Origin of the sequence: Persicitalea jodogahamensis, from assembly GCF_014651615.1 — a bacterium.
Classification (GTDB): Bacteria; Bacteroidota; Bacteroidia; order Cytophagales; family Spirosomataceae; genus Persicitalea; species Persicitalea jodogahamensis.
Genome location: NZ_BMXF01000008.1, coordinates 1 through 53,392, shown reverse-complemented (window position 1 = coordinate 53,392; position 53,392 = coordinate 1). Strand labels below are relative to the sequence as shown.

At 52.2% G+C, this 53,392-nt stretch carries 72 protein-coding genes (1 of these 72 cut by a window edge); 12 read left to right on the top strand and 60 right to left on the bottom strand.

All coding sequences use genetic code 11. The features are described 5' to 3' along the window. Positions 1–818 carry the 5' portion of a multicopper oxidase domain-containing protein gene (locus IE117_RS25035; RefSeq protein ID WP_189568724.1) on the bottom strand. Its footprint begins 1,669 nt before the window's first position, so 818 of the gene's 2,487 nt are visible here — the first part of the coding sequence; it begins with the start codon at positions 816–818; its stop codon lies off the left edge, out of view. A 173-nt stretch (positions 819–991) separates the two neighbouring features. Next, positions 992–1,411: an HYC_CC_PP family protein gene (locus IE117_RS25030; protein ID WP_189568721.1), complete on the bottom strand. Its 420-nt coding sequence runs from the start codon at positions 1,409–1,411 to the stop codon at positions 992–994. A gap of 243 nt (positions 1,412–1,654) precedes the next feature. Here IE117_RS25030 and IE117_RS25025 point away from each other — a divergent pair, with 243 nt between their 5' ends. Next, positions 1,655–2,029 carry a metal-sensitive transcriptional regulator gene (locus IE117_RS25025; RefSeq protein ID WP_189568716.1) on the top strand — a complete coding sequence of 125 codons (375 nt, stop codon included), beginning with the start codon at positions 1,655–1,657 and terminating at the stop codon, positions 2,027–2,029. A gap of 73 nt (positions 2,030–2,102) precedes the next feature. Then, a complete protein-coding gene (locus IE117_RS25020; RefSeq protein WP_189568713.1) occupies positions 2,103–2,315 on the top strand; it encodes a hypothetical protein in 213 nt (70 codons plus the stop codon). 112 nt (positions 2,316–2,427) lie between these two features. On the opposite strand, the gene IE117_RS25015 is transcribed toward IE117_RS25020, so the two are convergent. The 10 genes from IE117_RS25015 to IE117_RS24975 all read right to left on the bottom strand — a co-directional run bounded on the left by IE117_RS25015 (position 2,428) and on the right by IE117_RS24975 (position 11,691). Next, the gene (locus IE117_RS25015) at positions 2,428–2,637 is read right to left on the bottom strand and encodes a heavy-metal-associated domain-containing protein (protein ID WP_189568710.1); all 210 of its coding nucleotides are present in this window, start codon (positions 2,635–2,637) and stop codon (positions 2,428–2,430) included. A gap of 215 nt (positions 2,638–2,852) precedes the next feature. Then, on the bottom strand, positions 2,853–5,114 hold the full coding sequence (locus IE117_RS25010; protein WP_189568708.1) for a heavy metal translocating P-type ATPase: 2,262 nt from the start codon (positions 5,112–5,114) through the stop codon (positions 2,853–2,855). 68 nt (positions 5,115–5,182) lie between these two features. Continuing rightward, complete coding sequence (locus IE117_RS25005) at positions 5,183–5,644, bottom strand: helix-turn-helix domain-containing protein (RefSeq protein ID WP_189568705.1); 462 nt, start codon at positions 5,642–5,644, stop codon at positions 5,183–5,185. Between the two features lie 386 nt (positions 5,645–6,030). Next, positions 6,031–6,555: a hypothetical protein gene (locus IE117_RS25000; protein WP_189568703.1), complete on the bottom strand. Its 525-nt coding sequence runs from the start codon at positions 6,553–6,555 to the stop codon at positions 6,031–6,033. After that, positions 6,556–6,684 (bottom strand): hypothetical protein, encoded by a 129-nt coding sequence (locus IE117_RS26450; RefSeq protein WP_262893128.1) that lies wholly within the window; start codon positions 6,682–6,684, stop codon positions 6,556–6,558. It lies immediately after the preceding gene. A gap of 27 nt (positions 6,685–6,711) precedes the next feature. Further along, positions 6,712–7,494, bottom strand: coding sequence for a hypothetical protein (locus IE117_RS24995; protein ID WP_189568700.1), 783 nt, complete (start codon positions 7,492–7,494; stop codon positions 6,712–6,714). After that, entirely contained in the window at positions 7,494–7,967 is a 474-nt protein-coding gene (locus IE117_RS24990) for a DUF3347 domain-containing protein (protein WP_189568697.1), read from the bottom strand. The genes IE117_RS24995 and IE117_RS24990 overlap by 1 nt, the downstream gene beginning before the upstream one ends. Before the next feature lie 49 nt (positions 7,968–8,016). Next, positions 8,017–9,501: a multicopper oxidase family protein gene (locus tag IE117_RS24985; protein ID WP_189568694.1), complete on the bottom strand. Its 1,485-nt coding sequence runs from the start codon at positions 9,499–9,501 to the stop codon at positions 8,017–8,019. A gap of 157 nt (positions 9,502–9,658) precedes the next feature. After that, a complete protein-coding gene (locus IE117_RS24980; RefSeq protein ID WP_189568691.1) occupies positions 9,659–10,003 on the bottom strand; it encodes a four-helix bundle copper-binding protein in 345 nt (114 codons plus the stop codon). A 146-nt stretch (positions 10,004–10,149) separates the two neighbouring features. After that, positions 10,150–11,691 (bottom strand): vitamin K epoxide reductase family protein, encoded by a 1,542-nt coding sequence (locus IE117_RS24975; RefSeq protein WP_189568689.1) that lies wholly within the window; start codon positions 11,689–11,691, stop codon positions 10,150–10,152. Positions 11,692–12,091: 400 nt separating this feature from the next. Between IE117_RS24975 and IE117_RS24970 the strand changes: the two genes are divergently transcribed. The 3 genes from IE117_RS24970 to IE117_RS24960 all read left to right on the top strand — a co-directional run bounded on the left by IE117_RS24970 (position 12,092) and on the right by IE117_RS24960 (position 15,076). Then, positions 12,092–13,186 carry an NAD-dependent epimerase/dehydratase family protein gene (locus IE117_RS24970; RefSeq protein WP_189568686.1) on the top strand — a complete coding sequence of 365 codons (1,095 nt, stop codon included), beginning with the start codon at positions 12,092–12,094 and terminating at the stop codon, positions 13,184–13,186. A gap of 157 nt (positions 13,187–13,343) precedes the next feature. Next, positions 13,344–13,790 (top strand): LexA family protein, encoded by a 447-nt coding sequence (locus IE117_RS24965; protein WP_189568683.1) that lies wholly within the window; start codon positions 13,344–13,346, stop codon positions 13,788–13,790. Positions 13,791–13,795: 5 nt separating this feature from the next. Then, positions 13,796–15,076: a Y-family DNA polymerase gene (locus IE117_RS24960; RefSeq protein WP_189568876.1), complete on the top strand. Its 1,281-nt coding sequence runs from the start codon at positions 13,796–13,798 to the stop codon at positions 15,074–15,076. A gap of 23 nt (positions 15,077–15,099) precedes the next feature. On the opposite strand, the gene IE117_RS24955 is transcribed toward IE117_RS24960, so the two are convergent. From IE117_RS24955 to IE117_RS24930, 6 genes are all read right to left on the bottom strand, one after another. Then, positions 15,100–15,405 carry a hypothetical protein gene (locus IE117_RS24955; protein ID WP_189568680.1) on the bottom strand — a complete coding sequence of 102 codons (306 nt, stop codon included), beginning with the start codon at positions 15,403–15,405 and terminating at the stop codon, positions 15,100–15,102. A 45-nt stretch (positions 15,406–15,450) separates the two neighbouring features. Continuing rightward, a complete protein-coding gene (locus IE117_RS24950) occupies positions 15,451–15,843 on the bottom strand; it encodes a hypothetical protein (protein WP_189568677.1) in 393 nt (130 codons plus the stop codon). Positions 15,844–15,869: 26 nt separating this feature from the next. Then, positions 15,870–16,262: a hypothetical protein gene (locus IE117_RS24945; RefSeq protein WP_189568674.1), complete on the bottom strand. Its 393-nt coding sequence runs from the start codon at positions 16,260–16,262 to the stop codon at positions 15,870–15,872. 13 nt (positions 16,263–16,275) lie between these two features. Continuing rightward, positions 16,276–16,449, bottom strand: a complete 174-nt coding sequence (locus tag IE117_RS24940; RefSeq protein ID WP_189568671.1) for a hypothetical protein — start codon at positions 16,447–16,449, stop codon at positions 16,276–16,278. A 284-nt stretch (positions 16,450–16,733) separates the two neighbouring features. Next, complete coding sequence (locus IE117_RS24935) at positions 16,734–17,699, bottom strand: response regulator transcription factor (protein WP_189568668.1); 966 nt, start codon at positions 17,697–17,699, stop codon at positions 16,734–16,736. A 16-nt stretch (positions 17,700–17,715) separates the two neighbouring features. Next, positions 17,716–18,288, bottom strand: a complete 573-nt coding sequence (locus IE117_RS24930; protein WP_189568665.1) for a GNAT family N-acetyltransferase — start codon at positions 18,286–18,288, stop codon at positions 17,716–17,718. An 805-nt stretch (positions 18,289–19,093) separates the two neighbouring features. On the opposite strand from IE117_RS24930, the gene IE117_RS24925 reads away from it, so the two are divergent. Next, entirely contained in the window at positions 19,094–19,555 is a 462-nt protein-coding gene (locus tag IE117_RS24925) for an ANTAR domain-containing protein (RefSeq protein ID WP_189568664.1), read from the top strand. On the opposite strand, the gene IE117_RS24920 is transcribed toward IE117_RS24925, so the two are convergent. The 20 genes from IE117_RS24920 to IE117_RS24825 all read right to left on the bottom strand — a co-directional run bounded on the left by IE117_RS24920 (position 19,518) and on the right by IE117_RS24825 (position 34,267). Then, positions 19,518–20,513 carry a LytTR family DNA-binding domain-containing protein gene (locus IE117_RS24920; RefSeq protein ID WP_189568661.1) on the bottom strand — a complete coding sequence of 332 codons (996 nt, stop codon included), beginning with the start codon at positions 20,511–20,513 and terminating at the stop codon, positions 19,518–19,520. The genes IE117_RS24925 and IE117_RS24920 overlap by 38 nt on opposite strands. Before the next feature lie 74 nt (positions 20,514–20,587). Beyond that, positions 20,588–20,842: an RES family NAD+ phosphorylase gene (locus tag IE117_RS24915; RefSeq protein WP_229581461.1), complete on the bottom strand. Its 255-nt coding sequence runs from the start codon at positions 20,840–20,842 to the stop codon at positions 20,588–20,590. Between the two features lie 141 nt (positions 20,843–20,983). Further along, entirely contained in the window at positions 20,984–22,198 is a 1,215-nt protein-coding gene (locus tag IE117_RS24910; RefSeq protein ID WP_189568658.1) for a recombinase family protein, read from the bottom strand. 177 nt (positions 22,199–22,375) lie between these two features. Then, positions 22,376–22,597 carry a hypothetical protein gene (locus IE117_RS24905; RefSeq protein ID WP_189568655.1) on the bottom strand — a complete coding sequence of 74 codons (222 nt, stop codon included), beginning with the start codon at positions 22,595–22,597 and terminating at the stop codon, positions 22,376–22,378. 7 nt (positions 22,598–22,604) lie between these two features. Then, on the bottom strand, positions 22,605–22,979 hold the full coding sequence (locus IE117_RS24900) for a hypothetical protein (protein WP_189568652.1): 375 nt from the start codon (positions 22,977–22,979) through the stop codon (positions 22,605–22,607). Positions 22,980–23,225: 246 nt separating this feature from the next. Continuing rightward, positions 23,226–23,501, bottom strand: a complete 276-nt coding sequence (locus tag IE117_RS24895; RefSeq protein WP_189568649.1) for a DUF3127 domain-containing protein — start codon at positions 23,499–23,501, stop codon at positions 23,226–23,228. Between the two features lie 101 nt (positions 23,502–23,602). After that, positions 23,603–24,004: a hypothetical protein gene (locus IE117_RS24890; RefSeq protein ID WP_189568646.1), complete on the bottom strand. Its 402-nt coding sequence runs from the start codon at positions 24,002–24,004 to the stop codon at positions 23,603–23,605. Next, complete coding sequence (locus IE117_RS24885; protein WP_189568643.1) at positions 24,001–24,579, bottom strand: conjugal transfer protein TraO; 579 nt, start codon at positions 24,577–24,579, stop codon at positions 24,001–24,003. The genes IE117_RS24890 and IE117_RS24885 overlap by 4 nt, the downstream gene beginning before the upstream one ends. Then, the gene (gene traN / locus IE117_RS24880) at positions 24,576–25,556 is read right to left on the bottom strand and encodes a conjugative transposon protein TraN (RefSeq protein ID WP_229581459.1); all 981 of its coding nucleotides are present in this window, start codon (positions 25,554–25,556) and stop codon (positions 24,576–24,578) included. The genes IE117_RS24885 and traN overlap by 4 nt, the downstream gene beginning before the upstream one ends. Next, on the bottom strand, positions 25,543–26,937 hold the full coding sequence (gene traM / locus IE117_RS24875; protein ID WP_189568639.1) for a conjugative transposon protein TraM: 1,395 nt from the start codon (positions 26,935–26,937) through the stop codon (positions 25,543–25,545). Before traM ends, traN begins: the two co-directional genes overlap by 14 nt. After that, the gene (locus IE117_RS24870) at positions 26,912–27,169 is read right to left on the bottom strand and encodes a hypothetical protein (RefSeq protein ID WP_189568637.1); all 258 of its coding nucleotides are present in this window, start codon (positions 27,167–27,169) and stop codon (positions 26,912–26,914) included. The genes traM and IE117_RS24870 overlap by 26 nt, the downstream gene beginning before the upstream one ends. Further along, entirely contained in the window at positions 27,159–27,767 is a 609-nt protein-coding gene (gene traK, locus IE117_RS24865) for a conjugative transposon protein TraK (protein ID WP_189568634.1), read from the bottom strand. The genes IE117_RS24870 and traK overlap by 11 nt, the downstream gene beginning before the upstream one ends. Beyond that, positions 27,752–27,973, bottom strand: coding sequence for a hypothetical protein (locus IE117_RS24860; RefSeq protein ID WP_189568631.1), 222 nt, complete (start codon positions 27,971–27,973; stop codon positions 27,752–27,754). Before IE117_RS24860 ends, traK begins: the two co-directional genes overlap by 16 nt. Positions 27,974–28,011: 38 nt before the next feature. Continuing rightward, the gene (locus IE117_RS24855) at positions 28,012–29,046 is read right to left on the bottom strand and encodes a TraJ family protein (RefSeq protein WP_189568628.1); all 1,035 of its coding nucleotides are present in this window, start codon (positions 29,044–29,046) and stop codon (positions 28,012–28,014) included. A gap of 20 nt (positions 29,047–29,066) precedes the next feature. After that, a complete protein-coding gene (locus IE117_RS24850) occupies positions 29,067–30,170 on the bottom strand; it encodes a hypothetical protein (RefSeq protein ID WP_189568626.1) in 1,104 nt (367 codons plus the stop codon). Positions 30,171–30,227: 57 nt separating this feature from the next. Next, positions 30,228–32,723, bottom strand: coding sequence for a TraG family conjugative transposon ATPase (locus tag IE117_RS24845; RefSeq protein WP_189568623.1), 2,496 nt, complete (start codon positions 32,721–32,723; stop codon positions 30,228–30,230). Further along, a complete protein-coding gene (locus tag IE117_RS24840) occupies positions 32,723–33,034 on the bottom strand; it encodes a DUF4133 domain-containing protein (RefSeq protein WP_189568620.1) in 312 nt (103 codons plus the stop codon). Before IE117_RS24840 ends, IE117_RS24845 begins: the two co-directional genes overlap by 1 nt. 27 nt (positions 33,035–33,061) lie before the next feature. After that, complete coding sequence (locus IE117_RS24835; RefSeq protein ID WP_189568617.1) at positions 33,062–33,490, bottom strand: DUF4134 family protein; 429 nt, start codon at positions 33,488–33,490, stop codon at positions 33,062–33,064. Next, complete coding sequence (locus tag IE117_RS24830) at positions 33,490–33,867, bottom strand: DUF4134 family protein (RefSeq protein ID WP_189568614.1); 378 nt, start codon at positions 33,865–33,867, stop codon at positions 33,490–33,492. The genes IE117_RS24835 and IE117_RS24830 overlap by 1 nt, the downstream gene beginning before the upstream one ends. A gap of 67 nt (positions 33,868–33,934) precedes the next feature. Next, the gene (locus IE117_RS24825) at positions 33,935–34,267 is read right to left on the bottom strand and encodes a DUF4134 family protein (RefSeq protein ID WP_189568611.1); all 333 of its coding nucleotides are present in this window, start codon (positions 34,265–34,267) and stop codon (positions 33,935–33,937) included. Between the two features lie 130 nt (positions 34,268–34,397). Between IE117_RS24825 and IE117_RS24820 the strand changes: the two genes are divergently transcribed. Then, positions 34,398–36,419 (top strand): type IV secretory system conjugative DNA transfer family protein, encoded by a 2,022-nt coding sequence (locus IE117_RS24820; RefSeq protein ID WP_189568608.1) that lies wholly within the window; start codon positions 34,398–34,400, stop codon positions 36,417–36,419. On the opposite strand, the gene IE117_RS24815 is transcribed toward IE117_RS24820, so the two are convergent. From IE117_RS24815 to IE117_RS24800, 4 genes are read right to left on the bottom strand one after another with little or no spacing between them, the layout of a single operon-like run. Next, complete coding sequence (locus tag IE117_RS24815) at positions 36,412–36,972, bottom strand: M23 family metallopeptidase (protein ID WP_189568605.1); 561 nt, start codon at positions 36,970–36,972, stop codon at positions 36,412–36,414. The two genes, IE117_RS24820 and IE117_RS24815, sit on opposite strands and share 8 nt — an antisense overlap. After that, the gene (locus IE117_RS24810) at positions 36,969–37,190 is read right to left on the bottom strand and encodes a hypothetical protein (RefSeq protein ID WP_189568602.1); all 222 of its coding nucleotides are present in this window, start codon (positions 37,188–37,190) and stop codon (positions 36,969–36,971) included. The genes IE117_RS24815 and IE117_RS24810 overlap by 4 nt, the downstream gene beginning before the upstream one ends. Next, a complete protein-coding gene (locus IE117_RS24805) occupies positions 37,187–38,980 on the bottom strand; it encodes a relaxase/mobilization nuclease domain-containing protein (protein ID WP_189568600.1) in 1,794 nt (597 codons plus the stop codon). Before IE117_RS24805 ends, IE117_RS24810 begins: the two co-directional genes overlap by 4 nt. Next, positions 38,977–39,336, bottom strand: a complete 360-nt coding sequence (locus tag IE117_RS24800; RefSeq protein ID WP_189568597.1) for a plasmid mobilization protein — start codon at positions 39,334–39,336, stop codon at positions 38,977–38,979. The genes IE117_RS24805 and IE117_RS24800 overlap by 4 nt, the downstream gene beginning before the upstream one ends. Before the next feature lie 354 nt (positions 39,337–39,690). On the opposite strand from IE117_RS24800, the gene IE117_RS24795 reads away from it, so the two are divergent. The 3 genes from IE117_RS24795 to IE117_RS24785 are packed head-to-tail and all read left to right on the top strand — an operon-like array spanning position 39,691 to position 41,352. Then, a complete protein-coding gene (locus IE117_RS24795) occupies positions 39,691–40,101 on the top strand; it encodes a hypothetical protein (protein WP_189568596.1) in 411 nt (136 codons plus the stop codon). A gap of 59 nt (positions 40,102–40,160) precedes the next feature. Further along, positions 40,161–40,916: a hypothetical protein gene (locus tag IE117_RS24790; protein WP_189568594.1), complete on the top strand. Its 756-nt coding sequence runs from the start codon at positions 40,161–40,163 to the stop codon at positions 40,914–40,916. A gap of 1 nt (position 40,917) precedes the next feature. Continuing rightward, positions 40,918–41,352 (top strand): hypothetical protein, encoded by a 435-nt coding sequence (locus tag IE117_RS24785; protein ID WP_189568592.1) that lies wholly within the window; start codon positions 40,918–40,920, stop codon positions 41,350–41,352. Between the two features lie 546 nt (positions 41,353–41,898). Here the strand turns inward: IE117_RS24785 and IE117_RS24780 are convergent. The 3 genes from IE117_RS24780 to IE117_RS24770 form a co-directional block, all read right to left on the bottom strand. Continuing rightward, positions 41,899–42,219 carry a hypothetical protein gene (locus tag IE117_RS24780; protein ID WP_189568590.1) on the bottom strand — a complete coding sequence of 107 codons (321 nt, stop codon included), beginning with the start codon at positions 42,217–42,219 and terminating at the stop codon, positions 41,899–41,901. A 5-nt stretch (positions 42,220–42,224) separates the two neighbouring features. Beyond that, positions 42,225–42,875, bottom strand: a complete 651-nt coding sequence (locus IE117_RS24775) for an AAA family ATPase (RefSeq protein ID WP_189568587.1) — start codon at positions 42,873–42,875, stop codon at positions 42,225–42,227. A gap of 349 nt (positions 42,876–43,224) precedes the next feature. Then, on the bottom strand, positions 43,225–43,665 hold the full coding sequence (locus tag IE117_RS24770) for a hypothetical protein (protein ID WP_189568585.1): 441 nt from the start codon (positions 43,663–43,665) through the stop codon (positions 43,225–43,227). Between the two features lie 631 nt (positions 43,666–44,296). Between IE117_RS24770 and IE117_RS24765 the strand changes: the two genes are divergently transcribed. Continuing rightward, on the top strand, positions 44,297–45,436 hold the full coding sequence (locus IE117_RS24765) for a replication initiation protein (RefSeq protein WP_229581457.1): 1,140 nt from the start codon (positions 44,297–44,299) through the stop codon (positions 45,434–45,436). A gap of 76 nt (positions 45,437–45,512) precedes the next feature. On the opposite strand, the gene IE117_RS24760 is transcribed toward IE117_RS24765, so the two are convergent. The 10 genes from IE117_RS24760 to IE117_RS24715 form a co-directional block, all read right to left on the bottom strand. Beyond that, positions 45,513–45,746, bottom strand: coding sequence for a hypothetical protein (locus tag IE117_RS24760; RefSeq protein WP_189568582.1), 234 nt, complete (start codon positions 45,744–45,746; stop codon positions 45,513–45,515). A 244-nt stretch (positions 45,747–45,990) separates the two neighbouring features. Beyond that, complete coding sequence (locus IE117_RS24755) at positions 45,991–46,356, bottom strand: HNH endonuclease (RefSeq protein WP_189568579.1); 366 nt, start codon at positions 46,354–46,356, stop codon at positions 45,991–45,993. A gap of 272 nt (positions 46,357–46,628) precedes the next feature. Next, entirely contained in the window at positions 46,629–46,985 is a 357-nt protein-coding gene (locus IE117_RS24750) for a hypothetical protein (protein ID WP_189568576.1), read from the bottom strand. A 272-nt stretch (positions 46,986–47,257) separates the two neighbouring features. After that, a complete protein-coding gene (locus IE117_RS24745; RefSeq protein ID WP_189568573.1) occupies positions 47,258–47,938 on the bottom strand; it encodes a PD-(D/E)XK nuclease-like domain-containing protein in 681 nt (226 codons plus the stop codon). 37 nt (positions 47,939–47,975) lie between these two features. Next, positions 47,976–48,182, bottom strand: a complete 207-nt coding sequence (locus IE117_RS24740; protein ID WP_189568570.1) for a hypothetical protein — start codon at positions 48,180–48,182, stop codon at positions 47,976–47,978. 32 nt (positions 48,183–48,214) lie between these two features. After that, on the bottom strand, positions 48,215–48,403 hold the full coding sequence (locus IE117_RS24735; protein ID WP_189568567.1) for a hypothetical protein: 189 nt from the start codon (positions 48,401–48,403) through the stop codon (positions 48,215–48,217). A 69-nt stretch (positions 48,404–48,472) separates the two neighbouring features. Continuing rightward, positions 48,473–49,132: a hypothetical protein gene (locus IE117_RS24730; protein ID WP_189568564.1), complete on the bottom strand. Its 660-nt coding sequence runs from the start codon at positions 49,130–49,132 to the stop codon at positions 48,473–48,475. Between the two features lie 148 nt (positions 49,133–49,280). Next, positions 49,281–49,553: a hypothetical protein gene (locus IE117_RS24725; RefSeq protein ID WP_189568561.1), complete on the bottom strand. Its 273-nt coding sequence runs from the start codon at positions 49,551–49,553 to the stop codon at positions 49,281–49,283. A 78-nt stretch (positions 49,554–49,631) separates the two neighbouring features. Further along, complete coding sequence (locus IE117_RS24720; RefSeq protein WP_189568559.1) at positions 49,632–49,865, bottom strand: hypothetical protein; 234 nt, start codon at positions 49,863–49,865, stop codon at positions 49,632–49,634. Between the two features lie 394 nt (positions 49,866–50,259). Beyond that, positions 50,260–50,475, bottom strand: coding sequence for a hypothetical protein (locus IE117_RS24715; RefSeq protein WP_189568556.1), 216 nt, complete (start codon positions 50,473–50,475; stop codon positions 50,260–50,262). Positions 50,476–50,514: 39 nt separating this feature from the next. Between IE117_RS24715 and IE117_RS24710 the strand changes: the two genes are divergently transcribed. Further along, a complete protein-coding gene (locus IE117_RS24710; protein WP_189568553.1) occupies positions 50,515–50,781 on the top strand; it encodes a hypothetical protein in 267 nt (88 codons plus the stop codon). A gap of 147 nt (positions 50,782–50,928) precedes the next feature. Here the strand turns inward: IE117_RS24710 and IE117_RS24705 are convergent, their stop codons facing one another. The 5 genes from IE117_RS24705 to IE117_RS24685 all read right to left on the bottom strand — a co-directional run. After that, positions 50,929–51,219, bottom strand: a complete 291-nt coding sequence (locus IE117_RS24705) for a hypothetical protein (RefSeq protein ID WP_189568550.1) — start codon at positions 51,217–51,219, stop codon at positions 50,929–50,931. 101 nt (positions 51,220–51,320) lie between these two features. Next, positions 51,321–51,596, bottom strand: a complete 276-nt coding sequence (locus IE117_RS26345) for a hypothetical protein (protein WP_229581454.1) — start codon at positions 51,594–51,596, stop codon at positions 51,321–51,323. Further along, entirely contained in the window at positions 51,593–51,841 is a 249-nt protein-coding gene (locus IE117_RS24695) for a helix-turn-helix domain-containing protein (RefSeq protein WP_189568545.1), read from the bottom strand. Before IE117_RS24695 ends, IE117_RS26345 begins: the two co-directional genes overlap by 4 nt. A 117-nt stretch (positions 51,842–51,958) precedes the next feature. Continuing rightward, complete coding sequence (locus IE117_RS24690; RefSeq protein WP_189568542.1) at positions 51,959–52,180, bottom strand: hypothetical protein; 222 nt, start codon at positions 52,178–52,180, stop codon at positions 51,959–51,961. A 296-nt stretch (positions 52,181–52,476) separates the two neighbouring features. Further along, on the bottom strand, positions 52,477–53,392 hold a 916-nt coding region (locus IE117_RS24685; RefSeq protein ID WP_189568539.1), incomplete at its 5' end, for an ArdC family protein.

Sequence of the window (53,392 nt, the reverse complement as noted above, 5' to 3'; positions counted from 1 at the left end):
AGCGGATCCTGGCCGCCGAAGGTGAGCCAGAACTGCGAAGAGGCTGATCCGTTGATGATCCTGACCCGCACCTTCTCGCCGGGCTTAAACTCCGGATAGTTTTGCACCGCCTGCCCGTTGCTCAGGAAGGCGGGGTAGTAAATGTCGGCGATGTCCACCGTTTCCATGCGCTGCTTCCAGAAATTGAGCTGCGCCCCCAACGCGCCACGGGCGATCACGCGGTTGAGCGGCGTAATGGTGTTTTTGCGAATGTTGTACCACTCGTTGCCGCGCTTGAGGTTGCGCAACACGTTCCTGGGCTTCTGGTTGGTCCAGTCGGATAGCACCACCACCAGATCCTTATCGTAGTCCAGCGTTTTCTCTTTCGGCTCGATGACCAAAGAGCCGTACACGCCGCTCTGCTCTTGCAGCATCGTGTGGGAGTGGTACCAGTAGGTACCCGACTGAATGAGGGCGAATTCGTATTTGAATGTCTGTCCCGGCTGGATGGGCGGCGTGGTCAAATAGGGTACGCCGTCGAAAAAGTTAGGCAGCAGGATGCCGTGCCAGTGAACCGAAGTCTCGACGTCCATCTCGTTCTTGACGTAAATTACCGCATACTCACCCTCGGTGAAGCGGAGCGTGGGGCCGGGGATGGTGCCGTTGACGGTCATGCCCGTTACGTCCTTGCCCGCAAGGTTGACTGTTTCTTCCCTGATCGTGAGCGTGTACTCGTGAACGGGCAGATTGTCCGGGTTCGGGTTTTCCTTTTGCTGGGCCTCGGCCACCGTACACGATAGGGCGAAAGACAAGAGTAAGAAAATAGGTAGTTTTTTCATGGATAGGGTATTCGATTGTTTGACTGATAATCAGGCAGGTATTCGAGAAAAATGGAATGGTGTCTTATGGGTCGAAAATGACCCGAGTCTCGTGCGTATTTGTCCGCCAGCACGCGACAAACCTCCAATAACCGTGCTTGGGGAAAGCACGGCCTCAGGTCACGACAAGAAGATCAAATCAGGAAAGTCTGGAAAAGTACCTGCACGTCCCGTTCAGGAAGCGGGGGCGGGTCAATGCGGAATGGCTCGGCTTCGAGTACCGTAAACCGCTCGAAGTAGGGAAGGGGAAAAACTGCGATTCCGACGGCCGACGCATGAAATTGCGGGGCCGGGAAATCCGTGGAAAGCGTATTGTCCGTCTGAATGGTCTGGTGCTGGTTCTTGCAACAGGCCTCCTCCGCCAGACGGGTGCAGTTGCGGTCGTCCTCCCGGTGGTCGCTTGCTTCGTGAACCATCCCGCAATCCCAATCACCCCCACCCAACCGTAGCCCGCTCATCACCGCCTGCCCCCCACAGAAATGGGTGGCCACGGTGAAGCCCATGTTGCTCATCAGGAGCAGGATGGCCAGCGCTATGGTCAAGAATCGTTTCACAGAAGGCAAAATTACATTGCAGTAACAATGAAAGGCTTACAGAATATCAGTTGATAATTACAGGATTTTGTTTCAAAGGGGATTACAACAAGTGAATTTGCTAGATTTGTTAATCCAAACGACCAATTCTCCACCTTGATCGTTGCCAATCCTCATTTTCCTCGGAGGAGACTCTGTGTAGTATTACACTCAGCGACCATGTAATCATATCGGGTTAGAAGATAACTTAAAAACCATGCCATCATGTTACCAAGAGATCTCACACAAGATGTAAAAACACGTTTGGCAACCATCAGAGGACAAGTCGATGGGCTGATAAGGATGATGGACAAGGAAGATGATCCCGAAAAAATCATCATACAATTCAAAGCAGTGAACCACGGTATCGACAGTGCGTACAATCTATTGCTCGACGAAGTGTTCAGAAAGGCGCTCGCTGCCAGGATCGTGGAGGGGGCCGATGCTTGTCCGGGCGATTGCGGGAACGAAGAAATGATTGAGTCCATCCGTATCCAGTTTCCTACTCTCAAATTTGACGAGCTAGGCCGTAAGTTGAAAGAGATAAACAGGATAGTCGATGCAGTTAACGCGTATAATTCAAAAATAACTGAAATATAACTTGGCGACCACCCCCTTGCCGGGTGCATCTTTGTCGAGATAAATTAGTGTAAATATTTAAACTGAAAAAGTGATGAAAAAGAGAATAACGATTTTCGCCGCCACCAGTATGTTGGCAGTTGCAGGTCTCGCCTATGGTTACGGATTCAAGGCCACCGAATCCGCGTGTCCTCTCGAAGGCACCGCAGATTGCCCCAAGATAGATTGCCCGTTGGCCGGGACACCCGACTGCCCTTATGAAAACGGAACAGTGGCGGAATTACCAGCCTGTTGCGCAAAAAAGTAAACCAAAAGGGGGCGGAAATTTCCGCCCCCTTTTGGTTTACAATCATTTTAAATCTGAACCATGTGGTTCTGGTCGGCTCGTTCCTTTGCAGACGCAGGAGGCCTGTCGCAGCTCAAACTGCCTGGGCCTCAAAGCCCGCCTCTCGCACGGCCGACACGATGGACTCCTCGTTAGAAGAATCGGTCTCGACAGTCAGCACTTTCCTGGGGTCGGCGAGATCCACCTGCCAGCGGCCGTTGCCCGCCACTTCGTTGAGTTTGGGCGTGACCTGTTGGAGGCATCCGCCACACTTAATGTTTGTATTGAATTTTAAGGTTTTCATGGGAATGAGTGTCTTGTTTGAAAAATATAGGGACTGACGAGCGGATTTTCGACTACCCGGCAGTACGACTTTCCAGAATCCGAATTATACCGGATGATTAGAAAGCCAGTTAGATAAAGTTAACACAGTAAGGGTGGGTTCATGCTACACAATTCCGGTTGTGGATTGCATAAATTTGGTCAAGACGCCCCCTCCTGCTCCCTAAACAGTAATGGCTATATTTTGGCCGATTTCAACCGGAGGCTGTTGGTCACCACCGATACGGAACTCAGCGCCATGGCCGCCCCGGCGATCATCGGATCGAGCAGGAAACCATTGACCGGGTAGAGCAACCCAGCGGCGATGGGAATTCCGATGAGATTATAGATGAAAGCCCAGAACAGATTCTGGCGGATGGTGCGTACCGTTTTGCTGGAAAGCTTTAACGCCTTGGGTATCATGTTCAGGTCGGACGTAATAAGGGTCATCTTGGCCACGTCCATGGCAATGTCGGAGCCTTTTCCCATAGCGATGCTCACGTCGGCCTGAGCCAGGGCGTGGCTGTCGTTGATGCCGTCGCCCACCATCGCCACAATTTTGCCCTCAGCCTGTAGCTTCTTGATAAAAGCGGCTTTTTCCGAAGGCATCACTTCGGCTTCGAAGCGTTTCAACCCGACCTGCCCGGCTACTGCGGCGGCAGTCTGCCGGTTGTCTCCCGTCAGCATGTACACCTCGATGCCCCTGCCCTGCATCGTTTCGATGGCCTCCTTCGAGCTGGGCCTGACCTTATCGGCGATGGCCATGAGGGACACCGCTTCCTTTTCGCGGGCGAAATAAACCACCGTGTTGGCGCGCTGCTGCCACTCCCCGGCCTGTTCAGCCAGCGCTTCAGCCACGAGAACGCCGCGTTCATCCATAAGTTTTTTGTTGCCGATGAAATACTCGGCTCCGCCGCTGACGGCCCTCACGCCCTGGCCCGTAACGCTTTCAAATTCATCCAACGTAATGGCCTGCACCCCTTCTTCCTTCAACCGATCGACCACCGCTTCGGCCAGGGGATGCTCGGAACGGGCTTCCATGGCGTACAGAACCCGTTTGTAAAGCGTTCGGTCGTCGGTTGAGCCGTACCACTGCTGTTCGGTCACCACGGGCTTGCCTTCGGTAATGGTGCCGGTTTTGTCCAGCACGATTGCATTGACTTTGTGGCCCAATTCCAGGCTTTCCGCGTCTTTGATCAAAATGTTGTTCTCTGCCCCCTTTCCCACTCCGACCATGATGGCGGTCGGCGTAGCCAGGCCCAGCGCGCAGGGGCAGGCGATCACCAGGACGGTGACTGAGGTCAGCAGAGCGTGGGTGAATGCACCTTCCCCGCCCACCAGCATCCAAACGGCGAAGGTCAGCACGGCAATGCCCATCACGACGGGAACGAAGATACCCGCAATCCGGTCGACCAGCTTCTGGACGGGCGCCTTGCTGCCCTGGGCCTGCTGCACCATGCTGATGATTTGGGCCAGCACCGTGTCGCCGCCCACCTTTTCGGCTTCAAACTCGAAACTTCCTTTCTGGTTGATGGTACCGGCAAACACGGCGTCTCCCGCAGCTTTGGCGACCGCGACGGGTTCGCCGCTGATCATGCTTTCATCGACGTAGGAATCTCCACCAGACACGTTTCCGTCCACCGGGATTCTTTCACCGGGCCTCACCACGATGATGTTGCCGACCTGCACCTGTGAAACGGGAATCTCCCGCTCGGCCCCGTCCGCAATTACCCGCACGGTTTTCGGCTGCATGCCCATTAGTTTCTTGATGGCGGAGGAGGTGTTGGACTTGGCCCGTTCTTCCAGCAGTTTGCCCAGCAAAATGAAGGCGATGATGACCGCCGCCGCCTCGAAGTAAACGTGGGCGGGCAGGCCCTGCCGCTCCCAGAATTGGGGATAGAAGGTGTTGAAGGCACTGAACAGGTAGGCGATCCCGGTACTCACCGCCACCAGGGTGTCCATGTTGGCCTTGCCAAATTTGGCCTGTTTGTAGGCGTTGCTGAAGAAACTCCGCCCGAAGTAGAACACAACGGGCGTCGCCAGCGCCATCATGATCCAGTTAGCGTAGGGCATATCCATGAAGAACATGCCGATCACCACGATGGGAAGGGAAAGCAGCGACGCCCAGATGGTGCGTTTTTTCAGTTCCTCGTACTGCTTCTGCTGGATTTCCTGCTGCACTTGCCGGGGATCCTCGACATCGACCACCAGATCGTACCCAACGGAACGCACCGCGTTCTGTAGGTCTTCCGGCTTGACCGAGTCTTCGTATTCCACCCAGGCGGTCTGGTTGGCGTAGTTCACGCCGGCGTCGTACACGCCCTCCGTCGATTTGAGCATGCTCTCCACGCTGGCCGCGCAACCGGCGCAGGTCATTCCCAGCACCGGGAACGTTTCTTTGATGCGGTTGCCCCGCTTCGCCTTACTGCTTTTTTCTATATCTGAAATTAGTGTTTCCATAGTATGTTTACCCTATATGAGGTGTACCCGGATCAATACAAAGGCCAGTGTGTTCTTTTATTTTCAATTCACCTCCCAGCGGTCATTCGAACCTCAACTGCTTCGTTCTTTTCTCCGCCGTTCTCACCCGCTTTATCCATGATTGCCCTTTTTTCCCGGCGAATGTTTACAAAGTGTTCAAAATTGTACCCGGTGTATTTTTTCAATATCCGGGTAAGGTGTGCCACATTGTCAAAGTCCAGCAAGCGGGCAATCTCCGGCATCGGACAGTCCGTATAAACCAGAACCTCCTTGGTTTTTTCAATCTTTCGAGTCAGGATGTATTCTTCGAGCGAAACGTCCTGAATTTGGAAAAACAACGCTTCCAGCAAATCGTATTCCTGACCGAATCCCTCGCTGATTCGGTCTGAAAAATTTACTGAGTTACCGCTCGCAAATTGCTCGTCGATTGTTGCGTCCACGACACGCCTCATCTGAGAAATAAACTGCTGGTTTTCGGAACAGGAATGCTGGGGCTTATTCGTGGACACGGTTCTCCATTCAGGATCGCCAGTTTTACTTTTAAAGCCGGCTGATGGATCATTCTTCTGATTTGTGGGCTCTTCGTGCTTTCTTGCCTGTACCTTCATCGCAGCCGAAATATTCTATTGTTAACAAAAAGATTCACTAGCAAAAATAAAAACAACAGGTAGCGTTGCTGTTATAGAATCATGGCAGAACCTTGCACATTTTTGAGCCTGGCTAATGTAAAGCCTGAGCACAAGATTTTTAGACTTTTACAAGGCACCCCATTTGTTATTGCCCAATAAAATATTCCTCACCGCCTACACATTAGCCGATGCGAGACATCGGAATTTGTCGAGTGCCGAAGATCCTACAGGTGTTCGAATCGACTGGCTGGCGGTGTAGTTTCATTCTAACCATTGATGAATTTCCTGCATGCCCAAAAGATGACCAGGGGCAGAATGGTGAACTGAAGCACGGGCGTCAGGCCCACATTCACCCAGGGAAGCAGGGGCATGGCCTCAGCGTAAGACCAGCTACCCCGCCCGGTGTGCAGTGTTTCGGCGACAATGGCCCCCACACCGCCCGCTGCCATCAAGGCCGCGATCCGGTAGGGGGACAGATGGCATGTCCAATAGACGTCTCCGTAAATCAGTCCGAAGCCGAAAAGCAGCAGGAAGACCATGAAAACATCCGCGACGGAGGCCAGCGCGCAGAAGGAGATATGCTGGAAATCGTACTCGTAGCCTTGGTACAGGAACCCCTGCGAGACCTCCCAGGCAAAATTGAGGAGATAGGCCATCCCGGCCACCGCCGCCACGTAGCGCCGGTAGGCGCGGCGGTTGGAGACCCGCTTTGAAAAGTACCGATAAGCCACGACCGCCAGGGTCAGCGCGATGCCGGGAACCAGGAATAAAATTGGGCTTAGACTTTCCATCTACCCCTTGTTGCTGATTTTCTTAAAAAGCCAAACGGCCAGCAGAATAAGAACCAGTAGGACCAGTCCACCGATCCACATGCCCATTCCCATAAAACCGTTGCCATTCATATTGTCCATCATTTTCATAAAATCCAAGAGTTTGTATAAATTGGGTCAGTAGGCCTTGTCTGCCCTTCTGACATTCTTTTTAGTCAATAACTTCTTTTTCCGGCTTACGAAATACAGACCGAATCCCGAAGCGACCGTCAGCAGACCGAAGATCGAGAAAGCCCGCAGCAGCCAGTTGCCGAGGTTGTCGCGGCTCTGGTAGTCCATCGTGTGCAGCATCCACAGAAAATCAAAGACCCGCCACTTGTTGTTGCGGTATTTCTGAACCGTCCCCAATTGAGTCGAGACGTAAACCGTCGTGCTGCCGGGGCTGGCGAACGTTACAGCGTAGGCGGGCAGTGGCTGCTCCCGATACTCGTGGTGGCCGTTGGTCTCGGTTAGGAGTTCCACCTCGGTAACGGTCGGCTCGCCATTGAATCGGTCACTCGCCACCCGCACGGCCTCGGTCTGAGTAAGCGGCGGAAGAAGCGCCCCGGTGCGGGCATCGGCCAACTGCACCCGTTTGGACATACCCGCGTCGCCTTCGTGGCTGGTGTAGTGGATTTGATAAACAGGATTGCCCAGCACTTCAGCCGTCTGGATGCTCATAATGGAATCCACTCGTGTCTGATTTCGTAAGGCGTCGATGGCCGTGGTGGGCGAAGCCCAGACCTGCCGGGCGTCGAAGAACGGAGTCGGATGTTTCTGAGGATCTCCGTGAACTTCGTCCATGTTCGACCAACTGAAATAAAGCCCGCCCAGTGTCCAGAACAGGAATTGAACACCAAGAGCCACCCCTAGGTAGCGGTGGCTCTTGCGAATTTTACGGTGCAGCTCGGCTTTCTTCATCAGAGCGTCTCCTTCACGCTCCCGCACTTGAGCATTTTGCTGCCATAGTAAGGATTGGCGATTTCCTTTTTCTCACTCAGCCAGTACCCGCCCTTGTTGTTATTGGCCATGGGACAGTAAGCGTAGTACACCGTATTTTCGGGCTTCGCTTTCTTCACCGCCCGGTACACTCCTTCCGTTAGGGAACCGAGCTGGGCGCGCTGGGCGGCGATGTCGGTCGATGCGCTCATGGCATTGGCGGCCCGGTAAGCATCGGAACCAATCGTTTTCTCAGACTTTTTCAAGAGAGTCGCCAGTCTCTTCGCCTCGGTAGCCGCCGTTTTGGCGTCGGAATCAACGAGTGCGTTCTTCACTTTGTAGTAGGCAGTAAGTGCCGGATCAATTTTCGCTTCGGCCATTTGGTGGCCTTCATGCTGAGCGAAACCCAGCGTTGAAATCAGGAGGGCAAATACTAAGTTGATTGTCTTATTCATCAGTTTGAGTTGGTATGAAATTTAAGAAGTAAAAATATTGGGCGAAGCCCTAGCTTACCTGGAAATTGAGCATCATGCCGTCGTCCTCGTGTTCGAGATTGTGGCAGTGAAAGACGAACTTTCCGGCCCGCTCGAATTTGGTGATGACGCGCACGCTTTCGCCCGGCATAACCAGTACGGTGTCCTTCCAGCCCTTCTCATGGGCCACGATTTTGTTCCGTCCGCCCGCGCGGCTGACTATCTGAAAGAACGTGCCGTGCATGTGCATCGGGTGCGGCTCGTCGCCGTTGGCATTGTTGAACTCCCAGATTTCAACGTTGTTCAGCGGCACCGCCTCATCGATCCGGTCCATCGAAAAGGTCTTGCCGTTGATCGTGTGCATCCCCGCCATACTTTTCTTCTTGCCCATCTTGTGCTTGCCCGAGCCTTCCATGGAAATTCCGATGTCGAAAGTCCGGGTTTTGGCGGCGGAAGCAGCGGACAAGGCCGGGATGTTAGTCAGCGTAAGGGGCAGAGCGAATGAGTCGCTTTCGGTTTTGTCCACCACGAATTTCATGATTTTGAAGCCCTGGCGTCCCTGCGAGTCTGCGCCGGAAAACGGATTGCTTTGCAGAAAAACCTCACCGTTCAAATTCATTTTGCCAAAATCCAGTAGCAGGTCGGCCCGTTCGCCGGGAGCGAGCAGCAGGTTGGTGACGGGTTCAGGGGAAGGCAGCAGCCCCCCGTCGGAGCCGATGACCGTGAACGGATCGCCGCTGCTCAGTGCCAGGTTGTATATCCGGGCGTTTGAACCATTGAGTACCCGGAGGCGGTAGGTTCGCGAACTCACGCTGCGATACGGGGCGTGCGCCCCGTTCACCGTGATGGTGTCGCCCATGTAGCCGATCATGACCTCACCCATCGTCGGGTTGTACACCAGTCCTCCGCTGGCATCGACGCGCTTGTCCTGGATCACCATCGGGATTTCATACTCGCCCGACGGGAGTTTCAGGGCGCGTTCCTCGGGGCTTTCGACGATGAACATCCCCGCCAGGCCCATGAAAACCTGACGTCCCGTCTCCATGTGCGGATGCGGATGGTACCACGCCATACCTGCGGGTTGATCTATCCTGAAAGTATAGTTGAACGATTGTCCGGCCTTCACCATCTGCTCGGGATGTCCGTCCATGGCGGGTGGAACGAGCAGACCGTGCCAGTGAATGTTGGTTTCCCCGGTAAGGCCATTGGTGAAAGGCATAGTCACCACGCTGCCCCGCTCGGCTCGGATGGTTGGCCCCAGGATACCATTCCGGTAGCCCAGCATCGATCCGCTTTTACCCGGCATGACCGATCCGCTCATGCCGTGGGCATTCAGGGACGTCCCCGACACAGCCATTTCAGGCGTTGGGAGCGGCGTCGTGAAAGCGCCCTGCATGATGTCGGGCGCGACGGCGTTCATTTCGCTCATGTCCATGCAGCCCGACAGCAGGCTCTCGGATACGGCCAATCCGACGGTACTCAGGCCCAGGGTTTTAAGGAACTCAATGCGCTTCATCAGGGTCAAGTCAGGAAGGTTTGAAAATAAGATGACGAACAGTGTGTGTACAGCGGGTTCAATGGAGAATCAGGGAAGAGGGTGACTATGTTTACATAAGGCAAAAGCCGCATATCTCCATGTAGCCTCTGCCCCAACGTACGGTTCATCGGTTCGATTAGTTGCCCATCGAAGCCATTTCCCGGCACGACTTGGCGCTCTTGCGGCAAGCTTCCGCACACTTGCGGCAATGATCATGCATATCAGCGTGCTTATCACACTCCTCGGCGCATTTTTCGCAAATCGTGGCGCACAATTCGCAGATATCGCTGCTAAACTGGCTGTTAAGCGACATGAACTGGGCCGTTGTCTGGCAGATGGTCATGCAGTCGATGTCTGTGCGGATGCACTCCGCCATCATTTTTACATCGTCTCCCGACAAACAGCCGTCGATGCACTGCCCGCAGGCCGTGGCGCATTCCTGACAAGCCTTGATACACTCCTGAATCTGTTCCTTAGTCATAATGGTTTAGTTTGTTAAGGGTGGAAAAAATAGGAGGACAAAAACCGCCCTCCTTTTGTTGTTTTGCAAAAGTAAGGAGTTCTCAATCCGCACCATTACAGAATTCCGTTTGGGGTTTACAAGGTTTTCCCCTTTCAGAACAGGTTTCACTTTATGTATTTGTCCCAAAGGCCGTATTTTTCCCTGACTACGCCTTTCGGCAGGGAAAGTCCTGCCACCAGAAGCCCGGACACCGCGCTGCTGACATTGAGCGCCAGGTTGCTGTCTGCCACGAACCAGGGCCACACGGCTACCGCAAGACCGAAAAGCACATTCAGGTATCGGCCCGTCCTGACCACCTCCCCCATACTTATGACGGCCATGACCACGATCAGCGCCCCGCCCAGGTGATTGACATCGGCGGCGGTGGCCTTAATAGGTATTCCTAGCACCTCGGGGGCGGCCATCATCCATACGCCCAGAACCGTTGAGACGACCAGCGTCCAGGGAAAGCTCATACCCCAGATGGAAGCCATGAAAACTTCACCCGGCTTGTCGGAAAATTCGACAAGCTCGGGTGAACGCTCGTCGCTGTTGTGTTCAAAGGGCTCCCCTCCTTTCCAGAAAACCTTCCAAAGGGAATCACCCCGCCTCTTGGCCTGAACCATATGTTGGATCATGGCCACGACCTCATCCAGCTCGATGGGGATCATAGGCAGCATGATGATGGCCGTGACCAGGCAGACGGTACACCAGGCCCCCACGGTCAGGGGTTGGGAAATGACCAGGAAGATGCTGACCAGCCCCAGCGGCACCACCAGGATACCGAAAAAGCAGACCATCCAGGGCATGGTTCGCCAGCGCGAGGGGCTTCCCATGTACCCCATCAGGAATTCGAGCGTGTAGGCCAGCGAACCCATTGCCGCGTCGGAAATGGGCCAGGAGTGTGACATTTCGGAGTTAAGCACCTCTTGGGTGCTGCTTCCGAAGAAAGGATCCCAGGCCTCTCCGATGTACCCCATCTGGAAAGCCCCAAGGTACCGGGAGGCCATCCAGCCCACGAAGCCCATTACGATCATGATCCAGCGTTGGGGCCAGCTCGACGGGTTGTAGCTCCAGCCGGGCGGAACCTCCGAACCCATTTTCATGTACATAATCATGTTGGGCATTCCGGGAACAAGGATGCTCAGAGCGATGACCATAGCCCCCACCAGGGTGTTGTTGAGGTAGGACACCGCCGTGGGCGTCCAGAATATCATGGGAGCCATGCTCAGCCAGATTCCGATGAAACAACAGATCCAAACGCTGACCGGACGGTTGGGGGTCAGCGACCGCCAACCGAAAAAAACCAGCAGCAACCCGCTGATGATATCGCTCCACTGCATAAAGCTGACGCGCTGGTCCATCGTGAGCCATACGGACCGTCCGCCGCTGGGTTGCACAGCCCCGATGGTGTAGCTGAAGGTCAGGGGAAACATGGCCATCCAGATGCCGAAAATGATAAGCGTCCAGTACACCCAGAGCGTCTGCCTATGGTGGGAGTGCAGCATTTTCGTCCGCATTTCCTTATCCATTTTCATGTCTCCGTGACTGCCTTTGGAGTCCTCTTTCATTGTGTCTCCGTCCATCATGGGACGCGTCACCCCGCGCTTGTCCATGTCTCCATGCTGCATGTCTCCGTGATTTTTATGTTCGTGTTCCTGTTGCATAAAATATCGGTTTAGTCCTTATAAGTAGTAGAGCAATATTGCCGATAGAGTTGAAATGCTGTATTTTCCTGAAAGTCAGCAAATTGAAAAATTGAAAATATATTGATAAATAAGCACGACTACTTAAAAAAATATTTTATCTTCCATCAACCGCACCCGTTTCAGCCTCCGTTCAGGGTGGCCTTCCTAAAATATTCATGCCCGAAACCGGATTTTGAATTGTAAAATATTCACAAATTTTTGCTCGAAAACAGATTGGTGGAATGGGTTTTTTTCGCCTTTTAAAGACACACCAATCACCTATGATCGGCTGGCAATTCACGGTTTTAAGTCGACCCGGCGGATCAATCCGGTTTGTTTTGCCCGCAAATCATTCACCAATCCTGAATTTTTAAAATAAATGGCTAACGTAGAAAATCGTACAGAACCGGGGGCAAGGGACACCGATAAAGAATTGGTCATTGTTACCGGAAGTAGCGGCCTGATCGGCACTGCTTTGGTCAAAAGGCTGGCTGAGAGGTACCGAATAGTGGGGTTTGACAATACCGGATACCCCTTTCCCCCCAAAGAGGCAGAATGTGTGTGCTATGACATCACCTCGCCGGAGAGTATTCAGTCGGCACTGAACCGGGTGGAGTACGGGTACGGCAAAAAGATTGCCTCCGTGGTGCATCTGGCCGCCTATTACGATTTTTCCGGTGAACCCAGCAATCTCTACGAAAAGATCACCGTAAACGGAACCAGGAACCTCCTGGATGCTTTGCAAAATTATGAAGTCGATCAGTTTGTCTTCTCAAGCACGAACCTGATCTACAAGCCGACCACTCCCGGAAAGAAAATAAGCGAGGACTCCCCGCTTGAACCCAAATGGGATTACCCCGAATCTAAGGTTGACACCGAAGAAGTAATCAGCAAGGAACGGGGCGATATGAAGGCTGTTCTCTTGCGAATTGCCGGGGTGTACGACGAGGGGGGACATTCCATTCCCATCGCTCACCAGATTCAGCGCATATACCAGAGGCAGTTCACCAGCCATTTTTATTCCGGCGACATTACCCACGGCAACGTATTCGTCCATTTGGATGATCTGATCGACTCGATTGTCAGCACGGTCGATCGGCGGCACCAGCTACCCGATGAGGTTGCCATCAACATCGGGGAGCCCGAAACCCCCAGCTACCAGGAATTGCAGGAAACAATCGGCTGCCTCCTGTACGGCAAGGAATGGAAGACTTATGAACTTCCTGCCCCCCTGGCCAAAACGGGTGCGTTCGCAATGAACCTCCTGGGCGATCCCTTTATAAAGCCTTGGATGATTGACCGAGCCGACGACCATTATGAGTTGGATATTTCCCGCGCACGCACTCTGCTGGACTGGCAGCCCAAACACCGCCTGATCGATACCCTGCCTCTCATCATAAGTAAGTTGAAAAAAGACCCGATACAATGGTACAGGGAAAATAACCTCGATCTGCCTTCTTCTTTGGATAAATAACTTCGGTAATACGAGTGGCGCAGAATTGGGTCTTTTTCTATAGACACATGGTTTGACAACCAAAATTTCGTGGATTGTCGAGGGGAAATAGCATCTTGCCGACTTTTATGATATACTTGTATCATATTGATCCCTATTTATACCAATTCCATATACCATGCCGCCGACAGAAACTCCTTTCCATCACGACTTTTTCCTGAAAGCCCAAGTCCTTACCAAGCACTGGATTCCCCTTTTCCACTCCTTTGTTCAAGCCGGTTTTCCGTCGCCCAGTGAAAACTATATTGAGCGCGTCTGCGACCTCAACGACTTATGTGTCACCAATGCTGAGGCAACGTATTTCGTCCGGGTGGCCGGTGAGAGCATGATGGGCGACAGGATCGAACCGGGCGATGTGCTGGTCGTGGATTCTTCCCGCGAGGATGCGGATGGGAAGATTGCGATAGTATGGATCAACGGGGAGTACACCGTCAAGCGAGTTAACTACGAGGGGGACACGGTAGTCCTGACCCCGTCAAACCCTCATTTTACGCCCCTAAGGGTAAACTCAGGGGACGATTTTCGGATTTTCGGCCTGGTGACCTTTGTCATTCACAAACCTTGACAAATATGCTGGGCCTGGTGGACTGCAATAATTTTTATGTCTCGTGCGAAAGGAGTTTCAATCCTGCCCTCGAGGGAAAGCCCGTCGTGGTGTTGAGCAATAACGACGGGTGCGTCATTGCGCGCTCGAGCGAAGCGAAAGCCCTGGGGATCAAAATGGGATTGCCCTATTTTCAGTTGAAGGAGCTTCTATCTCAGCACGAAATCAAGATTTTCAGCAGCAACTACACCCTTTACGGTGATATGTCGGCCCGCGTTATGGCCACCCTGGGGCAGTTTTCGGAAGAAGTGGAAACCTACTCGATCGACGAAGCATTTATCAATCTGGAAGCTTGGGGCAATGCGCATTCCGACCTATTGATAATGGCTCAGAACCTGCGCGCGACCGTAGGACGGTGGACCCGGATTCCGGTTTCGATTGGCGTAGCCCCGACCAAAACGCTGTGCAAGGTGGCAAACTATTTCTCGAAACGTTCGCCGGAAAACGACGGTGTGCTGATCCTGGACACCCCCGCCCGAATCACCGAGGCGCTGAGCGACTTCCCGGTGGCAGAACTGTGGGGCATCGGATCCCGCTACGCGGCGGTGCTGAGGAGGAACGATATCCGAACGGCGGCGCAACTGCGGGATGCCCCCGATGAGTGGATCAATCGTAACCTGACTGTAAATGGCCTGCGGACGGCCTACGAACTACGCGGGCTGCCCTGCAAGATGCTGGAAACCGAGGCGGCACCCAAGAAAGCCATTTGCACCAGTCCGAGTTTTGGAAGGCTGGTGCCGGACCTGAAAACGGTGTCCGAAGCACTTGTGACCCACCTGAGCCGGGCCGCTGAGAAACTGCGGAAGCAGGGTTCAGCGGCTGGGACGGTGACGGTATTTCTGCACACCAACCGATTCAAAATTTCACCCAACGGACAGCCCGCCAGGCAATACTACAACAGCTTGAGCGCCCAACTCCCCCACCCCACCGCCAGCACCACCGAATTGACGGGATACGCCCAAGCGCTACTTAAAACAGTTTTTAGATTTGGGTATGCCTATCAGAAAGTGGGTGTCATTTTATCCAATCTGGTACCCATCGACCACCGCCAGGCTGCTATTTTTACCGATGGACCGGACGAACGTTTGGTCAGGCTGTCGGCTACCATCGACCGCCTGAACCATCGCTACGGTCGAGACAAAGTCCGGCTCGCCGCTGCAGGCTATGACAATACCTGGCACCACAAACAGCAATGGATGTCGCCCGCTTATACGACGAGGTGGAGGGATATTCTAACGGTGAAATGACGGTCGTGGACTTTATATCCACTTCATGGCTCTATCCTTCTTAGCCAATCATCCATTTTTAAAGAATCACTGTCATTCGCGTGCCTTCTCTTTGCTTCTTCCAGGTAACACGCACGAGCCAATTCCAGAACTGCACATTTTGTCTCGTGACTCAGATAGCGGGAAAAACCCAGCCACCAGGCGATCTCATTATCTGGACTCAACTCCGCGCGCTTAAAGTTCCAAAAGTGCCGGAACTCTTCGCTTTCAGAAAGATATTGAATGTCCTCCTGCTTATAATTATTGAAGAAAAGCGAAAGACAATCCAGGTCGAGCAGGGTAGTTTCCATATTGGTTTATCTGTCATAATGGCAAAACGATGAAATAAAGCGCATTCATTCTCCCTTCTCGCGTTGATTCGCAAGGGATTTGTCTCTGAGTTCCGACCATCTCCGGTAATCCTCTTCTGACACCGACTCTTTCACGTACGCGTCGAGTCCACTGTCGTTACGCTCAGCGGCGTGGCGGCGCAGGCTCAGAACGCCCCGGCACTTCTCAAACCCCCGCTCTGAGTGATCTTTGGCAATCTCCTCGGGAAGCCCGAGCAGCCAGTCTTCGTAGTCCTCCTCGGTGGGTTCCGCCAGTTGCTCCGAATAATAGTGGAATGTGACGTTCCCGACCCGATGGGTATAGGCCATCATCTCACGGAGTTCACCATCCAACGAATCAAGCAGTGCCTGTTGGTTCCGCTGGCATTTAGGATCCGGATGTATGGTTCGGTCGGTCATAGTGAATTGGGACTGGGCGCGGTGCTTCAATTGCCTGGTTTCTTATCGAACATGGCCATCAGGTTGCGCTTATCATCATTTATATAGGGGTAACTGACGCCACTTCCTGACCTTGTGATCGTACAGATTTCCTTGTACGGTATGAGAATCCGACTGATTTGATCAAGGTTATTCGGGTTGAGCTTGACATCATAAATTAGTCCTTGATCGGTCAATACTACATCCCAGGAGGAATCGGAACTGAGCCATATCTGAGCAATATAGACCTTTTCACCAAAACGTTCCGCCTGCTGGTGCACGTAATGGTTGCCTGAAACCACGTAATGGATTTCGGGATCGGTCAATTCTTCAACGAGTTGCTCCAACACTTTCTGCAAAATCGAGTCATCATCCTGTCTTTCGGACATTGCGGCATTCATGTAGCAGGAATATTTAAGGGAAGATATGGCTTAGTAGAATGTCAAACACCTTTTTGACCGCTGAATTTCCCACGAGAGCTACGACAGCAGGAAAGACCAGCCACCGCCATTTTTTGAAAGCATCACCATAGCTTCCGATGACTTCTGCTTTATCGAGATGTTTCTGCTTACTGCTTTTACGAGGCATGGCTGTACTTATTAATAAAGTAAGCTAGCACCCGTTTTGGCGTCTGAGGCGCGCAATTATAATGAAATAAACTGAATTACAAAAGGACGGCTTTTCACACCCCGAATTGCCCTAGAAAGACCCTTTTACAATGATTTTGATTGGAAAAGTCTAATGAATTATTACTTTAAGTCTGGTTTTGTGGGACGAAAAGTGAGTTTTTTTAGGATGAAAAAGCCAGCAAAAAAGTTTGCTATGGGGCGTTCACTACGGGTTGCACCATTCCGGGGTACGGTTCACTTCCGCTATTCTTCTTGTTTTTGCATGATTCTACGCATCAGCTCGGTTCTGCTATTGACTTCTGTCTTCTGGAATATGTTTTCGATGTGTTTACTGACGGTTCTGTCGGAAATTTGGAGATACTCACCGATACTCTTATTAGTTTTTCCTAATCTGACCAGCCCAACCACCTCCTTTTCTCGTGGGGTCAGGTTAAACATGGAAATATTTGCTTCAAAAATTTGCTGGTCGAGGTCGATGGTGGGATCAATCCCGTGGAGAGGTGTTCCTATTTTAAGTTTACTTAGGGCCAATAATTTCGCCTTATCGAGTCTGGCCTGAAGAACGGAGCGGCGTATAAAGAGAATTGTAAGGATCGTGAATCCCAGATTGGTGATGATGGCCTCAGTAACCTGAGCAATATTTGGGAAAAAGGCAATTGCCACGAAGGGAACTACCGAACAGTAAACGCCCACCACTTCAAAGTACTCCCGGTTATCCAGTTCTTTCCTGAAAGCTTTCTGCATGGACTTGTACATAACATAAGCCAGTACCAGGCTGTACGCCGCCGGGATAACCAGCCCGTGAGCGATAGCGCTGTCGATGTCGCTCGTGAACAAATATTCGGTGGTAAAAATCAGCGTGAAGGGTGTATAAAGGAATAATACCACACCGTAGGTAGCATGAAAGCGCAGACCTTCCAGATTATAGGAGCGGTAAAAATAATAAGGGAAATAGCTGGCCATAATGAATCCGGCCGCGTAGGTGAATGCGTATTGAATTACCATGGGAATGCTTGTGTACTGCGGATCTGGAAACAATCCCATCGCCAGGTTCTTGACGATGAGCAGGAAAAGCAGAATCAGGTAGTACTTACGGTTTTGATCCTTCGGCCAGTATAGGTAGTAGAAAAATTGGTACACGAAGAACACCGCCTCGATGACTATGAAGCAGAAGGTAACGATGTGTATGTCTGTACCAAATACGTGCATATGGGGTATTGGTGTCTCATAAGTTTCTTCTCATTAAAAGCAGGTCGTAGCTAAGTGGAATCTTGCCGTAAATCAAAAACCCGTGCTTCTCATACCAGGGAATATTCCGCTGCGTGGAGGTTTCGAGGTAAACGGGTCTTTTCATTTCGTCGGCATCAAGCAGAAGTTCGTCAAGGAGCTGGCTTCCGTACCCCCTTCCTTGGTATTCGGGTAAAACGCCGAGGAACCAAAGGTGGTAGATAGGCATATTCGGATGATGCGTATGAACCCTGCCCTCCCGATCAAGAGCCTTAGTAATGTTCCGGAGGCCGATAGATTTGAATATCAGCCGTCCCATCAACAGCAGGCTTCGAACCGTTGTCCGCTTGCGATCTGGAAAAATCACAAGTGCGCATGCCTTTCGATCTTCCGATAGTGCCACCTTTCCCCAGAGTCTGCACATTTCGTAAGAATAGGCAATCAGTTCCCTTATCCGCTGCATTCGTTTTTCGTCCTGCGGAATCAGGTAATTCACGCTTTTGTTTTCATCAAACGACTGCGCTAGAATTTCGACGACCAATTCTTTGTCTCTATCGGTGGCTTCGACCATTTCAAGGGTTTCTTTCCAAATTAGAGTGAATAAATATGCCTGGCGGGCCACGTTTCAATATCGCTTCGGCAACTTCTAAAAAGGTAGGGTTCAGGATCGTGTGTAGTGGGGCGTGAATGCTAATAAAAAATTTATGCCCAACTAGTTAATAACTGAGCGCAAGTCAGAAGACGGACGTCTTTGTTTTACTTAGCCCCTCATTCTGAGAATTCCTAGCGCAGTTGCTGCGGATCAGCGCGGCATTGCGCTCCCTACTCTGGCAAAGGCTTATTTTGAGCTTCCCAAGCATTTCATGTTTTACTCTGATGCCACTTGATTACCACACTGGCACTTCCACCATTTGGCGGTTTTCCTACCACATTTTTCTTTATTTGAATTAAAAAATGAAATTTGGTTATAAAATGATAATTTAGCCGAAATTTCATATAAAAAAAATTATATACGTACCTATCTACGTATGCTCTAACCCGTCTTGAAGTGGCTGAATAATTGACTACGTATTTGTACTTATATCATTCGGAAATAGTGCCTCTCGGATGTCTAAAACGATTATTCCGACGTTTTCAGTCTGTGATTTCCCCGTGATTTCAGCCCTTCACCGATTAGTCTTTTCGCGTCCTTCTACCGAAGTAGGCTTGATACTTTCATCATTTTATACAATTATCCCTTGTTTCTGAAAGAAGGTTCTATTTGAGGTAATTTGTGGATTTCAGCCTTTGATTTGTTGATTTCGCCTTATCGCCCTTGACCTCGCTGCGCCCGGCCCCTAGTTTGGTGCCATCATTTAAAGAGAAGAGCGCGAAACGTGAAAAAGAAAAATGAATTTAACCCCGCCGTCCTGATCGCCAGGACGGAAACCATCACCGCCCAGGTTCTGGGCAGTCTGCTCCGCAGCAAGGGTTTTCAGACAGCGGGCCGGACCGGATGCCTCGATGGTATGCTGGCCCAGATTGCCGCCCATCGCCCTGAATACCTGATCGTGGACTCTGGGATAATTGAGACCGCGGATGAATCGGCCCTGCGGCTCATCCGCCAGGTACCCACCGTGGTCGTCTGCATTGAACCCGAACACGGGACTGACTTCGGGACGTTGCTCGACGCGGGCCTGGATGCCTACCTGTCGGATCTAGACGAAATAGAAGAACTCATAGGATGTCTTCGGACGCCGATCCATCGGGATTCGCCCTATTTCGGCCCAGTGCTGCGGCAGACCTTTCGGCAGATAGGGATCAGGAATTTGGTTGCTGATCGCCAGAGCGCCGCGTGAGCGGGTCAAATTGCGCGCGGTTCCTTTTCAGGGCCGCGCGCAAACCTTGCAGACGGGCGCGGGGCATAATTAAATCGCGGCCCGGCAGGTTTCGGCTGCGCAGGACATATTTCCCCTTGTCCCAATAGGAATGGCTTTCCAGATGGTCAAGGTTGACAATGTAGTGGCGGTTGCCCCGGAAGAAGCGATCAGGGTCGAGTTGGTTCTCCAATTCGGCCAACGAATAGTGAACCACCGAGCGGTTGCCATCATGCCGGGCGTAGTTAGTGCCGTCCTGCGTCTCGAAAAGATCGACCTGAGCCACGGACAATATCGTCTCGCCTGCCACGCTGGTGACTGTAATGGTTTGCTTATGGTCTCGCGGCTGGTCGTTGGCCATCGCTGCCAAGGAGTCCAGCAGCGATGATCCGGGCGGAAAGGAAAGTCTCAGGTTTCGTAAAAAATCCAGTAGGAGCGAGATGTTCAGCAGCAGGTAGCCAATGACAGTCACCAGAAGGGTATAGGTATTGTAGCCGACCCAGGTGTAGAGTATTCTGGCGTAGTTGTTTTCGTATCGCTGGGCGTTGTAGTCGGGAAACTCCCGGATGGCAAAGCGTACAGCCAATGTAAAGGGGATAAAAAAGAAGTAGGCCATTAGAAACAGGGGCAGGAATTTCAGTTCATAGAGGGCGATAGATCGGGTATCCAGCCCCACCTCGTGAATATTCAGCAGCCGATGGTAAGCCTCCATGAGCAGGATCAGGACGCCGACCGTGACGAGTTCCGGCACATACACGCCAAAAACCAGGTTCAACACATAGCCTCCCGCGCCCTCATGGTATTTTTCCAGCATCTGAACCTGCGCCTGCGGATTCGTCATCCAGCGATTGATTTCGAGAAGCAGCATTACAACGGAAACCAGCATGACCCCCACCCAGGGTTTTTTCAGAAAGCTTCGGTAGAGTTCGAGCGTTTTCATCGTTGGTGGAATCAGGTTATTCCTTCCGGTAGCAACTCAGGGATCAGGGATATTCCACAGGCGCTGATCCAGAATCAGATCCTGCTGCCCACTTTGATAGCCGGGTAGAGCGCGTGCCGGGGGTGCAGCAAAACGTTATAGGAGATGTCAACCACGGCGGAGGGTACGCCTAAGCCCAAATCCAATGGATGATGCAGCCACTCGCTGAAAATAGTCTGAGTAAGCGGCAGAGCCGTTGGTTCAGCCCACTCGTCCGGCAGCAGTTCGGGATATATCCAACGAATCTCGCCCTCTGGTATTTCAAGGGTGAAAACCCGTAGGCGGGGCAATTGATCGTAGGGGCCACTTGGAAATGAACCAACGCTTCCAATAAAGCCTGTTCTGGTGACCTGGCCGTGTAAAGAATCACCTTGGCGCAGTCAGTGAATTCTTTAAATTTGACCAATTATTAATGATTGAAGGCCTACGTCTCAAACAGACTTGTCGGTCGTGATATGCTTGTAAACCTGGCGAGCCATTTCGACCCCGGAAGTCGCGTCGTGCTCATGCTTGCCGACCAGTACTTTTTTGACAGTCCGACTTCCGCCCAGGGCCTCGAAGACCTCCGGCAGAGAAAATTCCTTGAACTCGGCACGCCGCGACCACAGGTACTGCGTGGCCAGCACCCGGGCATCCATGCTGCCAATGTAGAAATAATCCTCATACCGCTGCGGGCCTTCTTCAAACAGTTCACGCAAGAATGGAACCTTAGTCTGCTCCGTGGCAAAGCCCACTACGAAGAAGCGGTCGGCCGGGTTGGCAGGATCGACGTACCGCTCCAGGATCTGGCATAGTTTGGCCAGCGCCTGGGCGGGCGGCGAATAGACTTCGGTATTAGCAAGTTCAGCTTTGGTAATCTTCGAGCCGGGGGTCTGATAGTCCTCTGGCAAATCGGCCATCTCGCGTGGCTGGATCAGAAGCGAGTCGCGCAGTTTGATGTGGCCGTTGACCTCGACTATTATGGCCAGGTGGTGGATTGAGTCCAGGGCAGGCTCGGGACCCGTAGTCTCTATATCGAAATAAAATAGCTTCATATTGGCCGTATGCCGCTCGCGCTCTTCCCGTTTGTGCTGCTCTTTTTCTTTCTGGTATTCGACTATTCGGTAGTAGGTATTGCGCGAGCCGATACTGAACTTCTCGCAGATCATGTCTATAGTCTGGCCTTTTTGCTGTGAGAGCCGATAAACTTCGGGGGCTATTTTGCGGAAGGGTTCGGTCAATCCCTTCTTGCGGCCGAACTTGATGCCGCGGGCCTCGGCCGCCTTGCGCCCGGCGCGGATACTGGTCACGAGCTTCTGACGGTCGCGGTCAGAGACAGGGGACAGCATTTTGATGTTCAACTCGGGATCTGTGTCCGACGTTTCGACGTTATCGGCAACCGAGAAAACAGCCACGCCCTTTTCCATCAGACGATTGACGTAGCGCACTGTCTCGTCGAGCGTTCGGCCCAGTTCCATCAGCGAGTTTATGCACAGCACATCCCCCTTCACAGCCGATACCACGATTTTTTCCAGTTCGGTCAATCCGCCATTTTTGGGAATCTCGCCCTCCAGACGCAGGGAATCGTACCCAAGTTTCTGAAGCTCTTTCAATTTTTCCTCTTTCTCCTGATCATCGAGGGCGGTTCTTATGTAAGCGATTTTCACGGGCTTTCCTTGGTTAATAGTGCTGTACAGGGCCTACGCCCTGTTGCAAAACAAAAGAAAACCGGGCAACGAAACTAATCTGCCATTTTTCTGTAAATCGTTAACGATGTAAAACGGCTGCGGCCCTGGCCAAGGGGCGACTAGCTTCGAATGCTACTAATTCGGAGAACCTGCTGGCTAGGCGGTGGCCTCGGGAGGACTGCGTTCGTTAACGATTGAGCCGCTGTCGGTTAGGCATTTACTGGACTTTGCCGCTCTGCGCAGCTTTAGCTGCCGATTCCACCAGCTGGTTGCGCTATACCAGGCCCAGATCAGCCCCAGGCACAGCAGGCAATAGGCGGCTACGCAGGGAAGGAATACTTCCAGCCGCATGAACGTATCGAAGGTAATGATTTCCATTGGGCGCTCATTGTGCGGAATCTTGGCTGACTCCGTCTATCTTGTGATATGTCAACCCCCGAACTTTCAGTTCACCGTTGACTATACCTGCTTTGAGTCCGCCGCCTGTCTCAATGAGCATCATTTTGGTAGCAGGGTCATAGCTGGCCGGATAGTCGATTTTCCCGCCCCCCTGCTTGTAGTATTCGGCCAGCGTACCGCCCTCTTTGGTTTCTGAAAAAACCCATCTGCCGCAGGTGGGGCAATTGGGTTGGGGAAGCTGCCATGTTCCCAGAAACTGGGAGCCGTCTTTACCCCGGTGGCCCGAGCCGTCCTCGGTGTTGCAGCTGAGTGTGGCCATCAAAGCCAGCAGCAAAAGATTGGAAAAGAATATCCGTTTCATCGCGTATGCGTTTTATGGTTGACTGATAATTTTCTCTAACTTCTCATCACGAAGTAGAACGCTACTCTATTGGAAATGTTGACCATGTAGGAGTGGGCCGAAGGGGTCAGAAGCCGGGCTTTTCTACCCGCGTCCGCAGTTGTCCTCCGCCCTTCGCCAGGTACGGTAAACCCGTAACGCCCCAGCCGCGCCAGCAAGCGAAGCCAAGGCGTAAAGCATTGTGGTTGTCGTTGCGGCATCCATCGCTTACAGAACTTTGAATTTCCAGGCCTTGGCATCGGTGAACCATCGGCCGTTGTTTTCCCGGCTCTCGAGGTCGAAACTAACCTCGACCGTTTCGCCAGCCAGCCCTTCATCTTCCAGGATCAGATCGCCCCAGAGCGTGAAGCAGGCCATCTTGGGGTACTTGTCGCCGTATTCCACGACGACTTGCTGTTTTTTCCATGGGCCGTTCTTGCCTTGGCCTTCCACCGTGGGCAGGATATGCGCAATTTTTCCGGTCACTTCCATTGTCGTAGTCATAAGGTTGGATTGAATTTGTCTGTTTAAGAAAAAAGATAGTCAGGGAATGATCAAATTTGCCTGGGCCTGGCGCTGTTCCCGCCCGTTTATGGCCGTGACTGTCAACTGGTGTTTGCCTTCAAATGGCGTGGCAAATAGGCAGTCAAACGGTAGTCTTTGAAAAGGGCGTAAGGTACGGTGATCTTGTCGCCCGGAAAAAGTCGGTCGCCCGCGATTTGCAGGTAGCCGTAGGAAGTGGACTTGAATTCGATCTGGTAAACCGCTGACGGGTCGGCCCCGGTCGGACGCAGGTAGAGTTCCATCGGTACGCCGTACCAGCGCCCGAAATCAACGTCGATGCGATCGATGCGGTAAGGGCCGGGCGGAATAAGCAGGTTGAAGTCGCGGCTGGTAGCCACTCCGGCCAGCGTATCGGCCTGTTCGTTGACGCTAACCTCAATGGGCTGGTTACAGCAGGTCAACGCCGCCACCGCTGTGGCTATCAATAATTTTGATCGGATCATCTGAAATGAATTTTATAGCCTACGTAAGGAAGACTGCTAAACTTTTGATACCGTGAAAGCAGGTTGACATTCTGGCGGTAGCCGACCAGTACGCCCCGATACTCGAATTCCAGCGCAGCCCCCGCACCAAGTAGCACGCGTGAGGAAGGGGCCAGCAGGTAGGGGCCGATAAAATCCTCGCCTCGATTGAGGCATTCGTAACCCGCCTGCAACGAAAGGGGCAGCTTGACCAGAAAAGTGCGCATGGCGCTTTGGTAGAGGTTGGGCGTGAGCTGGTAACCTGCCATGTATTGATCGACGGGAACGTCAGTTTCAATCATCACTCGGCTGCCTTCGGAAACCAGCGAGGTTTGCTTGTGGGCAACCGAGACGAAGAACATACTGCCCCACAATCGACGGGTGTACTTGCCCAGCCCAGCCTTGAAGGCGAAATTACCCAGACCAGGAAGAACGGCATCGTAGGATCCCGCGTCAATTTGAAGGAAAGGCTGGCCCCGCAAATGGGTCTGGGCCATTGCTTTTTGCACCAGCATAGCCCCGGCCGCGCAAAGAATGGCAAGAGTCAATCTTTTCATAGCTTTTTAGCTTTTTGTAGGAGTTTGCGGTCGATTGTGAAGCGCAGGTGGCGTGCCCCGTCGGCTTCGTAAATCTCCATGTCCACTTGCTTGCTGTCGCTAATGGCGCGCACGGGTACGACGAACGTAAAGGTTTTCTCCGTGCCGCCCGCAATGGTTCGCTCGGTCGGCAACTGGTATTTGATCGGCAGTTCCTCCTCCTGCACGGCAACCCGTTTTGCTTCGGAGATGTCCAGAACGAAGAACTTGGCAAAGGCCATCGTGTAGTCGATCTCCGAGCGGTTATCGACCTTGATGACGTAATACAGGTTGTCGCCCTGCGTGTAAATGCCCTGGACAAGCGCGGTCACCCGCATGGTGTAGGCTCCCACGTTGTGGATATAGGGCTTTTTGTCAAGGGCGGTCTGGGCCATGCTCTCTATTTCGGTGAAATTTTCGTTCGACCCGTCGAGTACGCGCTGCTTGGTAAAGTTGATGCCCAGAGCCTTGCTTACTGCCGCGTCGGACTGCGCGTTGTTGCCAATACTGATGTTGACCACTTCGGGGTTGTCCTCATAACTGGTTAGGAAGCTGTACAAACTACCATCCCGGCAGATGACGGTCACGTTGGTCTCGCTGAACTTTTCATCGGCATTTGCCTTGACCCGCAGCACGTTGTTGAAGGCTTCGGTGACCTGCACCATTACGTAGCGGTTTCCCACATCGACCTCCTTAATTTCGGAGGGGAACATAATATGAACCGTTTTCTGCTGGCTGACGCCGAGTGCGTAGCTGCCGATGACCGACGCACGGTCAATGGGTAGGGCGTAAGTGTTTTTGTTGTTGAGCGTCTCAAAGAACATCTGCTTATTGGCCATGACGGTCGTCTTAGGCATTTGCACTTCGGGCGTTTGCATTTCAGGTGGTCTCTGGGCGACTCCAGCCAGGGGAAGGACGAACAATAGGGCGGTTTTAATCATGTTTTTAATAGCCTTCATAATCTTGATTGGTAGATGAGGTTGGAAAAAGATCAGCCGACTTCAGCAGTACTTTGTAATTGGGGCGGATGGTGACTTTGGGGCTTTGGGCCTTAGCTGTCAGCAACTGACGCGCACCTTGCATGGCCCCGCGTACGCCCTGCACAGCCACTTGGGTGCCGACCTGTCGGCCGACGCCGCCCTGACTGACTATGTAGCTGCCGCCCTGACCGGACTGGCTGGCTATGCGGGTCAGACCTTGGGTCACGCGGTTCTTCTCGGCCAGGTTTGGCACGTAAATCCCTTGCTGGCCATCAAGGTCGAAGGCCTGTACCTTGACGGGATAAATGGCTTTATCGATGACCAGGGAGGTAATCGAGATGAAAACGCGATCACGGCCAATGGTGCAGATACCGTTAAGCAGCGTTCCTTTTTCGAGAATGACATCACGGCCCTCAATACGAAAAACCGTGTTCTGCATCAGCCGCACCTTGGCCGTCGTGCCATCCTGAACCGTAATTCCATCGGATCCCTGGCCATGCACAATGGCTAGAATCGCATCGCTACCGCTGTAGCTACCCGCGTTCTTGCGCGAAAAGTTGTAGAAAAAGCCGATTTTGTTATTGGGTTGCCCTACGGTATTGCGAGAGACTTCCCCGTGCATAATCGTTTCCTCCGCAGTAGTTCCAGCCCCAGGGCTGGTTTCAGTAGGCTCGCCCTGGGCCAGCGGCGTACTGGGCAGCGGATTATTACCGACTCCGATCTCTCCCTGTCCGCCTTTCTCCATGCGGTCGAGCAGGAGTTTGGCCGTACGCTGGTTGATCTCCCGATCCTCGGCTGTGCGCCGCTCCTCGGCGATCTCCGCAGCACTCTTGCGGAACATCACCGCGTTGGGGTCGGCCAGCCGGGCATTCTCACGCGCAGCCAACCGCTGCGCCGCCACGCTCTGGTTGTAAGCCTGGCGTTTGCGGGTGGCGGCTGACTGTCGCTGCTGCTGCTGACCTGCCTCGGTCACGGCTAGGTAGTCCTCGCCATTGAGGTATTCGTTCGAGACCTGTCGGTCATTCTGCCCCGCCCCGACGACGGCCCCCATATTCATGCTGCGGTTCGGGTCATTATCGGCCCTGAAGCGGGCGTCGTTGGCCTTGGCCTCTTTGTACTTGTCAGTTTCCATGGGCTTGTTCCTGGCTCCCGGCACGGCCAGCGCCTCGGTCTGGTTTTTGGCTGGGTCACTCTGGGCTGCTGCTTCTGCGGGATTGCTTTTGAGGACGCCCGTTCCCCAGAGGATGGTACCCACGGCCACGAAAAGGCCGGCGACGAGCATGACCATTTGGTACTGACGCTGTGACATTCGGCGAACTTTGCCGCTGCCGATCTCACTGGTGGGTTGCTGCTGTTCCATAATACGATAGGATGGTAGTGATCAGGTAGATGAGATATGAAATGAAAAACGTAATAAGAAGCCCGGCCACCAGCCGCTTATTGCGGGGACTGGCGCGCTGCCAGCGGCTGAGCCGCTGAGTGAGCAGCCGGGTTCGGACGTTGAGGTTTTTGGCCCAGCGGCGGCCCAGTTCATGCCCGCGGGCGTCTGCCTCCGCCTCTCTGCGTTTTGCTTTGTGATTGTTAAAAGCCATTATATAAGCTTGAACTGATGATTTTGAATCGGCGCATGAATAGCCCGTTAGGGCTACTTAAGGAGCGCGGCACGTCCTCCAACTCGCAGCGGGAGATGATTTTCTTTCTGGCCGAAGTCGTTGCCCGCGTTTGGGTGATTGTGGCGTAAGTGATGGCCTGGTAGGGGTAGGTCGCCGAATTGGTCACCACCGAATCCACCTTGATCTTCTGCACGACGTTACCCTGAATGATCTCGTTGTAGAAATCTTGCTCTTGCAAGTCATCATAGAGTTTTTTGGCCGAGTTGTCGGCCAGATAGAACGCCCGTCGAGTGCTTTCCTGAATCTCTTTGGCGTCGGGGATAACGGTAAAGAATAGTTCATGGAAACGGCGTACGTGATAGCCGATCTCGACGGGCCGATTGGCTTGCACAGTGCCGGCGATGGCTTCAAACTGGGCGTTGCGGTTTACGATGTAAATGCGGCGGCTATTGATGTTCGCCTCCTGGAAGGACATCAGCAGCGTGGCGATGCAAACCGCTGCCAAGGCCAGCAGGGCCACAATTGTGACGACTTTCACCCGGTCGAAATGACGCTTGAGTTTCAGTAGGTCTTCCATAAATCGGTGTCTTTTGAGTAAACGTGAACGGATGCCCCGTGAGTGGGACTGTAAACGAAGGTGCTGGCGATGGCCTCTCGCACCCGGTCGAAGCCCCTATTGACGAGGTAAATTGTCAGGGCAGTCGAGATAATGATAGTTGCCGAACACAGCACTACCAATTGCTTATAGTATTCGACCAGGTTCTTTTTGTGGTAATTATGCATGGGTTGATCTATAAAGTTATTTGTATGAAATGGCGGCATCACTTGCCAATACCGAGTCTTCTGCCCACTCCCTGGGCCTCCCCTCTGGCCGAGGACATGCCTCTTATCATGCCCCGCCTCCCCTGCGAGCCGGCTGTCATCACGCCGCGGGTCGCACCCTGGATCATGCTGCCCGCTCCGCCGACGCTTACCAGCAGCGAGGTCATCGAGGGAACCTGAACGTAGCCTACCAGTGCCATGATAAGCAGGGCGATGAAAGCCACCCCCAGGAATTCCGGCTGCTGAAGCTCTGAACCCATCGCGTCCAAGGCCTGCGGCACGTCGTAGTAGGAGATGTAAGTCTCGACCAAACCGAATGTCAACCTACTGTACATTGCCGCCACGGCGGGCAGCAGCGTGAAGTTCAGGTAGCTGCCGAACCAGTTGGCCACCGCCATCGTGAAGCCGGGAAATACGGCCAGTGCCAGGGCTATGGGAAAACCCATCCGCAGCACGATGCGAAAGGCAATGCTGACTAACAGCAGAGCGCTTTCGGCGATGTACATCAGCGCCAGCAAGATGTCCTGGATGACGGACAGGATTTGGAACTTGACCGATTCTTGGGCGCGGGCCATCCAGATGTTGAAGTCAATCATGAATTCGGTTCCCATTACCTGGTCGTCCTCCTGATCCCGGCCAAACGCCTCTTTGTATTTTTCGGGATTGCTGCGGATGGCCGCCCATTTTTTTTCAATTTTATCCTGAACCCGCTCGTTCATCCGCTCGACGCGGGCGGCGATTTCCAGATTCCCCGTGTTGACCCGGCTGCGGATTTCGTTGCCGAAACCATCCATCGCGTCGCAAAAATTCGGCGCAAAGGGAATCATCAGCAGCAGCACGAAGGGCCGCAGCAGGGGAAAGAAGTCAATGTCCTGGCTGTTGGCGATCTGCACGATCACTCGGCCAAAGATGTAGACCATCGCCCCGATGGCGGCAAAGACCCGGATGAGTGGTTCAATGCCTTTGGCCATTGTATTGGCCATTGGTATCTGCTGCTCGTAGAGTTTGCCGATAATTGTGATTAGGGATTCCATAGTAAGGGATTTGGGGTTTGTCAGTAGCCCATTGTCATGCACTCGTCCAGTTTCCACTTCTTGCGCAGTTCATCGCGGGCTGGCTTGAGCAGTTCGCGCGCTTTGATCCTGATCAGCACCATCATTTCCTCATTGGATATTACCTTGCCGTCCGGTCCGATGAAGTTTTTGATGCCCTCCTCGATCTGGCTGCTTACGTCCGCTCCACCGCCACCAGAGCTTTTTCCCTCTGTCGTTTGCCCGCCGCTGTCGATCCAGTTCCAGACCGACTTCAGATCGCTGGTGATGCGAGAGGGCTTGAATTCAAAGGAGTAGCCCGACATCATCAGCGCCTTGAAGGCTTCACCCTCGCTCTTGACCTCAGCCAGTAGCAGCTCGTCGTAATAGTTGGCCTGATTGTCCATGCACTCCTGCTGCTTCTTGCGGAAAGCCTTGGCCTGCGGAGAATCGTAGGCTTTGTCCAGGATGCTGGTCGTGTCGTTCTCGTAGCCCATGTCGTAGCCCATTCCCTCACTCTGGGCCGTGATGGCCCCTCCCCCACCGCTCTGGGGCAAACGGTAAGCCACCTCGTATAGCCTGGTTGTGCTGGCCAAATCGGCCGAGTTACCGGACCGCTGGATGCTCATGGCTTTGACCTTGTTGAAGTAGGCATCAATCAGATTGTCGTACTTGGTGACTTTGTCGAAGGCTTTGTCGATGAACTCCACGCGCTGCGCGTCGGTCATTTCCAATACCCCGCCCGATTGCGTGGTGGCCGAGCGCATATCTTTCAGGATTTCGGTGCCAATTTTGGCCAGGTTGTTGACATCCTTGACCATCAGGGCGTACTCGGCGGGGTAAATGTGTCCGTCGCGGCTGACGGCGGCTGAGAGCTGCGCCATCTTCTGCGAGGCCTGGGTAATGGTCTGCACGACCTGCGTTCCGCGGTGGAACTGCTGTACGGCTGAGGCCACCCTTTTTAGCTTCTCGATGTTCTTGACCATCGTTTTGAAGCTGGGATCGGTTATCATTTTTATGAGCGTCGTTACACCCGTGTGCATCGGGTCGGATACCACGAACTGCGCCGTGGCCGGGGTCAGAATTGCCAGCAAAGCGGCGATCATCAGGATAGACAGCTTTTTCATTTCGCTTGGTAGATGGTTTGGTTGAAAAATAGAAATCTGTTGGTAAATGGTAACATCTTACTGGGATTCAGCCCATTCCAGGGCTGCGTCCTTCTGGCTGATCTCTTTCTCAGCGGCCAACCGTTTGATCTCATCGACCTCCGTGGGTTCGGTCGTAAACAGCGCCGCGCCGTATTTGCTGACCTCCACGCCGTACACCTTGCAGGTATTGCCCAGAATGAGGGCCAATTCACGAAACGGGCCACGGTCGTTGCCAACCATCGACTTGTTGATTGAGAATATTTGCGGCAAATTGGCCTGGTTGATTTTGAAGAGTTTGAGCACGTCTTCGGCCTGTTGCAGATACCGGCTCAGATCCATAAGGATTTTTACATCGGTATTTTGGACGATGGCATCTTTGATAATGGGCGATTTGAGCAAATCCTCGATTTCCTGGGTGACCACGCCAATAGCCCCGAAGTGCTTTCGGGCAGTCTTAAAGGCCCACAGCAAAAAGGTGGCGAAGAAATCGCTGCTGACTGCCCGCCAAGCTTCCTCAATGACCAGGATTTTCAGAACACCCCGCAATCCGAATAGCTTGGTCACGTAGGTGTTGGTAATCATCAGCGTGACGACTGGCAAAAGGATGGGGTGGTCCTTGATATTGTCGAGTTCGTAAATCACGAAGGGTTCCTCCGAGTAGTCGATGTCATCCTCGGCGTTGAGCAGATAATCGTACTGTCCTCCTTTGTAGAAGGGTCGCAGTACGTAGTAGAAAGCGTCCAGGTCGAACTCCACGCCATTGCGCCCGCCCGTTTTCTCGAAGTGTTCGGGATAAATGTCTTTGGCGTATTCGTAGAAAGAATTAAAGCAGGGTCGAATGTTTCGGTGGCGGTCGAGGTAGTTGTAGTACTCAGTGACCATGTTGAAGATCGTGACCTCCTCGGCTTTGCTGATCGTATCCCCGTCTTTCTTGAAAAGGATGAAAAGTACTTGGGTGATAACCTGCTTGAATTCTTCTTTCAGTTCCGAGACCTTTCCCCTATCGAAGCCGTATTCATCGACCTTGAAGTAGAAGGGGTTGAGCCGGATGGGTTCGGACTCGGAGTGGGTGATGTAGCGCGCACCCATGATCTCGCCCATCCGCTTGTAGGAGTGGCCGATGTCCACAATCGTCACGTGCGCCCGGCTCGAAAGCAGGTAATACAGCATATTGTTCATCGTGAACGACTTGCCCGACCCCGAGGGGCCGACCACCACGAAATTGCGATTGCTGATTAAATTATCCCTCATCGGCTGGTGAAAGATGTCAACCAGGCGGGGGCTTCCAAAACGATCCGTCATCAGAATGCCCGAATTCTGGTAGGGGCTTTGCTTGTAGTCGGTTTCGAGGTTCCACAGTGCTACGGCATTGTCCAGAAAGACCGTTGCCAGCATGTCGTTGCCCAATTCGGCGGTGTTGCCTGGAATGCACGACCAAAAGAGCTGCTCGCCGTAAGTTGTGGCTACCTTAGAGATAAAGCCCGTCGACTGGATGGCTGCTGAGACGATGTCCTTCTGCTCCTCCAATTGCTCGCTGCTGTTGCTGAAGGTCTGAATATTGTAATGGGCCAGCACCGCCAGCGTCGCCTCGCCTTTGAGCGTGTCGAGGAAATCCGTTTTCTGCTGCACCGAAAAGGTGTTATCGCGCGAATAGGCCGAAAACGCGAAGTGCCGTTTGATTTCACCCTGCATACGCGCGGCCATTTCCTGTTGCTTCGGTATGTAGAGGACTTGGTTGTAAACGTGGTTGACTCGCAGATTCAGTCCGAAGTTCAACCCGTAACTCGCCGGCATCCGGGTGCGATCCGTTGTGTAGTCGCGAAACGAAACGATGGGCTGTAGCTCCTGAGGGTATTGGTCCAATTCATTTACCACGAAGGTGTAGCTGGCTTGGTTTCCCACTCGAAACTGCCCGTCCTGGCTCGAAATGTCGTAAAGGTTTTTGTCCTCGAAGCTGAGCGTGAAATACTCGTCAAGTAGGCCCACCGTGTCCCTGCTACCCACGATTTGGTTGCGGTCAAGCTTCCTGACCCGCATTACCCGGCTTTGGTTGACCGTGCTGTGGAAGCCCTTGACCTTCTCGCGAAAGGAGGATAGAGTTTTTCCCTTCACCAGTGCCTTAGGTACGCTCATGCGCTTGAAGAGACTGCTGGCCGTACTGGCCCGCTTGGTGGGGTCGCTGGCGGGTAGTATGACATAGACGTAGCCCTTGTGGTTGAGAAAGGGGCGGTCTTGGAAATTTTTCTCGTTCTGGCCCAGCACGAAGTCATTGTCCTGAATGTAGCTGTAATCGGGCTGGTAGGAATCCTCGATAAAGAAGTCCTGCTTATGTACCATGTAGCCTTCTCCCAAGTTTTTTACAGCCTGATACAGCGAGTCCAGGGCCGTCTCATAGCTATTCTCGCTCTGGACGAAAACCTCGGGGTAGTCGATGGCAAAGGCTACGCACAAATCGGCATTTTTGGTGACGATCAGCCCATCGTCGTCGATAGACAGGATGGGGAAGATGTCGGCGATGTTTTTGGCTTTCATTACTTTCTGCCTTTCGGGATAAGTTTGTAAAAGGGCGCGTTGATAATGATGTTTGTAGGTGCGTCGTGTTGACTATGGATATGTCCGTACTTGCCGTTACGATCCATCTGGAACTTTATGTAAGCGTAGGCGCAAAGGAGTGCTATGCCGGCGAACACCAGCAGCAGGATGCTGCTCACGCCCGTGGCGTAGAGCAGGAAGATGAGCATCAACAGGCCCAGCACCGCGCCAGCCAGTTGGTAGAAATACCGGCCTTTGAAGCCTTTAAACTCGATGTCATCGTCAACGCCCTTAGTGACCTGGTTAATCATATCGGTGAGATTAGTTTGGTTTGTGGCTTAGAAGCGAACCAGCGATTGGATGATATAGCCCATGACTGACAGGAACAGTAGTGATCCGACCCACTGGTAGAGTAGCGGCACGACGTCTTCCCCACCGGTGTATTTCTGATAAATGCGGAGCATCGAGACGATCGAGATCACGAGGCCTGCCAGCATGGCAAACTCATAGACTTCCAAGTTGAGCTGGCCCGACCAGCCCACCGCCAGGCCGCCCAGCAACCCACCGCCCAGGATGTATGTTCGGATAGCATAAATCAGCACACCCACGCTCAAAAGACCTACCAGCCAGGAAAAGATCATGGGAGTGACCTCCTCGCCGCGGTTCCACTTGGCGTAAATGCGTAGCCCTGAAACCACGCCCGCAGCCCCGCAGGCTCCGATTATCACCGTCTGTATGACGCTTAGTATTCCTTCGGCTATTCCCATCAGAAATTCATGTCAGGGGTAATCGTCATGCTGACGTTCTTGAAATACTCTTTGAGAAACCAGACGAGAGCCGTAACCAGGATAAGCCCGAATCCCCAGCGCGAGACCAAGCCCGTCACGTTTTCCTCCCCGGCCTGCCAGAGCGTGTACACACGCCCGGCCACGACCATGCCCGTGATGGTCACAATCGTCATCGTGAATTTGAAAATGAGCGGCATATGCCTGGCCAGTGGCCGGGTGATGTGGCTGCGGATGCCCAGATTGCCGTTGCTGCTGTTGGCGTAATCGAAAGACTGGCCAACGGCAATCGTCACCAGCAGCAGAGCGATCACCAGCAGGATACCCCGTTGCAGGAAGAGTCGTAATGACCTGTTCATTGAAGTAGAAAGTAAAAAGGAAGGGCATCTGATGAGCGCCCCTTCCCTACCGCATGAATGAAGACACTTAGGCTACAAACATTGCTCGCAGCACCGTATTGGCAATCAGTAGGAAAAGACAGGCGCCCAACCACCCCGTGGCGGTCGCCATGACATTTTCCTTCCCGTTTTGCCAATTGACAAAAACGCGAAGTGCTCCGACTAGCCCTACCACGGCGGCAACGACATACACTACTGTAGTGACTGGATCGATGTAGTCCTGTAGCGACGTGGTTAGCGACGAGAGTGCGCTTGCGCCCGCCTCGATTCCCGGGGTTTGTGCCATGACGGCGGATTGGGCAAAAACGCTCATAACGATCATTTGGGCAGCCTGAGCGGCAGAAACACGAATCCCTTTCATAGTAGTTTTTGGATTGATTGGAAAAGGTTGGAAATGAATGGAAGATAAAAGTTCAGCAAATAACTATTTAAACGTGAACTTTTGCAAATATGATTTCCTTATCTTCGGCAAAAAATTAAACCTTTTTTCAATGGAAACTACCGTAACAACTAAGGAAAAGGAGTACTCTAACCAGATTTACAGCCTGTTACTGTATGTTTCAATTTTCATTATTCTATACAATGCTTATTTTTGTTTTGAGGGTTATTTCCTGAACTCAGTCGGTGTTGGTCTGCGACCGGTGCTCGACTTTGTCGGCAAGCTCAGCCGCGCCCTGGGCGTGAGCCGAACATTCTTCACCGACCATGCCGCCTCTTATCTGCTGCTGGTTCTGGCGATGGCCACGGCGATGGTCTCCCGGCCCAAGGCCAGCACTAGCGCCAGCAAGGCGACGGGGAATAGTATGCTCCTGATTGGAGCGGTACTGATCGTTGGGGCAGCCTATCTGCCCCTGGGTGGTCTGGGTACCGGCGGGTTTCTTACCTTGACAGGCCTTCAGGCTCTGGGCCTTATGGCAGTTATCAACGGTGGGCTGATCTTCGGCTCGATGGTCATTGTTCCCGACGTGGACGTTTTCAATGCGACCAACGAGCAGTTCCCCCAGTTCCAGCAGTTGCTCGAGAACGACCACTCGGTTAACTACAAGACGCTTTTCCAATATGGGGGAAAGTGGAGAGAGGGTTACGTCAATGTACTCAACCCGCAACGCGCCGTGCTGGTCGTTGGCTCGCAGGGCAGCGGTAAAACCTTCACCGTACTCAACCCCGCCATCTGGCAGTCAATCTATAAGGGCTATGCTGCCGTGGTTTACGACGTGAAATTCCCCGATCTGACGCTGGAAGCCTATAACGCCCTGGCCAAGAGCCTGACCAATAACAAGTATGCTTTCGGACGCAAGCAAGACGGCGACAAAGGGCCGATCCTGCCCCAATTCGCACTGATTAATTTTGACGAGCCAGGCGTGAGCGCTCGTTGCAATCCGATCGGGCCGGAGTACATCAAGAACATTGACGAGGCCAGCGAAACGGCCAAGCTGCTGCTGCTGAACCTGAACCGCACCTGGATCAGTAAGGAGGGGGATTTTTTCGCCGATTCGGCCATCAACTACCTCACGCTGATTATGTGGTATATGCGCCTGGTGGAGAAGAAGTATGTTGCCCGGCTGGGGGGCAAGGCAATCTGCACCCTACCTCACTGCATCGAGTTCATCGCGCAAAACCCCAACACGGTCATCGACATTGTCGCAGGTTATCCCGAGTTGGATGCCTATTCGGCTATTTTCAAAGTCGCCCGGGAGAACAAAGCGGGCGAACAGTTGGCCGGGCAGGTCGCCAGTTGCCAAAACGCTTTGGCCAGGCTGGCTTCGCCCAATATCTACTGGACAATGACCGGAAACGACATCGACCTCGATGTCAACAACCCCCGGCGACCCAAGGTGCTGTGCCTGGCCAACAACCCTCTGCGGCTGACGGTCTATGGCGCAGCCCTATCGGTCTATACTTCCACGATCATGCGCTCTATCTATAAGTATAAGGAAAGCGGGGTGAAATCGGCCTTCTTTATTGACGAGCTTCCGACAATGTATTTGAAGGGTCTTGACAGCTTTATCGCCACCGTCCGGTCGTACAAAGTGGCGACCTGGCTGGGCATCCAGGACATGGAACAACTGACGAAGGATTATGGCCGCGACCAGGCCAAGGTGATCCTTAATACTTGCGGCACGATTTTCAGCGGCGCAGTCAACTCCGACAGCGCCGAAACCCTCAGCAAGATGTTTGGCAAGACCCAGCAGGGGACTGTTTCAACCTCATTCCAGAAAAGCGAAGTGAATGTCTCGGAGAGCAGCCGCATGGAGCAACTGGTACCTGCTTCGAAGATTGCCACGCTGAGCCAGGGCTTCTTTGTCGGTAAAGTCGCCGATAACTACGGGGAGGAGGTCAGTCAGAAACTCTTTAACGGCTACGTGGCCGTCGAAACCGACGAATTGAAAAAGACCTATAAAGACCTGCCCAGGCGCGAGGTGACCGAGGCGCAGGTCGAGGAGAATTTCTTTGCCATCAAGAAAGACATCGTCGATCTCATACGCTGGGAGCAGGATGGCGAGCTTATCTGAGAGTCGTCTCGGCCTGGCGGTAGAGCAGCAGCAAATAGTCCAGCGGGTCAGCCAACCGCCCGTGCTTGCGGATTTCGTAATGCAGGTGTACCCCTGTGGCCAAGCCCGTTTTTCCGGCCATACCCAGCGGCTGGCTGAGGTTCAGGATTTGGCCGACCCGCACCCAAACTTCAGACAGGTGTCCATAGGTCGTTTCGTAGCCGTTTCCGTGTATAATCTTGACGTAGTTACCCAGCCCTCGGGCGTCGAAACCCGTGCGGCTAACGACTCCCCTAGCGCTGGCCACAACGGGCTGCACCGCGCATCCAATATCCAGCCCGTTGTGTGATCGCATCCGGTGCAAAATGGGATGGTAACGGTTTCCGAACAGGGAGGTTACCATCGTGGCATCATAGGTTTCGAAAGGCACGATGCAGGGGATGCGAAGGGCCTGGGTTGGGTTAGCGGTCAGGATGCGGCCATAAGACGCCACGTCCACCGCCGCACTTTGCCCGGCCACGTTCAACGTGTCGGGGGCGGTGTTGATAGCCAGCCACAGCAGCAGGATACTCATGGCTTGGTCGCAGTTTCGTTGCGCCGACCCTCTGGGTCGAGTACCCGATCCAGTTGCTCCTTAATTAACCCCTGCCGCTTCTTTGGAAAGAACGTAAAGGGTTCCGGCTCGGGCCGTGCGCCTGTGGGATTGTCGGCCCCTTTGAACATATTTACCGAAATCACGTAGGCGGCGAAAACCACCACGCAGCCAATTTGCAGGAATGTCAGAAATGTCATAATCTCATCTTTTTTGATTTGTCCGTACTCAATTTAAGTTTGCCAATTTTCTGCTTGTGGTCGGGCGCACGCCGGCTACCCTGGCGGCGACGGTTACCCTTATACTCCCTGCGGTTCTCTTGGGCCAGATCCTGCTCGTTTGAAATCATGCGCCCGATGTAGCCCTGATCCAGAGCCAACCTCTGGTCTTTTTGATGCTGTTGGTATTCCGGCGAGTCCTTCGAGAAGCTGATCGTACCGTCTTTATTGTACTCGACACCCGCCTTTTTAAGAGCTTCCCTTTGCTTTTCGGCACAGCGGTACTCGCACTCACCTGTTGCCAGAACGGTTTGCCCGTGGCGGTGGGCCTTCCCGACCTCACCCAGCGACTGGCGGATTTCTTCGTACCGCTGCCGCTCGTAATTATCCCGGTTGGCTCCCAACTGTGCATCGAGTGCCTGGTCGCTTATTGCGTATTCCCCCAGCCTAATTCCCTGATCGGGATTTTCATGGTAGTCTATCTCGTCTTTCTGGGCAAGTTCCTTCAAATGCCAGCGGCTAACGGCTTGATTCAGGATGGGCAACCCCGGCATCTCCTCTTGTGTTGATGACGAAGCTGTTTCCGGGCCCATTTCTTCTTTCTGAACCGGCTGAGTGTTTTTCAACTCCAGCGCGGATTGTACCAGCGGTTGCTGCTCGTGGGCCAATTCCGCTTCCAGCCCGGCCAAGCGCTCGGCTGCCGCTTTCAGTTCGGTGGCATTTCTTACTAAAATCTCATCGACTATGCGGTTGCTAACTGTCCTCTCGCCAATGGTCGTTCCCCATTCCTGGTCCCGCTCGTACGCGATTCCCTGCTGAGTGGCCATTCTTTCCACCTCCGTGACGCTGATGGCTATTTGCAGAATGGGTATATCCCGGCGCACCTCTTCCATATATTCGGCGTATCCGTCACGGGCGGGTTTTTCCGTTGGAACTGATGGCTGAGGCGGGGCCTCCAGTATCTCAGAAGCCTGGCCGATTTTGACAGCTTTGTCCTGGGTGACCTTGGTCTTTGACGCTGCGTTTCGATTGGCCTGGAACATAGCATTCAGGTCACTCAATTTGTATTCCTGCTCATCAAGAATAATTCTATCCCCCTTGTCCTCCATCGTCAGTCCTTGTTTCTCGGCCAGCTTCTCCAGATGCCGAAGGTTGCGCGCCTGCGAAAGAATGGGCCGCTCGGCTTGCAGTTCCTTCAAATCATCCATGCCCGCCCGCATGGTTTTAGTGCGGTGGTCTGCCGCAGCGGGTTTCAGATCGCCCACCAGGTGTAGTCCGTGCTTTTGGCTCAGGGCCACAGCCGCCGCCAGGGCGCGGCGGCGCTCGTGGGAATCCTTGTATTTCTTGCCCTCGTTGGTCACCCGGTTAAAAACGATGTGTAGGTGCGGGTTGTCCGTGTCCTGGTGCAGAATGGCTACGTGCTGGGTTTTTTCCAGGCCCAGCAGCTTGACGTATTCGCTGGCTACCTGACGCACCCCCTCTTTATTGCGCAGGGTACGCATATCCTCGGGCGTGAAAGAAAGTACGTGTTCCCCGATGGTCTTGTCTTTTTTGCTGGCCCACTTATAACTTTGGGCCTGGGCGATGAAATCGGCCTTCATCCGCTGCCGCCCGGCCTTGTCGGAATGGTCGTAGGGTACGCGCACGTTCTCGCTGTGCAGGATCACCTCGGCCCGTTTATCGGTAGCCTGGCGCTCTTCCAGCTTTCCCTCGTAGAGGTATTCGACTTTGCCCGACCAGCCGCCCCCTGCCCCCAGTGTCTTTGCGATCATACTTTGTATTTTTTTAAGATCAGGTCTATCTCGTCCATTGCATTCCCAAAGCGCGCCACCAGATTCTTCAACCCTTGGATGTGTGCCTGCCTGGTCAGTTGGTTGAGGTTGTTGGACAGCCGGATGAAGTCCACCCGCTGCGCCTGCGCCTCGACCGTGTGAATGGCTTTGATGAACCCGTTCGTGGTCATATCCCGTGCATAGTCAGGCAAACTCAGGCCCGCACTTTCGGCCTTTTTAACGAGTCCTTCGTACTGCTTGGCGTTGACGTTGAAGGTGACCCTCTCCGTTTTCTTAGCCGTTCCCAGCTTGGGTCGTCCGCCCTTACTCTTGGTTCTTTTCTCAGTTCCTTCCATCCTCCGGTGGGGGTAAAAGGGGGAAACCCCCTTGAAAGATTGGCGCTTGCGCCACGGTTTCGCGTACGCGAAACCACATCTTGCTCTTCGTTCGCCCTCAAACATAACCACTCCTTTCCAACCCACAAAATGGCGGTCTGCGTCATTTCAAGCTAATAATAGGGGCTTTTTTAGTTTGTCGGTTAATGTTCGATTAATAGCCGACTAATGTTTGGAAAAATTGCTCTGTTCCGACTAATGTTCGATTAATGGCCGAAAAAAATTTTTGAGATTTTTTTTATTCACCTTGGGCATCTACATTTGTGACAGTTCATTTTTATACTGTTTTTTTGTGAACTATTCAGTATATGGTCTATGAGAACAATTGAGCAGATAAAAGTACTCCGGGCGCGAGGCAACAGGAAATGGGGAATGGATTTATACCACCACATCACCCCGATGGTCGATCAGTTCCTAAGCATGGAGGAAATAAGCCAAAAGCTGTTAGACGAACACGAACTGGAAATCACAAGCAAGCGGTTGAGATACATTCTTCACTACTACCGCCGCAAGTTGGAGAAAGCTTCTAAGGCGGCTGAACCCTTTGCCTCTGCCACTTTTCCGTTAGCTAGGCCGATTGTACAAAACCAGGAAAATAATCAACAGCCTCCCTCCTCACCCAGTCAGTTCCAACCAGGTAGAAAGCTCATTATCGACGAAGACTTTCGCACCCCCACCCCGAAGCCCCGGCCCATTTTCGGGACAAAAGAGGCATCCAATTCATAGGCCGTGATGCTCCAAGCCAATCAGCTTTTTCTTATCTACCAATCAATCATACAGAAGCAATGTCTAAAAAAGCAAACAAACAGGTTTCCATCTTCCTGCAAGCCAAGGGTGGAGTAGGCAAGAGTTTTATGGGCTATTTCAAAATGCTGACCAGCGAACCTGAAAAAACAGCCGTAGTTCTGCTGGATTCCTCCCAGAAGGCCAATCAAAATGCCGACCGTCACGCCCGTGTTCTTGGCGAGGAAAATGTACATGTGGTTGATATTTACAACGCAGCAGCCGAATATAAGAAAGCCCACTTTTTTACTGTCTTCGAGGGAATCGCTCAGATCGACCGCCCGCTGGTGATCCTCGACATAGGTGCGCCCGAAAGCAACGTGCTTCGTGAAGCCTTGGAAACCGATGAGGAACTAACGGGCGATAACTTGAAATACATTGCCGGGGATCTGGGGCTTGACATGACTTTCAATGTAATCGTCTCCGGGGCCGATGACAATGTCAATGAGAACCTAAACTATTACGTAGCGCTTTCAAATTCACTGGCACATTGCTTCAAAGTCAATATGCTCATCAACGATGTGACCTTTAAGGCAGATAAAGAGAGCGAGGCCTTACGCGCTCGTCTTATCGAGAAGGGGTTGGGCAATGAGTCCAACATTCTTATCGTCGGTAAGTCCGGCCATCGCAATAACGATAATCCGTTTTTGACTATCATGTCGGTGGCCAACGGGGAGACTACTTTGGAGGATGCCCAAAAAAGTATAGCGGCGCGGATTCGCCTGCGTAATATGCTCGAACCCCTGGCCACCGTGTGAAATGGAAAAGAGCAAAGTGGATTTCGCCCGGAAATACGGCATAGCCGAAAGGGACATCGTTCCTGAGTTTATGCCCCTGCTAAATGCCTTTGACAGTGTCAACATCCAGAATGAGCAGATACTCGAAAAGATGAAGGGGAGCATCAACGCCCACCATCATCATTACGAAGGCACTTCCCCGGCCACGGCATTCTTCCTGCGTTGGGGCTGGGGAGTGTACTATTTCGTTCCTCTGGTGCTAATCCTGCTAGGGGTCTTTTTCTACGTCCGTAACACCGAACGCGCCCGGCTTGAAAAGCTGGAACAGGTCGTACATTACGACAAGGAAAAAAAGGCCTATTTCATCGACGCGGCGAACTACGAAGTAGTCAGTTCAATAGGCTTCAAGGGAGTTCAGCTTATTCTACCGGACTCGACGGCTTCCGGCAAAAATTAGGCAGGTTTATGAACCTGTTTCTACAACTGACATAAAGTGTAGAATTAGGTTCAAAAACAGGTGTACTTTTACACCTGTTTTTGAATAGTAACGGCTTGCCCGTTTTTTTTGAGAAACACCCTGTCGATCTGCGGCTTCTTGCTACATAGGCCACATGGTCGGGCTGCTCGGTTAGTGCCTGAGCCATTGGCTCTGTCTAGACAGATGGCATTGCTTCAAACTGCTATTTGCTCCTTTCTCAATTCAGCTTAATGCCAAAATAATGTGTGATCCGCCCAAAGCCCAATTTGAACTTCTCGAAATCGGCAAAATAGTCTTTCAGCGTCGTGGTAGCCAGAAATAGGAATGGATGCCATCCAAATTGACCCGGTCGCATATCCCAACCTGGTGCTGAAAGTTATCACAAGCCAAGCCGGGTTCATTATTGTCAAAATATCGGTATTTGCTAGGTGCAAAAATAGGTCTAAAACCAAGTTTAGAATTGGGTCTAAAATTAGGTGCGAAACTAGGTTTATAAACTAACCTTAAAATAGGTGTAATCCAGCATTAGGATAAACTCTTCTGCTCTCTTTTGATTTTTTCCTCGATGGCTTCTAGTACCCAGTCCTGCAACGAGATGCCTGGCTTTGGGCTTAGGGGCTTTTTGGGCCGTAGATCCCGTAAGCTATTCACTACATTCAAACGATCGGACATAATACGGACGTTGAAATTTTTTACGGTTGGTTGATCTTTCTCGGAACTAAGTCTAGAAGCCACCGCGGTACTACCACGGTTGATGACTTCCTCCATTTTCCGCTCGCTGGCAATATTCAAACTTGGGGCCTGGTCGGTGGCCCCCTTTCTTTTGGGTGGGGGGGTGATGGACATGAGTCTCAGATTTGGGTTTGCATAATATAAGTGAAAAGGCGCTCGGCCTCAGTAGTGGCCTTCTCGTCGGCGGGTGTCATCTCGAAAACCGACAGCCCTTTGCTGGCCGCCGAGGCGAATGCTTTGCGGTTGACAATCGGGAAGTCTATTAAGTTCAATCCCTCGCTTTCCAGCAGAACGCTGGTAGCATCGCTATTGTCTACGCCTCGGGCATCGGCTTTGTTTAGGAATGAATACACGCGCAGCGGCGAGGCCCGGGTACCCTGGATTTCATCCAACAGGGAGAGAACCTTGGAAAGCGTCCATATTTCGTAGCTGCGGGGGGCAAAAGGAATCAGGTACGCGTCAGAAGCAAAAAGAGCCGCACGCTGGCTGGCCGTGTCACGCCCCCCCGTGTCGATGATGATGTGGTCATACTTGGGGCGCAGCTGCTCGACCTGACGGCGCACAGTTGCCCCGTTAAGCTGCACCAGAGTATAGCCGGCTTGGCCGTCGGTTGTTTCATCGCGCCAGGCCGTAAAATCGCTGGCACTCTCCTGCTCGTCTGCATCTACCAGCAAGACATCCGCGCCTTGACTGGCCAGCCAAATTGTCAAATTGGTCGCGATAGTCGTCTTTCCGGTTCCGCCTTTTATGCCCCCTACGGTAAGTATCATATAATTTTTTAGTATATTTTGGGTGTAATTCTACACCTAATTTCAGACCTTTTTCAACACCCAAAAGTAGGTTTATTTATTGGCTTAACAAAACTTTTTAGCACCAAAGTCAAATTGTCTTATGGTAGCGACATGGTAAGAATCAGGCTCGCGCCTCAAATAGGATCTTTTAGTCACGAAGGCAAAGCCGCCATTAATGCACTGTTTAGGGTCTGGAAATAATTTATATATTTGCTCCCGCCCTTGATTTAAATCTTTGGTAGATGAGAATTGTGAGGCGAACCCGACCAGGCAACTGGTCGGGTTTTTGCGTTCAGACCCATAGCTCTCAGTCTTATGTGGGAGATGCCTAAATCATTTGATTCTTCATGGGTAGGGTAGGGGATGCAACCGAACGGGCTGCCAGGCCAAGGTTGGGCGTACGGCGGAGCTTGCTTGGCCAGGGCCAGGTCTTCTTCTCACGCTCGATACAGCGGGCGCACACAAAGCAGCATCGGACATCACGTTGCTGGCTATTCTTGTCCAGGAAAGCGTATAGTTTTATTAAACCGATTTCGCGCGGCTCTCCGAAAACCATCCGACTAAGCATATCGGTAAGCGACTCTGCTGCAAAGACCGTTTTGTTAATGACCCGGTGATCACCCAACCAGGACTCGTCCTCAGCGGGCGGGCCGTACAGGATCAGCAACTCGTTTCCAATGGCAAAGGCTTCGGAATCCAGATCCAGCAGAAATAGATCACCGGGGCGGGCTCCATAAATAGGTGCATGGCGGGGGCATATAACGTCCATGAAAGAGATTTGTATTAGTTGTTAACTTCTTAAATTTAAGTATTTTAAAACAAATAATCGCTCTATTTCATGAACTTTTTTTTCAGTAATTTCACCCCGCTTGGCACAATTGCCAAAGATCCGCATACATGTCTAAAAAATCAAGCGTTATTATAGATAATAACCTAGTAGTCAAAATGTTTACACATACCGAATGTTTTGGTTGTTAAATTTTATAGCGAAAATCATGAAGTTCTACGGAAAGTTGAAGCATATTGCTCGAATAGAAAATAACAAACTGGTAATCAGTATTTTATAACAGAATTAACTATTTTTTTAGTTCACAGCTTTTTTACATTTCTACTTGTCTTGTTTTTGTTTTCTCATTCTCCGCTTCTTTTTTGGATTCATTCCAAATCAAACGCCCCCTAAAAGCTCTTTTTGTACACAAAACTATTATAGTAGGAAAACTAATTATAGTTTATATATATAGGTGCAGAAGGTATTAAAAGGAGTTCCATGGTAACACAATCCAATATTAATAGGAGTTCTGCGGTAGCTCGACCGGGCATTAAAGAGAGCTTTGCGGTAAGTTATTAGGAGATAAAAATCATTACTCCTAATATTGCATTACTCAATAATTGGAATCAATTTGGAACCAGACAACAAAAACACTCTTCCGCCCCTACCCGCAGTTCTGACTTATCAGCCCGAACACCAGCAGGTGGTCAAACAGCATTGGAACGTCACGTTTGCCCGTCAGAAAAAGATGACGCCGATGGCCAAGCGCATCATGGCCTTGGTAATTGACCAGATACGCGACGACGACTTTGAGCTTCGCCCTCACTATCAGTTCAAGATATCCGACCTGGCCAGTAAGTCTGACTTGTCCACGCAGACCTTATACAATTATGTCGAGGCAGCTCTACGCGAACTTGCCAGGGTGACGTGGGAATTTCAGAAGCCCCGAAGTAAGGACTCCAAGAACCCGAAGGATTACGAGTGGTACGTCCGCAACCTGCTGGACACCACCAAAGACGAGCGTGTCGGCTACCAGGACGGCATAGTCACGGTGCTTCTCAATCCGCAGCTTGCCCCTTATTTCATCCAGATCGCCCACTATTCCAAGTTTCAGGTCGAAAGCTATATGCATCTCAGAAGTTGGTACTCGATGCGTTTCTTCGAAATCCTTTCCGCGTTCCGCGATAAGGGCGAATGGTTCGTAAGTATTGATGAATACCGCCAACTAATGGACTGCTGGGAGCAGAAGGACATTTACGACCGGGTCAAAAAGGACAAAAAGGGCAACCCTGTGATGAAATACCCTTCAACCAAAGATTTGATTACCTACACGGTCACCGAGCCGATAGAAGAGTTGAAAGACACCAATTTAGCCTTTGACTACGAGCCTATCTACGAGCAGGGCGGCGGGCGGCGTGGCCGTCCCAGAATAATCGCCCTGAACTTCAAACTGCTCCATCCACAGACTGACGAGTTGCCCTCTGAGTGGCAGAACCACCCAAAAACGGCCCACGCCATTGAGGGGATGAGGCGATTCAAGGTTTCTGACCGCAACCTACGTCTCTACGCCAAAGACATCGGCTCGACGCGCATTCTACAGCTACTCCGCGAGTGGCAGATTAAGGAGGCCTCAGATAAGCGCATCGACGACAGGGCCAAATACTGCAATGCCGTTTTCATACGCGAGGGCAAGGCCGCCCAGGCGCGGGAATACAAACTTTACAATAAGGAAGTGAGCGAGCGGGTGATACGCCCGGTGAATGATCGATAATGATTGCAGCACCCACCCAATCCTTATCGGGCGGCCATCACATAAACCAAGGCCAAGGCACGGCGGATGTTGGCACTCATGCGTTCTGTTTTGCCAGGCTTTCAGCCCAGTAATCAATGCCCAGCATGACCAGCGTTTCGGTCAGCCGCTCGTGTTCCTGATCTGAGAGTGCTTTGTCCTGGCGTACAAGGTTCTTGATGGTGTATGGGTTTAGGCCGGCTGCTTTCTCGATTCCGCGCCAACTTAGTAGCGGCCGCACCCGAGGGTCGCTCAGAAACGCGCGGATGGCCTGTCGGTCGTAGTACTTCATGAGCTTTTTTCATGGCAAAGTTATTGAATCTTTGTAAACCAAATGCCCCGGCAACAATAGCCGGGGCCGTTCCATACTCATTTACCCCGGCCGAAAAACCTGGTAACCTGGCCGGGGTAAAAATTTTAATTTCCCCGAAATCGGGGGAATTAAACCTGGGTTCCTAGTACATTTCCACTCCTTGGCGGGCGGCGGCAAGCACCTCGAAGCACGAGCCGCGCCGGGCAATCATGGCTTTGGCTGCCTATTTGTCGAGCTTGCGTTTGGCACAAGCTGTAACATGGGCCACGACGGCCGACGCCTGGAGACCGTGGTCGAGGTAAGCGGCAGCGGCAGCACTAAATTCCTCCATTGTGCGGTTGCCCCGGCTGCTGTTGCACTTGAGACAACAAGTGACCAAATTGGTTTCCTTGTTTGTGCCGCCTAAGCTGTGGGGCTTGATATGGTCCAGCGTAAGCTGTGCGCCCTCCTCCACCGATACGCCGCAGTATGCGCAGGCCAACCCGTCACGCAGGTAAATGGTTAATCTCTTTTCCTGTCTAATCCAATTCATGCCCTGGTAATTTCCCTGACCTCTACTGGTTTTCTTCGCTTTTTTGTACGTTCCCATTTTCTAAATCTTGGTAGATGAATAACTACCTAAATATAAGGGATTTACGCGAATTAACCAATATTGGTTAGTGCTTTTTTAGTGAATATTTAATGTTTTATTTCTGTTTTTATAAATCTTAAACTCATCGAATTCGATGAATTAGGCTGGTACGAAAATCGCTCTGCTTTACCCTAGAAGCCCCCTTTTTGAGCGTGCGCGAAGCGACGCAGGCCGCAGACGTGCGGTGAGTTTTCTCTTGTGTCAGGGGGATGGAGGAAAGTCCCGCAGGGCTATGTCCGCAGGACGGAGCGAAGCGAACCCGGAAGAGACCGGCCCGCAGGGAGACGCCCTAATCCGGTACCTTTACCCGCCTTCCTTGCAGATACACTTCGAAATCGCCCCGCGTTGCTCTCTTCCAGGCCTGCTGGTACTTCCTCAGCCGTAATCTGTATTCCGACCTCCCAGGGCGCGTTATACTGCGTCTTGCAATCCAAGAAATCCAAGTCAAGCTCTACCGTCTCGATTATTGGTGTCTCATTGGGAAAATTGAGCATCTCGTAGGCAATCGGCATCCGATCATCCATCAGCTTGTAGTAATGCCAGGCATCTCCCTCTTGGTGGCGTTTGAAATAGTAGATTTGGCTCATATTCTATGTTCAAATACTGCGTTTCCTGCAAAAATACAATTAGTTAATCGGTTCTGCGACCAACGCCTTTAATTCCTTCGTACCGGGCCACTCCATCTCACTCAGTTGCTGCTGAGAAACAATCAAGTCGATTCACAATAGCGCAGTTCGGACAGTTCCTCTATTTTTCTCTCAGCAGTAAGAAAAGCCTCACGGATAGCGCGAGCCGGGTCTGTCAAGCCCTTCGGGACAAATATGATGATTCTCTATTTTAGACATGATTGCAAAAAGGCTTAGTGAATGATTTGGGTGCTAGAAAGAAGAATCCTGGGCGACTCTTCCGCTGCCCACGAGGATGGAACGAAAGAGAGACCCTGCCGCTCGCGCAGCGCCCATTGATCGAGCAGGAAGCGGTATTTCTGGCGACCCTGGGCTATGAAATCCGAATCGTCCGCGAAATCGAACCGCCAGACAGAAAAGGGCTTTTGCTTCTGGATGGCCAGAAAACAGAATCGGGGCCGATGTGCGGCCGGGGCGGCGATGGCATCGAGATAGAATGCCGCTTGGCGGTCGTAATCATAGCGCTGGCAGCTTCTTAGAAACTCCTCTCGGCTATGGGCCGACGTTGTTTTCAGGTCGGTTACCAACCGACTTTTATAAACGTTGTCCAGCTTACTTTTTAGTCGCAATCCAGTCGCCACATCGTCCCAGAGCCTTACGCCCTCGTTTTGGGAAAACTGAACGACCCAGCTAAGAAATGGATCGGCACGTGCCGCGCGAACCATTTTCTCGACCTGGGCCATATTTACACCTGGTTCAGGCCCTTCAACCGTGTGCGGCTCGAGAATGTGCTGGTGTACGACCCGTCCCAACTCCAAAGCCTTTTCAGAGAAATTGTCTCGGATATTGAATAGGAAATTATAGAATTCCGAAAGATCGCTGTTGGAGATTCGGGCTAATGAACGATAGTCCATATACGTAAGAATTAAGCCCCAGAAACGGGGGCAGTAATTAGTCTAGTTTGTCGGCGTCGATAGTCTTCTGGCAGTACAGACATTCTACGTACTTAGGATCGTGCGATGACACGAAGCGGTGCAGGCAGGTCTTGCGGCCCTCGCCCCAAAATCCGTATCCGCCCAGCACCTGGCCGCAGTCCACGCAGGTCTGCCCGTAGTTGTCGCCCTGGGTGCGGTCGTGGGGACATCCGTTAATCGTCATGATGTAAGGGTATTTTGCTTTAATTCTTAGGCTCACATGCCGCCACAATCGTAACAGCGCATATACCCGTCCTCGGCTTCATACTCGCCCGCCTCGGATCCGCAATAAGGGCAGGGCTGGGGCAAAATCGCCGCGTCAGCGGCCGCGGGAGGAGCTAGGGCGGTGGTATGGGTCGTCCAGGCGGCGGGCTGCGTGGCGGTGGTGGTTTGGGTTATGAGCATAAAGGCGGAATCTAAGAGGAGAGGTAATGCGGCCCCGCGTTCAAACGCGGGGCCGCTGCTGTTAGCGTTTTAGGCGGCGGCTTGCTCCACCTCACCGAGATCCTCTACATCCCTGGTTTGGTTCCCGGAGATTAGTTGCGCCGTAGCTATCGCGTAGGTATCCGAAAACGTGCGGTACTCCACTCTTGACGTAATGGTGTCGCGGCGAAAAATCGGGTTTTCCTGGGCAAACTTGGTCAGGTGGGCAACCGCCTCAGCGGGGGCGTCCTCGAAATTGAACTTAGCCAAAGCCCACGAGACCTTTGCTTTTTTTCCATCGACCATCTTCTCGGTGACCTTCTTCTCACATGAAATATTGAGAATCACGTCGGAGAGCTTTTTGCCCGCATAATACAGCCGTGGCAAAAGATCCATCAGTTCAGTTACCGAACTATTAGTGAACATAACGCAAGAAAGGCAACCTTCCCCGTCCACAAAGAAAATCTCGGCCCAGTCGTCAATTTTGGGACGCCCGAAAAGTTCGTCTTTGAAAACCCTCCAGGCTATGGGGTGTATCGACAGAGTAGGGCCAATGTCGTCAATCCCGTCGATGTTAAAAATTCCGTTTTGTCCGTTGAAGCGGTACTGTTTCGGGGTGCCTGGGAAATACTTGATTTCCTGCATTTCTCCGGTTTCGGGGTTAGCTGCTTGTGCGGCGATGGCTTTGGCGGTGGTGGTTTTCTTGTTCATAGGAAAAAAGAAAAAATTGGTAGATGAGAAAAAGAAAAAAATAAGTCGGTTTGAGGAGTGCCGGATTCCTTTAACATATTAAATATAAGGTTTTTATCTGAATTAACCAATATTGGTTAATCTTTTTTACCTTATTTTTGTGAAGTTTTCAGGCAGCAAGCTGTGCGTAAATCGCCCTTCCAAATTCGGGGGAAAAATGGTACTTGTGTTCTGCGATAAGGGCGGCGCGAACCTCGGCGTACCGCTCGGGCGTGATACCGTGGTAGCCGCGCTCTTTGAGCCGCTTGAGGTAGTAGCTGACGGGCTGGCTGTAGGTACGGGAAATATTACTCTGGGCATCGGTGGCCGTTATCGTAGTGCGCTCTCCGAGGTCGCGCACTTTCACTACCTTGCTCCTGTCGCTGTTGGTGAAAAAGTCCATAGTTGAAAAATGAAAAAAGTGGTAGATGAGACTTGAAAAAGATCCGGTTTAAGGATTGCTGGATTCCGATTAAATAGCTTAGGCCGCTGCGATCAGGCTATCAAAATAGCTGGCTAACTTGTCTAAAACTTCGGCGTAGGCTTGGGCAAATTCAGCCGCGTCGCTGTCCTGACACGCGAGCGCAACCTGTAATTTTGGGTCGTAAGTGGTGACCTCAATACTAGGGTTGAAGCCATACTTACAAACTATCACCACGCGGTCGCCCACGCGTTTAAAGAATTGCCCTCCTCCTTTGCTCTTGAAAAATTCCATATTTGAAATGTGGTTTTGGTAGATGAGAATGAGAGTTCCTTACTCCCTTATGACCTTACTAAAGTACGAAAATCTTTTGATTCACACAAATTTGTGTGAATATATTTTAGCTTTTTTTCAGGTTTTTTTTCGCAAAAGTTTCCGCTTACGACCTCATAGAACTGAAGCATGCAAGGCCGCATTTCCGAAAAGATAGCCGTGCCTCGCTCCACAAAATTTTTTCGACTTTGAACATGCCTTTTTCTTAATCAGGGGGGTGGGGTGCGGGCCAGGCTTGCGAAAAAAATACTACCGGGCGGCGTACCGCCCCTAGGGTGGAGATTTTTTCCAGCAACCCGAAGGGCATCGGCCTTGCCCGTGCAACGCTCCCCTGATTTCCTTTGCAACGTTCAAATCAAAAAATCTTCAATAGAAAACCATCATCCGATTCTCCTAAAATAGGACGGCCCGCCGCAGCGGTGGGAGGGTCGGGTAAAGCCAAGGCGGTCGGCGACTCGGGGAGCATTGCCGCATCCTGGCAGCGTGAGCTTCCTTTAAGCGAGCGAAGCCCGGATGCGGTCAGGTGGTCGGGCCCGTCCCAGACCTGGGATGGGCGGGCGTTTTTCAGCATGCCGTTCTCAGGTCTTTTTTTGGGACGGATTTTGTCCCGATGCCCTGTCGCGGAGGAGTCGACGGCTGCTGGCGGGGCACGGGCCTGGGCGGGTTGGTGCAAGTCCTTATCTCCTTAAATTGGGTGGGAGCCGGGCAGAACCGGAGCGGCTTCGTGTTTCAAAAAAGACGCAGCGCCCGAAGCCTGGCACAAGGCGAACGAAGCGGCTCGCCGCCCGGAAGCATTTTGCCGGGGCGCAGGGTCGCGGATGTTTTTTTTAATGGGTCGGCGGCAACCGCGCGCGGCTGGGATCGTTGCCCCCTCTAGGCATGGATTCAGGCCGCTTTTTAAAGCGCGGTTATTAGCCGCTGTCCCAACGACTTGCCCCGGTGGCGGGCTGGCTTGGGTGGGATAAAAAATGTCTGCTTTTACGATGGGGTTGGTAAAGGTATTTTAAAAAATTGGAGTTGTCTTTCAGCGGGGCGCATAACCCAGAGAGGTCAGCAGGCCCACCAATGCAAACGGATTGTAAGGCAGAGCGACTTCACCAGTTTCATACGTGACCGTCCCATCATTGTCGATGCATATGCGGCGGTACTCCATGCTATTGACTCGCTCAATCTGCACCTCCGTTCCCTCGATCTGGCAGCACCCAAAAATCTCCTCGCCCCGTACGTTTTCCTGGCCCGTGACGCATTCCCATATCTGACGGCAATGATCTTCACTGTTTTTCAGATCAGTTATTTGTTTTAAAATCTTGCCCATTATTTTGTCTAAAAGTCTAATCTTCAATAGTTTCAACTCATACAAGGCAAGTAATTCACTTAACAAAAGCAACGAAATAACGACCAAAGTCCACCTGTTTTTTAGAATTCAAATGAGGGTTCTTTCTTCTGCATATGTTCGGGCAGCGGGTAGCCCTTACCCGCGCCGGGTTCGAGAATAGTCTTTCCTTGAAGGTCGTTTTGACCAATCATCGTCCCGATCAGCTCGGAGGGTGTGGGATAAAAGTCCTGATTGAACACGTTGTGAATGTTTTTGTAGCGATTTGCCTTAGACGGTTGATGCTGCCCGACCCCGTTTGGGAACCTTATAAAGGTAAGCAAATTGCTTAACATTTCCAGCAAAAAAAGGAATTTCACCCCTCTTTTTTTTGTGATCTGGATAGGTGATCCTCGATAGGGCGAGCGTAGTGAACTGTTGCCAGTTCATGGCCCAGGCAGGCCAATATCTGGCCTGCCCGCTCCTCGGAAATCGTCTGGGTCCCATTCTCTACGCCGCTCAGGTACTGTCGCGAGCAGCCCGACAGATCGCCGAGTGCGGCTTGGGTCATTTTCTTACTTTTCCTTATCTCCTGGATAATCTCTCCCAGTGTTTTAATCTTCATATCAATACCGCAATTTGCTGGGCCAGCTCTTCATCATCGGCCTCGACGATCGTCCGTACGGTTATTGTTAGGTAAGCTGTCATCAGACATTTCATAGGAAATCAGGGACAGATATCGTCAAGTTTCATGCGGCGGGGTGGGAGGGAATTGCAGCCTTTCCAACACTTCGACAAGTCGATCGATTTCCTGCTCAGTTAGCTCAGTGCTGGGGTATCTCTCCAACGAAGTAAGGCGGCGCGGGGGAAGCCCGGCCGCCTTTTCAATACCAAATCGGTTAAGCAGCGGTCGCCGCTGCTCGTCCGCAAAAAAGGCCCGGATGGCTTCGGTCGTCCTTTCCAATGTCACTCAGCGGTTGATGTCTTACAAATCTGTAAAATTCTCCGATCAAAAGCAAAAACACCACTAAGAATAGGACTCTGAAATTCAACTTTCGTTTCTCTCTAGGTGGTCTTTAACTCTTATTGACTCGTAAGCGTTATTCTTTTCCCCTATTGGACGTTTTCGATCCGGGCTAGATTCTGCTTGGATTTGGAAATCTTGTAGCAATTCGTCGCTACGGTGAAAACTGGGGGTTCAGGGGGGTACCCCCTGGCAAAATTTTCCAGGGCGCGGCTTTTCCGCGCCCTGGTGTCCGATTACTCGGCCTCGGCGTACGTTTCGCCAAGAATATATTTGGTGGCTTTGCTGGCCAGGGCAGCGGATTCGAAGAGAAATTTCTTGTCCCCTTTGAATACGCTGAGCCAGTTCTCGAGGTAAGCTGCCGAATTGGTGAGCAGTTCGGGCGTGTCGATCCCGGCCACGGCCGACAGGAAGGACGCGCCCAACTCCGCCGTGAGTTCTTCTTTGCTGTATTCCGCTCCGCCGAAGGTGTTGATCTTACCGCCCGCGCGGTTGAGTCGCTTGGGGTGCCGGGTCGAGTGAACGAGTTCATGAAAGTAAATGTGGTAATACTCCTCGGCCAACTGGAAGCGGTTTTGGTCGGGCATATTGACCACGTCCATGCCAATGCTGTAGGACATTTTTTGCTGATCACGGTGAACCAAGAGTGGGCGGTCGGCGTAGCCCTCCACAATTCTCTCACAGGACGGTATGAGCCGCGCCTCGGTCGGCACTGCCTCGGCTGGCTTTGGGGCGATAAAGGCGGAGTAGTCCAAATCCGTTTCCATGACATTGAAAACGTTATAATAGCGCAGCAAAAACCGCTCTTCCTTTTTGACCTTGCCGGATTCGCTGATTTTCTCGACCTTTTTTTTCTGCCAGTACACCACAGGTAAAGACTTAGCACCTTTCCGAATGCTGCCCCCTAAATCCCGTGCTTGCTTGAAGGTCACAAATAGGGGCAGATTATAAGGGCTGCAACCGAGTATCAGCGCGTTTATCCCCTCGTAAGGCTTTTTGCTGACCATGTTAACGGCGCGGCTGTGCGCGCCCTCGCCGAGGTTTACCGTGAGCCGGGGCTTACTCCACGGCGCGACTCCCTGGGCAATTTGATCACAAATCAGATCGGTGATGGTTTGGAAGAGGTCGAAAGACGGTTTTTTGTTTTTTTTT

Excerpts from the sequence above, each read along its gene's own strand:
- IE117_RS25025 (WP_189568716.1), top strand. The coding sequence starts at position 1,655 with ATGTTACCAAGAGATCTCACACAAGATGTAAAAACACGTTTGGCAACC.
- IE117_RS25020 (WP_189568713.1), top strand. The coding sequence starts at position 2,103 with ATGAAAAAGAGAATAACGATTTTCGCCGCCACCAGTATGTTGGCAGTT.
- IE117_RS25015 (WP_189568710.1), bottom strand. The coding sequence starts at position 2,637 with ATGAAAACCTTAAAATTCAATACAAACATTAAGTGTGGCGGATGCCTC.
- IE117_RS25010 (WP_189568708.1), bottom strand. The coding sequence starts at position 5,114 with ATGGAAACACTAATTTCAGATATAGAAAAAAGCAGTAAGGCGAAGCGG.
- IE117_RS25000 (WP_189568703.1), bottom strand. The coding sequence starts at position 6,555 with ATGGAAAGTCTAAGCCCAATTTTATTCCTGGTTCCCGGCATCGCGCTG.
- IE117_RS26450 (WP_262893128.1), bottom strand. The coding sequence starts at position 6,684 with ATGAAAATGATGGACAATATGAATGGCAACGGTTTTATGGGAATGGGC.
- IE117_RS24995 (WP_189568700.1), bottom strand. The coding sequence starts at position 7,494 with ATGAAGAAAGCCGAGCTGCACCGTAAAATTCGCAAGAGCCACCGCTAC.
- IE117_RS24990 (WP_189568697.1), bottom strand. The coding sequence starts at position 7,967 with ATGAATAAGACAATCAACTTAGTATTTGCCCTCCTGATTTCAACGCTG.
- IE117_RS24985 (WP_189568694.1), bottom strand. The coding sequence starts at position 9,501 with ATGAAGCGCATTGAGTTCCTTAAAACCCTGGGCCTGAGTACCGTCGGA.
- IE117_RS24980 (WP_189568691.1), bottom strand. The coding sequence starts at position 10,003 with ATGACTAAGGAACAGATTCAGGAGTGTATCAAGGCTTGTCAGGAATGC.
- IE117_RS24975 (WP_189568689.1), bottom strand. The coding sequence starts at position 11,691 with ATGCAACAGGAACACGAACATAAAAATCACGGAGACATGCAGCATGGA.
- IE117_RS24970 (WP_189568686.1), top strand. The coding sequence starts at position 12,092 with ATGGCTAACGTAGAAAATCGTACAGAACCGGGGGCAAGGGACACCGAT.
- IE117_RS24965 (WP_189568683.1), top strand. The coding sequence starts at position 13,344 with ATGCCGCCGACAGAAACTCCTTTCCATCACGACTTTTTCCTGAAAGCC.
- IE117_RS24960 (WP_189568876.1), top strand. The coding sequence starts at position 13,796 with ATGCTGGGCCTGGTGGACTGCAATAATTTTTATGTCTCGTGCGAAAGG.
- IE117_RS24955 (WP_189568680.1), bottom strand. The coding sequence starts at position 15,405 with ATGGAAACTACCCTGCTCGACCTGGATTGTCTTTCGCTTTTCTTCAAT.
- IE117_RS24950 (WP_189568677.1), bottom strand. The coding sequence starts at position 15,843 with ATGACCGACCGAACCATACATCCGGATCCTAAATGCCAGCGGAACCAA.
- IE117_RS24945 (WP_189568674.1), bottom strand. The coding sequence starts at position 16,262 with ATGAATGCCGCAATGTCCGAAAGACAGGATGATGACTCGATTTTGCAG.
- IE117_RS24940 (WP_189568671.1), bottom strand. The coding sequence starts at position 16,449 with ATGCCTCGTAAAAGCAGTAAGCAGAAACATCTCGATAAAGCAGAAGTC.
- IE117_RS24935 (WP_189568668.1), bottom strand. The coding sequence starts at position 17,699 with ATGCACGTATTTGGTACAGACATACACATCGTTACCTTCTGCTTCATA.
- IE117_RS24930 (WP_189568665.1), bottom strand. The coding sequence starts at position 18,288 with ATGGTCGAAGCCACCGATAGAGACAAAGAATTGGTCGTCGAAATTCTA.
- IE117_RS24920 (WP_189568661.1), bottom strand. The coding sequence starts at position 20,513 with ATGAAAACGCTCGAACTCTACCGAAGCTTTCTGAAAAAACCCTGGGTG.
- IE117_RS24905 (WP_189568655.1), bottom strand. The coding sequence starts at position 22,597 with ATGGAAATCATTACCTTCGATACGTTCATGCGGCTGGAAGTATTCCTT.
- IE117_RS24900 (WP_189568652.1), bottom strand. The coding sequence starts at position 22,979 with ATGAAACGGATATTCTTTTCCAATCTTTTGCTGCTGGCTTTGATGGCC.
- IE117_RS24895 (WP_189568649.1), bottom strand. The coding sequence starts at position 23,501 with ATGACTACGACAATGGAAGTGACCGGAAAAATTGCGCATATCCTGCCC.
- IE117_RS24890 (WP_189568646.1), bottom strand. The coding sequence starts at position 24,004 with ATGATCCGATCAAAATTATTGATAGCCACAGCGGTGGCGGCGTTGACC.
- IE117_RS24885 (WP_189568643.1), bottom strand. The coding sequence starts at position 24,579 with ATGAAAAGATTGACTCTTGCCATTCTTTGCGCGGCCGGGGCTATGCTG.
- traN (WP_229581459.1), bottom strand. The coding sequence starts at position 25,556 with ATGAAGGCTATTAAAAACATGATTAAAACCGCCCTATTGTTCGTCCTT.
- traM (WP_189568639.1), bottom strand. The coding sequence starts at position 26,937 with ATGGAACAGCAGCAACCCACCAGTGAGATCGGCAGCGGCAAAGTTCGC.
- IE117_RS24870 (WP_189568637.1), bottom strand. The coding sequence starts at position 27,169 with ATGGCTTTTAACAATCACAAAGCAAAACGCAGAGAGGCGGAGGCAGAC.
- traK (WP_189568634.1), bottom strand. The coding sequence starts at position 27,767 with ATGGAAGACCTACTGAAACTCAAGCGTCATTTCGACCGGGTGAAAGTC.
- IE117_RS24860 (WP_189568631.1), bottom strand. The coding sequence starts at position 27,973 with ATGCATAATTACCACAAAAAGAACCTGGTCGAATACTATAAGCAATTG.
- IE117_RS24855 (WP_189568628.1), bottom strand. The coding sequence starts at position 29,046 with ATGGAATCCCTAATCACAATTATCGGCAAACTCTACGAGCAGCAGATA.
- IE117_RS24850 (WP_189568626.1), bottom strand. The coding sequence starts at position 30,170 with ATGAAAAAGCTGTCTATCCTGATGATCGCCGCTTTGCTGGCAATTCTG.
- IE117_RS24845 (WP_189568623.1), bottom strand. The coding sequence starts at position 32,723 with ATGAAAGCCAAAAACATCGCCGACATCTTCCCCATCCTGTCTATCGAC.
- IE117_RS24840 (WP_189568620.1), bottom strand. The coding sequence starts at position 33,034 with ATGATTAACCAGGTCACTAAGGGCGTTGACGATGACATCGAGTTTAAA.
- IE117_RS24835 (WP_189568617.1), bottom strand. The coding sequence starts at position 33,490 with ATGGGAATAGCCGAAGGAATACTAAGCGTCATACAGACGGTGATAATC.
- IE117_RS24830 (WP_189568614.1), bottom strand. The coding sequence starts at position 33,867 with ATGAACAGGTCATTACGACTCTTCCTGCAACGGGGTATCCTGCTGGTG.
- IE117_RS24825 (WP_189568611.1), bottom strand. The coding sequence starts at position 34,267 with ATGAAAGGGATTCGTGTTTCTGCCGCTCAGGCTGCCCAAATGATCGTT.
- IE117_RS24820 (WP_189568608.1), top strand. The coding sequence starts at position 34,398 with ATGGAAACTACCGTAACAACTAAGGAAAAGGAGTACTCTAACCAGATT.
- IE117_RS24815 (WP_189568605.1), bottom strand. The coding sequence starts at position 36,972 with ATGAGTATCCTGCTGCTGTGGCTGGCTATCAACACCGCCCCCGACACG.
- IE117_RS24810 (WP_189568602.1), bottom strand. The coding sequence starts at position 37,190 with ATGACATTTCTGACATTCCTGCAAATTGGCTGCGTGGTGGTTTTCGCC.
- IE117_RS24805 (WP_189568600.1), bottom strand. The coding sequence starts at position 38,980 with ATGATCGCAAAGACACTGGGGGCAGGGGGCGGCTGGTCGGGCAAAGTC.
- IE117_RS24800 (WP_189568597.1), bottom strand. The coding sequence starts at position 39,336 with ATGGAAGGAACTGAGAAAAGAACCAAGAGTAAGGGCGGACGACCCAAG.
- IE117_RS24795 (WP_189568596.1), top strand. The coding sequence starts at position 39,691 with ATGAGAACAATTGAGCAGATAAAAGTACTCCGGGCGCGAGGCAACAGG.
- IE117_RS24790 (WP_189568594.1), top strand. The coding sequence starts at position 40,161 with ATGTCTAAAAAAGCAAACAAACAGGTTTCCATCTTCCTGCAAGCCAAG.
- IE117_RS24785 (WP_189568592.1), top strand. The coding sequence starts at position 40,918 with ATGGAAAAGAGCAAAGTGGATTTCGCCCGGAAATACGGCATAGCCGAA.
- IE117_RS24780 (WP_189568590.1), bottom strand. The coding sequence starts at position 42,219 with ATGTCCATCACCCCCCCACCCAAAAGAAAGGGGGCCACCGACCAGGCC.
- IE117_RS24775 (WP_189568587.1), bottom strand. The coding sequence starts at position 42,875 with ATGATACTTACCGTAGGGGGCATAAAAGGCGGAACCGGAAAGACGACT.
- IE117_RS24770 (WP_189568585.1), bottom strand. The coding sequence starts at position 43,665 with ATGGACGTTATATGCCCCCGCCATGCACCTATTTATGGAGCCCGCCCC.
- IE117_RS24760 (WP_189568582.1), bottom strand. The coding sequence starts at position 45,746 with ATGAAGTACTACGACCGACAGGCCATCCGCGCGTTTCTGAGCGACCCT.
- IE117_RS24755 (WP_189568579.1), bottom strand. The coding sequence starts at position 46,356 with ATGGGAACGTACAAAAAAGCGAAGAAAACCAGTAGAGGTCAGGGAAAT.
- IE117_RS24750 (WP_189568576.1), bottom strand. The coding sequence starts at position 46,985 with ATGAGCCAAATCTACTATTTCAAACGCCACCAAGAGGGAGATGCCTGG.
- IE117_RS24745 (WP_189568573.1), bottom strand. The coding sequence starts at position 47,938 with ATGGACTATCGTTCATTAGCCCGAATCTCCAACAGCGATCTTTCGGAA.
- IE117_RS24740 (WP_189568570.1), bottom strand. The coding sequence starts at position 48,182 with ATGACGATTAACGGATGTCCCCACGACCGCACCCAGGGCGACAACTAC.
- IE117_RS24735 (WP_189568567.1), bottom strand. The coding sequence starts at position 48,403 with ATGCTCATAACCCAAACCACCACCGCCACGCAGCCCGCCGCCTGGACG.
- IE117_RS24730 (WP_189568564.1), bottom strand. The coding sequence starts at position 49,132 with ATGAACAAGAAAACCACCACCGCCAAAGCCATCGCCGCACAAGCAGCT.
- IE117_RS24725 (WP_189568561.1), bottom strand. The coding sequence starts at position 49,553 with ATGGACTTTTTCACCAACAGCGACAGGAGCAAGGTAGTGAAAGTGCGC.
- IE117_RS24720 (WP_189568559.1), bottom strand. The coding sequence starts at position 49,865 with ATGGAATTTTTCAAGAGCAAAGGAGGAGGGCAATTCTTTAAACGCGTG.
- IE117_RS24715 (WP_189568556.1), bottom strand. The coding sequence starts at position 50,475 with ATGCTGAAAAACGCCCGCCCATCCCAGGTCTGGGACGGGCCCGACCAC.
- IE117_RS24710 (WP_189568553.1), top strand. The coding sequence starts at position 50,515 with ATGCCCTGTCGCGGAGGAGTCGACGGCTGCTGGCGGGGCACGGGCCTG.
- IE117_RS24705 (WP_189568550.1), bottom strand. The coding sequence starts at position 51,219 with ATGGGCAAGATTTTAAAACAAATAACTGATCTGAAAAACAGTGAAGAT.
- IE117_RS24695 (WP_189568545.1), bottom strand. The coding sequence starts at position 51,841 with ATGAAGATTAAAACACTGGGAGAGATTATCCAGGAGATAAGGAAAAGT.